We start from the raw sequence: 57,671 nt of genomic DNA, 5'->3' as shown, positions 1-57,671 counted from the left end.
CTTTTTAGCGGCGAATGACTGGTTATGAATTGATCAATCCCCTTCGGATCGTCAGGTAATCCCAGTTGCTTGAACAATTCGGAAAACTTGTGGTTTGGTGCTTCCATGGGTCACTCCTTGGGGCCAGGCCGGGCATCCACGACGCCAGCCTGGCAGTGGGTTGATCATCAGCAAACCTCACGCACTTCGGCGTTTGGCACCAGTTTGAGGTACTGCGTCATGTTCATGTGGATCAGGTGATCGTGATCGCCTGCCTCGACATAAATATCCCCCTGACGGGTCAGGGTCGGATCGAGCAGCATCTTGATCGAGTAAGCATCACCCAACGCCGGAATGGCACCACGTTCGCAGTCGCCGAACAGATGTGGCAAGCCGCTTTCATGGGTCATTTGCCAGGGTCCGGTGGCCCGCACCTTGCTCATGTCCAGGTGACGGTTAGCCGGTAGCACGGCCATCAGGTAATTGCCCCGGCGGTCGTCGAGCATGACCGACTTGGCCACCCGCTCGGCAGGTACGCCGGCGGTACGCGCCGACTCAAGGCTGGTTGATGAGTGCGGATGAGAAACGATTTCATAGTCGCAGCCGGCCTTGTCCAGGCATTGCTGCAGGGTTTTTGCCATACGCATGATGCACCTCCGGATACAACGCCCCCACTTCTGAAGTTTAGGCCGTGCTGCATCAAGCAGCCGACTAAACTTATTGGACACGCACTGCCCGGGTGAATTCAGGTGATCGCTCGCTGGTGTCGGCACCTGCTGCTTCTACTGATGCTCAGCGCCCTGACGAGCGGCGTGGCTGCGCCCGGCAATCCGGTGCTGGTGATGAGTATCGACGGTGCCATCGGTCCGGCCAGCGCCGACTATCTGGTACGCGGCCTGGAACAGGCCAAGGCACAGCAGGCGCAACTGGTGGTCATCCGCCTCGACACCCCGGGCGGGCTCGACAGCTCGATGCGCGCGATCATCAAGGCGATTGTCGCCAGCCCCGTACCCGTCGCGACCTTCGTCGCGCCCGGTGGCGCCCGCGCGGCCAGCGCCGGCACTTACATCCTTTATGCCAGCCACGTGGCGGCAATGGCCCCGGGCACAAACCTTGGCGCCGCCACGCCGGTACAGATCGGCGGCCTGCCGGGCACGCCCAAGGACCCAGCCGCACCGCCCGCCTCGCCCACCGGCGACAAGCAAGCGCCGAACAGTGAGCAGGACACCCTGACCCGCAAGCAGATCAACGACGCCGCCGCCTACATTCGCGGCCTGGCACAACTGCGCGGGCGCAATGCCGATTGGGCGGAGCAAGCGGTGCGCGAATCGGTGAGCCTGCCCGCCAACGAAGCCCTGCGCCTGAAAGTCATTGACCGTATCGCCAACGACCTCCCCGACCTGCTGCGCCAACTCGACGGCAAGAGCCTGGAAGCCGCTGGCCAGCCGGTGCAGTTGCATACGGCCAATGTGGCGATCATCGAACGCGAGCCGGACTGGCGCACGCGCCTGCTGGCGGTGATCACCAACCCCAGCGTGGCGCTGATCCTGATCATGATCGGCATCTACGGGCTGATGTTCGAGTTCATGAGCCCCGGCTCCGGAGTGGGCGGGGTGATCGGCGGCATCTGCCTGCTGGTCGCTCTGTATGCCCTGCAGCTATTGCCGGTGAGCTATGCCGGGGCGGCGCTGATCATGCTCGGTATCGCCTTCATGATTGCCGAGGCGTTCCTGCCCAGTTTCGGTGTGGTCGGCTTTGGCGGCATCGTCGCGTTCGTGGTCGGCGCGGTGATATTGATGGACACCGATGTGCCCGGCTTCGGCATCCCCCTGGCATTGATCCTGACCCTCGCGCTGCTCTCGGCGCTGCTGCTCGGCGGTGTCTTGGGCATGGCCATGAAGGCGCGCAAGCGCGCGCTGGTCAGCGGTGATGCCGGGCTGGTGGGCAGCCTGGCGACAGTGATGGCGGTCAATGACAGCGACCCGTTCATCGGCTCGGTGCAGGTGCAGGGTGAGCAGTGGCAGGCCCAATGCCAGACGCCACTGCAGGTGGGGCAACGCGTCCGGGTGATTACACGCAAGGGCGTACTACTGGACGTCAGCGCCGAAGCAGAAGCACCGGCGCAAGGAGACTGAGATGTTTTTCGAACTGGGCTTTGGCGCATTGCTGGCACTGCTGGCGGTGCTGTTGCTGGCGGCATTCCGCATCCTGCGCGAATACGAACGTGGCGTGGTGTTCCAGCTCGGACGCTTCTGGCGAGTCAAGGGCCCGGGCCTGGTGTTGCTGATCCCGGGGATCCAGCAGATGGTCCGGGTCGACCTGCGCACGGTGGTGCTGGATGTGCCGCCGCAGGATGTAATCACCCGCGACAACGTCTCGGTCAAGGTCAACGCGGTGCTGTACTTTCGAGTGCTCGACCCGCAGAAGGCGATCATCCAGGTCGAAGACTTTCTCATGGCCACCAGCCAACTGGCGCAGACCACTTTACGTGCGGTGCTGGGCAAGCATGAACTGGATGAACTGCTGGCCGAGCGTGAGCGGCTGAACCTGGATATTCGCCAGGTGCTGGACGCGCAAACCGATGCCTGGGGCATCAAGGTGGCCAACGTCGAGATCAAGCATGTCGACCTCAATGAGTCGATGATCCGCGCCATTGCCCGTCAGGCCGAGGCTGAACGGGAGCGGCGGGCCAAGGTGATCCATGCCGAAGGCGAATTGCAGGCATCGGAGAAGCTGATGCAGGCCGCGGAAATGCTCGGCCGCCAATCGGGCGCGATGCAGCTGCGGTACATGCAGACCCTGGGCACTATTGCCGGGGACAAGTCGTCGACGATCGTGTTTCCGTTGCCGATCGAGATGCTCAAGGGGCTTGTGGATAAGTGAAGTCGCCAATCGCCGGCAAGGCCGGCTCCCACAAAGGATCTGTTGACGCCGGCCCCTGTGGGAGCTGGCTTTGCCGGCGCAGCCTTGCCGCTCTTACCAACCGCCACCCAACGCCAGGAACAACCCAATCTGCCCCATCGCCACCTGGGTATTGGCCGCCGCCAGCTGCGCGCGCATGTCGGTGTAGGTGCGGGTTGCCTGCAGGTCGGCGAGGAACGACTCGCGCCCGGCCTGATAAAAGCGGTGGGTCTGATCCGCCGCCAATTGCGCCGAACGCTCGGCATCAGCCAGGGCATCACGGCGCTCCAGCAAAGCACTGTATTGCGCAAGGCTGGTCTGGGTTTCACGAATGGCATTGAGCACCACCCCATCAAAATGCGCCAGCGCCGCCTGGGTCGAAGCTTCTGCCGCGCGAATGCGCGCTCGCGAACCGTTGGTCGGCACCGTCCAGGTCAGCAGCGGGCCGAAGCCCCAGCGGTTGGTCGCAGGTTCCCCCAGGTTGTCGAGAATACCGATAGTGCCCACCTGGGCACCGATACTGATGTCTGGATACAACTGCCCAGTGGCCACGCCAATGGTCGCCGTGGCCGCCGCCAGGCTGCGTTCGGCCTGACGGATATCCGGGCGGCGCTTGAGCAGCGCCGCGCCATCACCCACCGGCAGGACCTGGGCGATATGCGGCAACTCGGCGCAATCGCCCGTGCCGGCCGGCAATTGATTGAGCGGTTTGGCCAACAGCATCGACAAGGTGTACAGGCCCGCTTCACGCGCGGCCTGGTAACGCGGCAGCTCGGCGCGCAGGGATTTGAACTGGGTCTGCGACCGGGTCACCTGGGTTTCGTCACCACGACCGGCGTCGCGCAGGCGCTGGGTCAGGGTCACGCTCTGTTCTTGCAGGCCCAGGGACTCATGGGCGATGTGATATTCCTCGTTGGCCGCGCATACCTGGGTATAGGCGCGGACCACATCCGCCACCAGGGTGATGCGCGCAGTATCGGCGGCAGCCTGGGTCGCATCGGCATTGGCCTGGGCGGCCTCGACGCCACGCTTGAGGGTGCCCCACAGGTCAAACTGGTAGGAAGCGCTGATAATCGCCTCACCAATGTTGGCCACCGGCACCTTCTCTGGCAGCAGGAACGCCTCGCCAGACTCTTGCAAACGCTGGGCGCCCAGCTTCACGCCACCATTGAGGCCGCCCTGGGCCTCGGCTTCTTCGACCTGTGCACGGGCCTTGGCGATATTCGCTGCCGCTACGCGCAGTTCAGTGTTGGCGGCCAGGGCCTGACGCACCAGCTCATTGAGGCGCTCGTCCTGGTACAGGTGCCACCAGTCTTTGGGCACAGGCGCCGAGACCACGCTGCTGGCGTCCTGGCGCAGTTCGCCCTGCAGGTCGGCGCGCTGGATGACAGCGTCCTTGGGCACGTGGTAATCCGGCCCGACCATCTGACAGGCCGACAGCAGCAGGCTCAGGCCAAGCAGCGACAGCCGTTTCATTGCCCGCGGCCCTCAAGGATCGACACCGTCGCGGTACGCCCGGCGATCATGCGAAAGTCCGCCGGCACTTCATCGAAGGCAATGCGCACCGGGATCCGCTGGGCCAGCCGCACCCAGCTGAACGCCGGGTTGACGTTGGGCAGCAGGTTGGCGCCGCTGCTGCGGTCGCGGTCCTCGATACCGGCGGCGATGCTCTGCACCCGCCCGCTCAGGCGGGTATTGTCGCCGAGCACGCGGATATCCACAGCCTGGCCGATGTGAATGCCGGCCAGCTTGGTTTCCTCGAAGTAGCCATCGACGTGGTAGGAGTCGCTGTCGACCACCGACAGCACTGGCCGACCGGCGCTGACAAATTCGTGGGCACGCGGCGCGCGGTCGTTGAGGTAGCCATCGACCGGGCTGCGTACCACCGAGCGGTCGAGGTTCAGTTGCGCGGCATCCACCGCCACCTGGGCTTCGGCCAGGGCCGATTCGGCGCGGGCCTGGCGCGACTGGCTCTCTTCCAGTTGCTCCTGCGCCACCAGGTTGCCCAGGCCACGGTTACGCCGGGCTTCACGCTGGGCCTGGGCCAGGGTTTCCTTGCGCTCGGCCAGGGTCGCCTGGGCCTGGCGCAAGGCCAGGTGGAAGCGGTCCTGGTCGATGGTAAACAGCACGTCACCGCGCTTGACCACCTGGTTGTCGCGCACTTCGACCTGCTGGATCAAGCCGGAAACATCCGGGGCGATCTGGATCACATCAGCACGGATGTGACCGTCACGGGTCCAGGGCGCGAACATGTAGTACATGACCATCTGCCAGACCAGTACGGTCGCCAGCGTCACTACCAGCAGGGTCAGGACCACGCGGCCCAGGGTCAACAAGGGTTTTTTCATGGCAGCATCAGGTTTCGGCAAAAGTGGTCGACCGTGCCGAGCAGCACGGCGTAAAGCGCAACGTTGAACAGCGCCCGGTGCCAGACCAGGCGATAGAAGTGCACCCGGTTGAGCAGCGCGTGCACAGCGAGGAACACCAGGTAGGTGAGCACCATCATCACCAGCAGCGTGGGCAGGAACACCCCGCTGATATCCAGATCTCCGATCACAGCGGTGCTCCATCGATGCCGTAGGGCAGTTGTGGCTGATCGTCGGATGGTTCCAGCACCACCTCGACACCTGGCAACAGCGCCAGGCGCAAACCACTCAGGGCATGCAGCAGGTGCACGCGGGCTTCGGCGCTATCGGCCAGGTCATTAAGGTTCAGGGCGCGGCGGGCGCGCTCCATGCTCTGCAGCAACACCTCGGGAGCGTGCAGGCGACGACGGGCATCCAGGCAGGCCTGAAAGTGTTCACCCACCTCCTCCACCACCCGCCCCAGCAATTGGCGCGGGTGTGCGCCGACCCGAGGCATGTAGGCCAGCAGGTCGAGCAGGTTCAGGCCCACGCGCAGGTCACGCAGCGCGGTGCCGGTGTCCTGGCCGGTCTGGGTCAGGCGCGGCAGTTGCTGCATCAGCCGATCGAGCATCTGCACACCCAGGCGCCGATGCTCGGCCAGGGTCGCCGGCTGGGTCATGCCGACGATGTCGTGCCAACTGAAACGGGTCAGGCGCTTGGCCGCAAGCTCGACGCCGAACGGGCGCACCACCAGGGTCCAGATAAAGGCGAACAGCAAGCCCACCGGCCCGGCCAGGTTGGCGTTGATAAAGGTCAGGAAGTTGGCGTCGTAGGCACCCTGAATGCTGATGAACGAGGCGGTGTTGACGATGGTCAGCAAGGTGCCCAGGTAGAAGCGCGGCTGCACGGTCAAGGTGCCGACGCAGATGCACGGCGCGGCGAAGGCCAGTACCAGCATCGGGAAGTCATGCAGGTTGGGCAGCACCAGGAACAGGTAAAGGCTGGCGAACAGCACCGACAACGAGGTCCAGAAGAAAAAGCGGTAGATCTGCGGCGCCGGATCGTCCATGGCGGCAAAGAAGCTACAGGCCACGGCAGCGAGAATCACCGCGCTGCCACCGTCGCTCCAGCCAAGCAGGATCCACAGCGTGGTGGCGGCAATGATCGCGGTGACGGTGGAGAACACCGAATAGAGCATCAAGCCACGGTCGAAGAATGGCGTCAGCCGGCCCAGGCGCCAGTGCCGATAGACCGCGCGCCACGGCGACAGGTCTTCATTGCGGATAGCGTGCTGCAGGCTGCAGCAGTCCTGCCACAGATCGACCCACTCGGCCAGGCGATAAAGCGCGTTGGACAGCAGCAGCGAGGCGCGTTGGTCAAGGGACACAGCGCTCGGTTGCAGGTGTTCGATTTGCCCACGCAGAGCAGACCAGCGCGCCGGCGATGCATCCTGTGCGGTGCCTTGCAGCCAGGCACGGGCCTCGCCCAGCAACGGCTGCAATTGCTCGGTCTGGGCCGGGGCGCGGCCTTCGAGGGCAAGCAAGGCGTCGTCGAGGGCATCGATCACCGGCAGCAGGTGGATCATCCGCCCGCGCAGCTCGCGGGCGTTCTTTACCGTTTGCGGGCGGGCGCCTTCATGGGACAGCTGGCCGATCATCAGCTCCAGCGAGTTGAAGGTGGTGACCATCGAGGCACGCAGACCGCCGACTTTCTCGGCGCTGGCTTCGCGGGCCAGAAAGGTGTCGCTGTAGCGAATCGCCTCGTTGAACCAGTTGCCGGTGGCGCCGACCAGCACCGGGGTCAGGCGCCGCGGCCAGAAGATCGCCCCGACCACCGCCGCACAGACAATGCCCAGGCAGATTTCCTGGGCCCGTGACGAGGCAATGTCGAATACGGCCAGCGGCTCATCGACCACCGGCAGGGCAATCATCGGCAAGGTGTAGCCGGCAAGCATCAGCGCATAGCTATTGGCGGTGCGCAGGTGCAGCGAGAGGAACAGCAAGGTGCCGGTCCACAAGGCCACGGCGACCGTCAGCAGTACCGGTGTCTGCACCAGCAGCGGCACCAGGAACACCGCCCCGGCGGCGCCGAGCAGGGTGCCCATGGCCCGGTACAGGGCCTTGGAACTGGTGGGCCCGACGAATGGGCTGGAGACGATGTACACCGTGGCCATGGCCCAGTAAGGCCGCGGCAGCTGCATGAGCAGGGCGATGTACAGGGCGATCATCGAAGCGGCAAAGGTGCGCACGCCGTAGAACCAGTCGCGCGCAGGCGGCATCGAGCTGAAAAAACCGTTCACGTCGGCACGCCCGGGGTGCGCTGGGCAGCCTCTTCGAAGGCGCGCAGCACCCGCAGGGTGGCCAGCAGGTCGGCTTCGTCGATGCCCTGCAGCACTTCACGGCGCAGGCGCACCAGTTCGCCTTCGATGGCTTCGGCGAGCACCCGGCCGCTGGCGGTCAGGCTCAGTGCCTTGGCCCGGCGGTCGAGCGGATCTTCCGTGCGGCAGACGAAGCCGGCCGTGCACAGCTGGTCGAGCAGGCGTACCAGCGACGGGCTTTCAAGCCCTGCCGCTTGCGCTACGGCGACCTGGTGCACGCCATCGCCCAGGCGCACGATCATCAGCAGTGGCATCGCACAGGCTTCGGAAATGCCGTAGCCGGCCAGAGTCGCCTGGCAGATGCGCCGCCAGTGCCGGCCGGCCACCACCATACCGCTGCTGATGTTGAGTTGCAGTGCGTCGAGGGTCATGAAGGGAGGTTCGTGGCTATATTCATAGTTTGCTAACTATCAATATTCTTCGATCACCGCCCCTGCCGTCAATAGTGGCTGAAAGACGTCATGTTCAAGGTTGCAGCTGATCGTCCAGCTTCATGTTCAGCGCCAGCTTGCTGCCCAGGCTGATCGCCTGCTCGCGCCAGAACAGATAACGCAGGGCGTTGTTGACCTCGCTGAAGTGCAGCGCCAACGCTTCGGCAGCCTGCATCACCCCGGCCACAGCGGCCAGTTCCAGCCAGTACACCGCGGCTTTGGTATCGACGTTGACCGTCAGCCCATGCAGCAGCCGGTAGCCAACCTCAAAGCGGCAACGGGCGTCACCGCGCTGGGCGCCACGTAGAAACCAGCGATAGGCCTGCTGCAGGTCGACCTGCCATTCCTGGCTGTCGCTGTCACAGATTTCTTCCTCGTAGAGGTCGCCAAGGGCGGCGGCGGCATGCTCCAAGCCACGTTCGAAAGCCTGCTGGTAATACTCCGCCGCGCTGGCGTAGGCCACCTCGACGCCTTTGCCGAAGTAATGCTGCTGGCCAAGGTTGAACCAGGCAGCAGCGCTGCCCTGCAGGGCCGCCATGCGCAACAGATGCCCGGCCAAGGTCGGGTCGGCGCGCCAGTACTTGCCGTTGAGCCAGATCCAGCCCAGGTCATTGAGCGCACCGACGTTGCCCTCCAGGGCCTGGGCACGCAGGTCGTCGTACACCGCCTGCAGGTCAGCGGCTTCATCCAGGCGGCTGATCAGGCTGAAACTCTCGCCCAGCGCTGCCCGCTGGCTGGGCATGCCGACCCCGGCGTACAACCGCTGCAGGCGGCCGGGCCGACCAGGCGCAGGGATGATCCGCTCGGGCAACAGGCGCTCAAGCAGTGGGTAAATGTTGCTGGCAGCTGACATGTTCGTCCTCATTGAACTACCCACAGATCCAACAGCGGGAGTGATGAGGCGTGATTCTGCGCACGGTCACGACAAAACCTGTCGCGAACAATTCAGTTAGGGCACTCAACTGCTTCATCCTTGATCTGGATACATAAATGGCTAATTGCCATATCACCGCGCTGGCGCCATGCTACAACCGCAAGCCTAGACAAGGACGCCGCCTTTTGCCCTCTGCCACGACACGTGCCACCCTCAGCCGCCAATGGGAGTTGCTGCGCCAGTTGCCCAGCCGCTCGCCGGGGATTACCAGTGCCGAGTTGGTAGGCCGCCTGCAGGACGCAGGTTTTTCCATCAGCAAGCGCAGCATCGAGCGCGACCTCAATGAGCTGTCGCTGATCTTCCCGCTGGAACGCAACGACAAGAGCATCCCTTATGGCTGGCACTGGGCGGCCAACGCCTGCATCGAGCTACGCGGTATCAGTGTCAGCGAGGCGCTGAGCCTGGCGCTGGTGGAAGAGGCCGTGCGCCCGCTGTTGCCGGGGAGCATGCTGAAAGTGCTGGACCCGCGCTTCAGCCATGCCCGGCAAAAGCTCGAACACCTGTCGGGGGCGAACAAGGTGGCGCGCTGGCTGGACAAGGTCGCCAGCGTGCGCCCGGACATGAACATGCAGGCACCGGAAGTGCCCGACAGCATCCTCGAGACCGTGCAACACGCGCTGCTTGAGGAATACCAGTTGCACTGCCAGTACTACTCGGCTCACAACGACACGCTCAGCGAACTGACCCTCAACCCGCTAGCGCTGATCCAGCGCGGCCAGGTCAGTTACCTGATTGCCAGCGCCGCGTCCTGTACCGACATTCGCCAGTTCGCCGTGCATCGCTTTCGCAAGCTGCACATTCTCGACAGCCCGACCGAAGGCCTGCATGCCTTCGATCTGCAGGCCTACCTGCGCAGCGATGCCCTGCAGTTCGGCGATAGCGACAAGATCGAGCTGCAGGCCTGGATCAGCGACAACCTCGCCCGCCTGGTGCGCGAAACGCCGCTGTCGGCGGACATGCACCTGACCCCGCTGGAGAATGGCCACCGCCTGCGGGCCACCGTCAGCAACAGCTGGCAGCTGCGCTGGTGGCTACTGAGCCAGGGCGACGGGCTGATCGTCGAGCAGCCCCTGAGCCTGCGCCAGCAGATTGCCGAAACCCTCCACAATGCCGCCGCGCAGTATCGATCGGCCTGAGCCTGTCAGCGCTGCATGCCCCAGCGGCGCACGGTAATACGCTCCAGGGTGTTGAACACCAGGCTTTCGACCAGCAGGCCGATCAGGATCACCACCGCAAGCCCGGCGAACACCTTGTCGGTGTACAGCTCGTTGCGGTTCTGGAAGATGTACCAGCCCAGCCCGCCCTTGCCGCTGGTGGCGCCAAACACCAGTTCGGCGGCGATCAGTGTGCGCCAGGCAAAGGCCCAGCCGATCTTCAGGCCCGAGAGGATCGACGGCAGCGCCGCCGGAATCAGGATCTGCACCACCAGCCGCAAGCCACGCAGGCCATAGTTGCGACCGGCCATGCGCAAGGTCTCCGACACCCCGAGAAAGCCCGCGTAGGTATTGAGCGCCAGGGCCCAGAGCACCGAATGCACCAACACGAAGATCAGGCTGTTGTCGCCCAGGCCGAACCACAGCAGCGCCAATGGCAGCAAGGCAATTGCCGGCAGCGGGTTGAACATCGAGGTCAGGGTGCTGAGCAGGTCGCGGCCGAACTGGGTCGACACCGCCAGGCTGGTCAGGCCGAAAGCCAGGACGATCCCCAGCAGATAGCCCTTGAGCAGCACCACCAGCGACACACCGACCTTGGCCGGCAGCTCGCCGCTGAGCAGGCCGTCATACAGGGCTGCCGCGGTCTGCAGGAAGCTCGGCAGCAGCAGGTCGTTGCCCTGGTAGCGGGCGATGGTTTCCCAGGCCAGGGCCAGCAGAATCAGGATCAGGCCCTTGCGCAGCCAGCCCTGTTGCCAGAGGCGCTGACCCAGCGGCAGTTCACGCTCTACGGGGACACTCAGTAGCGGTTCGAGGACAACTTCGTATTCCTGACGCGGCGTAACAGTTGTGGTCATGGTGAGACTCCCGGTCAGTAGGCAATGCGAATGTCGGCGAAGCCCAAGGCCGGGTCGTGCTCGACCTGGGCATCGTCGTCGAACAGCAAGCGGTGGACGCGCCGCGCCGACGCCTGAAAGTCGCTGGCGCCCAGGCTCTGCAGGTCGTACTGGTGGCTGTGGATCTCGGCGCGTACCCGGCCCGGATGCGGCGACAGCAAGAGGATGCGGTTGCCGACCACCAGCGCTTCTTCGATCGAATGGGTGACGAACAACAAGGTGAAACGCACCTCTTCCCAGAGCAGCAGCAACTCTTCCTGCATCTTGCGCCGGGTCAGGGCGTCGAGGGCGGCGAAGGGTTCGTCCATCAGCAGGATCTTCGGCTGCATGGCCAGCGCCCGGGCAATCGCCACACGGGCTTTCATGCCGCCCGACAGGGTATGCGGATAGGCGTCGGCAAAGCCGGCCAGGCCGACTTTCTCCAGGTAGTGCAAGGCGCGCGCTTCGGCCTCCTTGCGTTTGAGCGTGCCGGAAGCGAGCAGCGGGAACATCACGTTCTGCTTGACGGTTTTCCACGGCGGCAGCTGGTCGAACTCCTGGAACACCACGATGCGGTCCGGGCCCGGGCCCTGCACTGCCTGGCCCTGCAAGCGGATCTGCCCTTCCCGGGGCTCAATGAAGCCGGCCACCGCCTTGAGCAGGGTCGACTTGCCACAACCCGAGGGCCCGAGCAGGACAAAGCGGTCGGCCTTGTCCACTTCGAAACTGACCTGGTGGGTAGCCCGCACCACGCGCTGCGCGGTGCGGTACTCCAGGCTTAGGTTATCCACCTGCAGCAGCGGCGGCGTTGCGACGCTGCTCAGTTTGCTGACCGTGTGGCCTGGCAATGGGGTGTTCATCCGGCTCAGCTCCCTTGCAGCGGTTTCTCGTCCTGGAAGAAGTAGTCCTTCCAGGATTCGGGTTTGTGCTTGATCGCGCCCACGCGGTAGAGGAATTCAGCCAGCGGATAGGTGTTCTTCGGCGTCACGCTGAATTCGTACTGCGGGTTGTCGATGATCTTCAGCAGTGCCTCGCGGTCGATCTTGGCCTTGGTCACGCGGATGTAGGTGTCGGCTGCGGCGGCCTTGTCGTTCTGGGCGAACTCGGCGGCTTGCGCCAGGGCATCGACGAAAGCTTTGTAGGTCTTGGGGTTGTCGTTGCGAAATTTCTCGGTGGCGAACAACACGGTCGGCGAGTTCGGGCCGAGCAGGTCGTAGGTGTTGAGCACCACGTGCACGTCCTTGTTGGCCAGTACCTGATCCTGGAACGGCGGGTTGGAGAAGTGCGCGTTCAGCTCGGTGCCACCGGCCAGCAAGGCCGCGGTGGCATCAGGATGGGGAACGGCCAGGGTGTATTTGTCGAGGCGGTTGTATTCCTTGTCGCCCCACTGCTTGGCAGCGGCGTACTGCAGGAACCGCGACTGCACCGAGACGCCCACCGCCGGCAGGGCGATGCGGTCTTTCTCGCTGAAGTCGGCGATGGTCTTCACCTTGGGATTGCTGCTGACCAGGTAGTAGGGAAAGTTGCCCAGCGAGGCCACGGCCTTGACGTTCTGCCGGCCCTGGGTGCGGTCCCAGATGGTCAGCAGCGGGCCGACGCCGGCGCCGGCGATATCCACCGAACCGGAGAGCAAGGCGTCGTTGATCGCGGCGCCACCAGACAGCTGCGTCCAATCGACCTTGATGTCGATGCCCTGCGCCTTGCCATGCTTCTCGATCAGGTTCTGATCGCGCACCACGTTGAGCAGCAGGTAAACAATGCCGAACTGTTCGGCAATGCGGATTTCACCTTCGGCCTGGGCCGTGGCCGGTGCCACCAGGCTGCCGGCAAGCAGGCTGGCACCCAGGCCGATACTGGCCGCCAGGCGGCTGATTGAGTTGCGCATGCTGTACTCCTCGAAAGATCAGAACGGGGCATCGCCCTGGATGGTGGTGCGGTACAGCTTGCGGCGCAGGTGCGCAGGGCAGCCGCTGGCCAGGTGGATCAACGAGCGGTTGTCCCAGAACACCAGGTCATGAGGCTGCCATTGGTGGCGGTAGATGTTCTGCTCGAGCACGCTGTGGGCGTAGAGCTCGGCAAGGAGCTGCCGGCTTTCGTCTTCAGGCAGGCCAACGATGCGGGTGGTGAAGCCTTCGCTGACGAACAGCGCCTTGCGGCCGTTTTCCGGGTGGGTGCGCACGACCGGGTGAATGACTTCCTGAACCTGCGCCAGTTGTTCGGCGGTCAGGGTCGGGCGCCAGTTGCCTGCGAACTTGCTCTCGCTGTAGCGGGCGGTATAGGAATGCGCGGCGCTGCGGCCTTCAACGGCTTTGCGCAGGGCTTCGGGCAGGCCGTCCCAGGCCTTGTGCATATCGGCGAACAACGTGTCGCCACCTTCGCGGGGCAGCTCCTGGGCGTGCAGCATCGAGCCCAGGCTTGGCAGTTCCTTGTACGACAGGTCCGAGTGCCAGAACTTGCCGGCGTCGCCCAGGCCGATGTTCTGCCCGTTTTCGATGATGTTGGAGACGATCAGGATTTCCGGGTGGCCGCGGAGCAAAAACTGTTTGAGCACGTGAATCTGCAGCACACCGAAGCGGCGGCTGAAGGCGATCTGTTGTTCGGGGGTAATGCGCTGGTCGCGAAACACCAGCACGTGGTGGTCGAGATGGGCCCGGTGGATCCGGGTGAAGTCCTCGGCGCTGACTGCTCGGGTCAGGTCCAGGCCGATGACCTCGGCGCCGACGGCACCACTGAACGGCAGGATTTCGAAGGCTTGCTGCTGTGCACTGTCGATGGACGACAAGGCGTTAGAGGCCGCTGACATGATTCACTCCCACGCAGAGCGCGCCCAATGGTGCGCGCATCGATCAGAAACTCACGGTGTTCCGTGTTGGTTCGGTCGTGCGGCGCGCCGATTGGTCGGCAGGTACGCAGGGGAGTGACTATAAAGTCATAAGAGAAAGAATTTAAATATCTTTAGCGCATAAGCATATGGTGAGCTTAAGGGCCTCATCGCTGGCAAGCCAGCTCCCACAAAGTCCAACTGTGGGAGCTGGCTTGCCAGCGATGCTTTTAGCGCTCGCGCAGCGCTTCGGCACGGGCGCGGATGATCGGCTTGAGCAAGTAGCTCAACACGCTCTTCTTGCCGGTGATGATATCCACCGAAGCGACCATCCCCGGGATGATCAGCAGCGGCTTGTCGTCGGTCCCCAGGTGGCTGCGCTCGGTGCGCAGCTTGATCACGTAGAAGGTGTTCTTGTCTTCGTCGGTGATGGTGTCGGCACCGATCTGTTCGAGCTTGGCTTTCAAGCCGCCGTAGATGGTGAAGTCATAGGCGGTGAACTTGACCATCGCCTCCTGCCCCGGGTGCAGGAAGGCGATGTCTTGCGGGCGGATGCGCGCTTCGACCAGCAAGGTGTCATCCAGCGGGACGATCTCGACCAGGTCGCTGCCCGGCTGGATCACCCCACCCACGGTGTTGACCAGCAGCTGCTTGACGATACCGCGCACCGGCGAGGTCACCAGGGTACGGTTGACCCGGTCGTCCAGGGCCTTGCCGGTGGCCTGGGCCTTACTCAGGTCGGTGCGCGCCTCGTTGAGTTGGGTCAGGGCTTCGCTGCGAAACTTGCCGCGGGTCTCGTCGATCTTGCGCTCGACTTCCTTGATCGCCGATTCGGCGCGCGGAATCGCCAGCGAGGTGGCGTCCAGCTGGCCACGGTTCTCCACTTCGGCACGCTTGAGGCGCAGCACTTCCACCTGGGAGATCGCGCCCTGGGCCACCAGCGGCTCGGACATGCTGATCTCCTGGCGCAACAGCTGCAGGCTGTTGCGGTACTGGCCCTGCTTGGAGCTGAACTCGCGCAGTTCCTGCTGACGCTGCACCAGTTGCTCTTGCAGGCCGCCGATCTCGTCCTGCAACTGCTGGCGGCGGCTCTGGTACAGGGATTCTTCGTTGGCGGCCTGGCTCGGCGCGGCCTTGCGGATTTCAGCGTCGATCTTCAGCGGCCGGTCTTCGACCTCGGCGCTCAGGCGTTCGACGCGCAGGGCCATGGCCAGGCGGTCCGCCTCGGTCTCACCGACGTTGGAAACAAAGCGGGTGTCGTCCAGGCGCAGCAACGGGTCGCCCACTTCGACGATCTCGCCTTCTTTGGCGTAGATCTGCGCGACAATACCGCCTTCCAGGTTCTGGATTTTCTGCAGTTTGGACGACGGGATCGCCTTGCCTTCGCCACGGGTCACTTCGTCGATAATGGCGAAGTTGGCCCAGAGGCCCATGAACAGGAAGAAGCCAAGCACCCCCCAGATGGTCAGGCGCACGATGCGCGGGGCATCTTCGATCAGTGCCTTGTTGACCTCCGGCAACGGTTGCCCGCTGAGCGACTCGGAACCCTTGAAGTACTTGCGCAGGCTGTCCTTGATCTGGCCCATATCCAACTTAAGCAACACTGATCTGCCCCTTCTTCAGCGCATCCATGACGGCGGCTTTCGGGCCATCCGCGACTATCTGCCCGCGATCGACAACGATCAGGCGGTCGACCAGTGACAACAGCGAGGCCCGGTGAGTCACCAGGACCACGGTCTTGTTCTCGATGACCGCTTGCAGGCGTTGCTTGAGGCGTTCTTCACCGGTGTTGTCCATGGCGCTGGTCGGCTCGTCGAGCAGCAGGATCTGCGGGTTGAGCAGCAAGGCGCGGCCAAGGGCGACGTTCTGCCGCTGGCCACCGGACAGGTTCTGGCCACGCTCGCCGACCTGCAGCTCATAACCTTGCGGGTGCAGCCGGGCGAACTCATGCACCCCGGACAACTCGGCAGCCTGCAGGACCATTTCGTCCTCCACGTAGCGGGCACCGCTGACCAGGTTGTCACGCAGGGTACCGGCCAGCAGCTGGATATCCTGGGGCACGTAGCCGATGTTGTGGCGCAGTTCGCTGACGTCGATCTGGCGGATGTCCACGCCATCGACCAGCAAGGAGCCGGCATCGGCTTCGTAGAGACCGACGATCAACTTGGCCAGCGAGCTCTTGCCCGAGCCGCTGCGGCCGATGATGCCGATTTTCTCGCCGGGGCGGATCGCCACATTGACGCCCTTGAGCGCCAGGTTCTGCTGGTTCGGGTAGGTGAAATCGACGCCACGGAACTCGATGGCGCCCTGCAGCACCTGACGGCTCAGCGGGCGTTCTTCGAAGTTGCGCTCTTGCGGCAGCTCCATCATCTGGTCGGTGGAGACCATGGTGACCTTGGCTTGCTGGTAACGGGTCAGCAGGCCGGAAAGCTGGCCCAGCGGGCCGAGGGCGCGGCCACTGAGCATGTAGCAGGCGATCAGGCCGCCCATGCTGAGGTTGCCAGCCATGATCTGGTAGACGCCGGCGCAGATCAGCGCCACGCCTGCCAGTTGCTGGATCAGCAGGGTGATGTTCATTGCCAGGCCAGAGAGCACCTTGACCCGCAGCTCGAGGCGGCTGAGGGTGCCGATGGTCTGCTCCCACATGTACTGGCGTTCGCTTTCGGCGTTGTTGACCTTGACCGCATCGAGCCCGGCGAGGGTCTCGATCAGGCTCGACTGGCGCTCGGAGGCCAGCGCCATGGTCCGTTCAAGGGTCGCCACCAGCGGTTTCTGCAGGGCATAACCGATGCCCAGGGCCAGCGGGAAGGCGATGATTGGAATCCACACCAGGTGCCCGCCAATGATGGCGATCACCAGCAGGATCAACAGGGTGAACGGCAGGTCGATCAGGCTGGTCAGGGTCAACGAGGCGAGGAAGTCGCGCAGACCCTGGAATTCATGGATGTTCTGGGCAAAGCTGCCGACCCTTGCCGGCCGGTATTTCATGGCCATGCCAACGATGCGTTCGAACAGCGTGGCGGAGATGATCAGGTCGGTCTTCTTCCCGGCCAGGTCCAGGCACAAGCTGCGCAGGCCCTTGAGGATCAGGTCGAAGAGGTAGGCGCCGGAGATACCCAGGGCCAGGACCCAGAGGGTCGAGGTGGCCTGGTTGGGCACCACGCGGTCGTAGACGTTCATCACGAACAGCGGCGCGGCCAGGGCGATCAGGTTGATTACCAGGCTTGCGGCGATGGCGTCGATGTACAGCCAGCGGCTGCGCTTGAGGGTGTCACGGAACCAGGAGCGCGCCCGCGGGATCAGGTTACCGTGATTGACGTCGAACTTGTGCTGCGGCTGGGCGAAGAACACCCGGCCACTGTAGTCGCTCTGCAGGGCTTCGCGGCTGACATGCACCTCGCCGCCGTCGCTCTCGCTGAGCAACAGGCGCGCGGTGTCGTCGTTCTCCCACCCCAGCAACACCGTGCTGCGACCGTCCTTGAGCAGGAGCATGGCCGGCATGGCGATGCTCGGGATCTGCTCCAGCTTGCGTTGCAGCAAGCGGCCCTGCAGGCCGGCACGGGCTGCCGCACGTGGCAGCAGCTCCGGGCTCAGGCGCTGGGCCGGCAACGGCAGGCCGGTGGTCAGCATGGCCCGGCTGGCGGGCTTCTGGTGCAGCACGCAGAGAGACAGCAGGCTGTCCAGCAGCGGGTCGTCGTGCTGACTGCGGGGATCATGGCTGAGCTGGACTCGACTGACTTCTGATTCCACGCGGGCTCTCTTAACGGTTGCGGTTGGCTATGACAGTGAACCTCAGTTCATGCCTGGCAGGTTCACTTTCGGTTTAAGGTCGTTCTGCACCACGGTGGCCATCGGTGCGACAACACCCTGGCTCTTGAGCAGCTGACCAATGGTCGCTTTGATTCGGTACTGAGTAAACAGCTGGATGTTCTTCACTTCGGTCAGCCGACGCTGCGCGGTGAAGAGTTCGTTCTCGCTGTCGAGCAAGTCTAGCAAGGTACGTTCGCCCAGGCTGAACTGCTTCTGGTAGGCGGTGCGCACACTGTTGCTGTGATCGACGTATTGCTGGGCGATCGGCAACTGCGCATTGGCGTTATCCATAGCATTCCATGCCAGGCCTAGCTCCTCATTGAGCTGGCGCAAGGCATTGTTACGAATGTCCAGCGCCTGGTTGGTCAGGTACGACTTGGATTCCAGGTCGGCCTTGTTACTGCCGCCGGCGTACAAGTTGAAACTCATGCGCAGCATAGCCTGCCATTCGTTGTTGTGGCCGTTCATGCCATCCAGATCGTTATCGGCCGTCCGTCCGAGTTCTGCATCAAAACGCGGATAGAAAGTAGACTTTGCCGCTTCGTATTGTTTCTCCGCGGCAGCGATATCGGACTCCGCCGAGCGCAGGATCGGGCTGCTCTCGACCATCTGCTGACGGGCTTCGTCGAGGTTGGCTGGCAACAGGTCGACAAACGGCGCAGGGCTGCTTAACTCGTCCGGCAGTTGACCGACCACGCTCAGGTAGTTGGTCTTGGCATCGGCGAGGTTGGTCTGCTCGGTGATCAGGTTGTTGCGCGCCTGGGCCAGACGCGCTTCGGCCTGGTCAAGGTCAGCCAGGCGGCCGACGCCACGGGCGGTGCGCAGCTTGATCTGGTCGTAGATGCGTTCGTGGCTGCGCAGGTTGTCTTCTGCCAGGCGGACCATCTCGCGACGGGTCAGGACATCCAGGTAGACCTGGGCAACGGTCAGCGCGGTGCGCTCGGACGCCCCCAGCAGCGAGTAGGCACGGGAGTTGACGGTGGCTTGCTGGCGGCCGACTTCGCTCGAGGTGGCAAAACCGTCGAAGACCATCTGCCGCAGACGCACACTCGACTCACCGCGGTTGAGGGTTTCCCAGCGGTTGCCGGTGCTCGGGCTGTCGGTGCCTTCACGGCCATAACCGGCCAGCACATCGACACGCGGCAGGTAACCGCCCTTGGCGGCGCGCAGTTGGTAGTCGGCAGCAATTCGGCTGTTAACCCCGGCCTGAATTTCCGGGTGCACCTCGAGGGCTTTCTGCATGGCCTCTGGCAGGCTCTGTGCTTGAACGAAACTGGTGGCGAGGACGAAAGGAAGAGCAGTAAACAGTGACGCGCGCATTTAACTTTTTCCCAGGGACGTCTTGTCCCAAATCACAGCAGAAATCGTTGCTGCATTAGAAAATGGCAACCGGATTGACCTTATGTCGGAAACTTCCGAAGGAGTACTTGGTTCGTACGGTGGAAGAGTGGCAGCCGCTCAAATATCAATGTGACATTACAGAGCTGATTGTTTAGGATGGCAGCAGGAAGGTCAATACTTTGGCATAAACTTAATAGCCAACAGATATCGACAATTAATTGACGTCAAAAGCGTCGAACTCACTATTGAAACATTCCATCAGAAGCGGCAATTCAGCGCCTGCTGGCATGGAAGCCAAATTGAACGGGTAGTCCGGAGAGTCCAATGAGCAGTGTTGTTGCCATCGTCAAAAGCATTGTTGGCCAAGTAATCGCCGTATCCCCAGAAGGGATTCAACGTGTACTCATCGAAGGTGACCGCCTGTTCGCTGGCGAGCAGGTACTCACCGGCCTGGCCGGTGCCGTCACCCTGGAATTGGCCGATGGCCGCAGCCTGGACCTGGGCCGTGATACTCAGTGGAGTGCCGACACCCCGGACAGCAGCACTGACCTGGCGGCTGCCACCGCTCAGGCAGCGCCTTCGGTCGAAGAGCTGCAACAGGCCATCGCCGCCGGTGCTGACCCGACTACCGAACTTGAAGCCACCGCAGCCGGCCCGACTGCCGCAGGTAGCGGCGGCGCGGCCGGTGGTGGCCACAGCTTCGTCATGCTCGATGCCACCGCAGGCTCGGTCGACCCGACCATTGGCTTCCCGACCGGCCCTATCGGCTTTGCCACCGGCGCCGCCACCCAGGAGCTGGGCGGCCTGGACGATGCCAACAACCCGGCAACCACCACGCCTACCCGCGAGTCCGGCCTGACCCTGAGCGCCACGCCGTCGATCACCGAGGCCGGTGGCGTGATCATCTACACCGCCACCCTGGGCCAGCCACCGCTGACCGACCTGACCGTGACCCTGTCCAATGGCCAGGTCATCGTCATCAACGCCGGGCAGACCACCGGCAGCGTCAGCGTGACCATCCCGCCGAACGATACCGTGTACCTGGACAGCAGTGAGATCTCCACGACCATCACCGGCACCACCGGCGGCGCGGGCCTGATCGTCACCCCGGACACCACCCCGGCGGTGACCCAGATCACCGACACCATCGACACCACCACAGTCACCCTGACCGCCAACCCGAGTGTCACCGAAGGCGGCGTGATCACCTACACCGCTACCCTGACCAATCCGGCGCAGACGCCGGTGACCGTCACCCTGTCCAACGGCAGCACTATCACCATCGGCGCCGGCCAGAGCACCGGTACCGTTGACGTGCAGACGCCAGCGAACGACGTCTACAACAACGGCAGCAGCGTCAGCACCACCATCACTGGCGCCACGGGCGGCAACTTCGAGAACCTGGTACCGAACCCGAACCCGGCGGTCACCACCATTACCGACTCGATCGATGACACCGGCCTGAGCCTGAACGCCACCGGTACCGTGGCCGAAGGCGGCTCGATCATCTACACCGCGACCCTGACCAACCCGGCCGGCACACCAGTGACCGTGACCCTGAGCAACGGCGCGGTGATCACCATTGCCGCAGGCCAGACCGAAGGCAGCGTCACCGTGCCTGCGCCAAGCGATGACGTGTATGTCGATGCCGGCAACGTCAGCGTGAGCATCGACAAAGTCGATGGCGGCAACTTCGAGAACCTGGTGGTCAGCAATCAGCCGGCAGTGACTGAAGTTACTGACACCATCGATACGTCGACCGTCACCCTGACGGCCAATAGCAGCGTTGCCGAAGGTGGTGTGGTGACCTACACCGCTTCGGTCACTGCGCCAGTCACCGGTTCTGCGCTGGTTATTACCCTGGCCAATGGTCAGCAGATCACTATTCCGGTCGGCCAGAGCACTGGCTCGGTCGAGTTCGTTGCGCCGAACAACGTGCACACCACCAACCCGGACCTGACCAACAGCATCACCGGCACTTCCGGCGGCAACTACGAGAAGCTGGACACTGCGGGTAACCCAGTGACCACCGTCACCGACGGTCCAGGTACCGATGACACTACTGGCCTGAAACTGACGGCCACTGGTTCGGTCGCAGAAGGCGGTTCGATTGTTTATACCGCAACGCTGACCAACCCGGCCGGTACCGAAATGAAAGTCACCCTGAGCAATGGTGAAGTGATCACCATCGCCGCGGGCCAAACCGAAGGCAGCATTACCGTCGCAGCGCCTGCCGATGACGTCTACATCGATGCCGGTGAAGTGAGCGTGACCGTCACTGGCACTACGGGCGGTGATTTCGAGAAAGTTGCAGTAGATGGCACTCCGGCCGTTACTCAAGTGACGGACACCATCGATACTTCGACTGTCACCTTGACTGCGAACAGCAGCGTTGCCGAAGGTGGCGTCGTCACCTACACCGCTTCGGTCACTGCGCCGGTTACCGGTTCTGCGTTGGTGATCAACCTGGCCAATGGTCAGCAGATCACTATTCCGGTCGGCCAGAGCACTGGCTCGGTTGAGTTCGTTGCGCCGAACAACGTCCACACCACCAATCCGGACCTGACCAACAGCATTACCGGCACCACCGGTGGCAACTACGAGAAGCTGGACACTGCGGGTAACCCAGTGACCACCGTCACCGACGGTCCAGGTACCGATGACACTACTGGCCTGAAACTGACGGCCACTGGTTCGGTCGCAGAAGGCGGTTCGATTGTTTATACCGCAACGCTGACCAACCCGGCCGGTACCGAAATGAAGGTCACCCTGAGCAATGGTGAAGTGATCACCATCGCCGCGGGCCAAACCGAAGGCAGCATTACCGTCGCAGCGCCTGCCGATGACGTCTACATCGATGCCGGTGAAGTGAGCGTGACCGTCACTGGCACTACGGGCGGTGATTTCGAGAAAGTTGCAGTAGATGGCACTCCGGCCGTTACTCAAGTGACGGACACCATCGATACTTCGACTGTCACCTTGACTGCGAACAGCAGCGTTGCCGAAGGTGGCGTCGTCACCTACACCGCTTCGGTCACTGCGCCGGTTACCGGTTCTGCGTTGGTGATCAACCTGGCCAATGGTCAGCAGATCACTATTCCGGTCGGCCAGAGCACTGGCTCGGTCGAGTTCGTTGCGCCGAACAACGTGCACACCACCAACCCGGACCTGACCAACAGCATCACCGGTACCACCGGTGGTAACTACGAGAAGCTGGACACTGCGGGTAACCCAGTGACTACCGTCACCGATGGCCCAGGTACCGATGACACCACCGGTCTGAAATTGACCGCTACTGGCTCTGTGGCCGAAGGCGGCGACATCATCTACACCGCCACCCTGACCAATCCGGCTGGCACCGAGATGAAGGTGACCCTGAGCAACGGTGAAGTGATCACCATCGCTGCCGGTCAGACCGAAGGCAGCATCACTGTTCCGGCTCCGGAAGACGATGTGTACATCGATGCGGGCGAAGTCAGCGTCACTGTCACCGGCACCACCGGTGGCGACTTCGAGAAGCTGGCTGTGGATAACACTCCAGCCGTTACCGAAGTGACTGACACCATCGACACCTCGACCGTCACCCTGACCGCTACTCCAAGCGTGACTGAGGGTGGTGTGGTGACTTACACCGCCTCGGTGACTGCGCCAGTAACCGGTTCTGCGCTCGTGGTGACTCTGGCTAACGGCCAACAGATCACTATCCCTGTAGGTTCCAGCTCGGGCACCGTGGACTTCGTTGCACCAAACAACGTACACACCACCAACCCGGACCTGACCAACAGCATCACCGGTACCACCGGCGGCAACTACGAGAAGCTGGACACTGCGGGTAACCCAGTGACCACCGTCACCGACGGTCCAGGTACTGACGACACTACCGGTCTGAAGTTGACCGCTACTGGTTCGGTCGCTGAAGGCGGCGACATCATCTACACCGCCACCCTGACCAATCCGGCTGGCACCGAGATGAAGGTCACCCTGAGCAACGGTGAAGTCATCACCATTGCTGCCGGTCAGACCGAAGGCAGCATCACTGTTCCGGCTCCGGAAGACGATGTGTACATCGATGCGGGCGAAGTTAGCGTCACTGTCACCGGCACCACCGGTGGCGACTTCGAGAAGCTGGCTGTGGATAACACTCCAGCCGTCACCGAAGTGACTGACACCATCGACACCAGCACCGTTACCCTGACTGCTACCCCGAGCGTGACCGAAGGTGGCGTAGTCACCTACACCGCTTCCGTCACCGCGCCGGTGACTGGTTCTGCGTTGGTGATCAACCTGGCCAACGGTCAGCAGATCACCATCCCGGTCGGCTCCAGCTCCGGCACCGTGGACTTCGTGGCACCGAACAACGTCCACACCACCAATCCGGACCTGACCAACAGCATCACCGGCACCACCGGTGGCAACTACGAGAAGCTGGACACTGCGGGTAACCCAGTGACTACCGTCACCGATGGCCCAGGCACTGACGACACCACCGGTCTGAAGCTGACGGCTACCGGTTCGGTCGCTGAAGGCGGCGACATCATCTACACCGCCACCCTGACCAACCCAGCTGGCACCGAGATGAAAGTCACCCTGAGCAACGGTGAAGTGATCACCATCGCTGCGGGTCAGACCGAAGGCAGCATCACTGTTCCGGCTCCAGAAGACGATGTGTACATCGATGCCGGCGAAGTCAGCGTCACCGTGACCGGCACCACTGGTGGCGACTTCGAGAAGCTGGCTGTGGATAACACCCCAGCCGTCACCGAAGTGACTGACACCATCGACACTTCGACTGTCACTCTGACCGCGACGCCAAGCGTGACCGAAGGCGGCGTCGTCACCTACACCGCGTCGGTCACCGCGCCGGTGACTGGTTCTGCGTTGGTGATCAACCTGGCCAACGGTCAGCAGATCACCATCCCGGTCGGCTCCAGCTCCGGCACCGTGGACTTCGTTGCGCCAAACAACGTGCACACCACCAATCCGGACCTGACCAACAGCATCACCAGCACCACCGGTGGTAACTACGAGAAGCTGGATACCGCGGGCAACCCAGTGACTACCGTCACCGATGGCCCAGGTACTGACGACACTACCGGTCTGAAATTGACCGCTACCGGCTCCGTGGCCGAAGGCGGCGACATCATCTACACCGCGACCCTGACCAACCCAGCTGGCACCGAGATGAAGGTGACTCTGAGCAACGGTGAAGTGATCACCATTGCTGCGGGCCAGACCGAAGGCAGCATCACTGTTCCGGCTCCGGAAGACGATGTGTACATCGATGCCGGCGAAGTCAGCGTGACCATCGCTGGCACCACCGGTGGTGATTTCGAGAAAGTCGAAGTCGACCCGGCGGCGGCAGTGACTGAAGTCACCGATACCATCGACACTTCGACTGTCACCCTGACCGCTACTCCAAGCGTGACTGAGGGTGGTGTGGTTACCTACACCGCCTCGGTGACTGCTCCGGTTACCGGCTCGAACCTGGTCATTACTCTGGCCAACGGTCAGCAGATCACCATCCCAGTCGGCTCCAGCTCGGGCACCGTGGACTTCGTTGCACCGAACAACGTACACACCACCAATCCGGACCTGACCAACAGCATCACCGGTACCACCGGTGGTAACTACGAGAAGCTGGACACTGCGGGTAACCCAGTGACCACCGTCACCGACGGTCCAGGTACTGACGACACTACCGGTCTGAAGTTGACCGCTACTGGTTCGGTCGCTGAAGGCGGCGACATCATCTACACCGCCACCCTGACCAATCCGGCTGGCACCGAGATGAAGGTCACCCTGAGCAACGGTGAAGTGATCACCATTGCTGCCGGTCAGACCGAAGGCAGTATTACTCTGCCGGCACCGGAAGACGATGTGTACATCGATGCGGGCGAAGTCAGCGTCACTGTCACCGGCACCACCGGTGGCGACTTCGAGAAGCTGGCTGTGGATAACACTCCAGCCGTTACCGAAGTGACTGACACCATCGACACCTCGACCGTCACCCTGACCGCTACTCCAAGCGTGACTGAGGGTGGTGTGGTGACTTACACCGCCTCGGTGACTGCGCCAGTAACCGGTTCTGCGCTCGTGGTGACTCTGGCTAACGGCCAACAGATCACTATCCCTGTAGGTTCCAGCTCGGGCACCGTGGACTTCGTTGCACCAAACAACGTACACACCACCAACCCGGACCTGACCAACAGCATCACCGGTACCACCGGCGGCAACTACGAGAAGCTGGACACTGCGGGTAACCCAGTGACCACCGTCACCGACGGCCCAGGCACTGACGACACTACCGGCCTGAAACTGACCGCTACCGGCTCCGTGGCCGAAGGCGGCGACATCATCTACACCGCTACGCTGACCAACCCAGCTGGCACCGAGATGAAGGTGACTCTGAGCAACGGTGAAGTGATCACCATTGCTGCAGGTCAGACCGAAGGCAGCATCACTGTTCCGGCACCGGAAGACGATGTGTACGTCGACGCCGGCGAAGTCAGCGTCACCGTGACCGGAACTACCGGTGGCGACTTCGAGAAGCTGGCTGTGGATAACACCCCGGCCGTCACCGAAGTGACTGACACCATCGACACTTCGACTGTCACTCTGACCGCGACGCCAAGCGTGACCGAAGGCGGCGTCGTCACCTACACCGCGTCGGTCACCGCGCCGGTGACTGGTTCTGCGTTGGTGATCAACCTGGCCAACGGTCAGCAGATCACCATCCCGGTCGGTTCCAGCTCGGGCACCGTGGACTTCGTTGCACCGAACAACGTGCACACCACCAACCCGGACCTGACCAACAGCATCACCGGCACCACCGGCGGCAACTACGAGAAGCTGGACACTGCGGGTAACCCAGTGACCACCGTCACCGACGGTCCAGGTACCGACGACACTACCGGTCTGAAGCTGACGGCTACCGGTTCGGTCGCTGAAGGCGGCGACATCATCTACACCGCCACCCTGACCAACCCAGCTGGCACCGAGATGAAGGTGACCCTGAGCAACGGTGAAGTCATCACCATCGCTGCGGGTCAGACCGAAGGCAGCATCACTGTTCCGGCTCCGGAAGACGATGTGTACATCGATGCCGGCGAAGTCAGCGTGACCATCGCTGGCACCACCGGTGGTGATTTCGAGAAAGTCGAAGTCGACCCGGCGGCGGCAGTGACTGAAGTCACCGATACCATCGACACTTCGACTGTCACCCTGACCGCTACTCCAAGCGTGACTGAGGGTGGTGTGGTTACCTACACCGCCTCGGTGACTGCTCCGGTTACCGGCTCGAACCTGGTCATTACTCTGGCCAACGGTCAGCAGATCACCATCCCAGTCGGCTCCAGCTCGGGCACCGTGGACTTCGTTGCACCGAACAACGTACACACCACCAATCCGGACCTGACCAACAGCATCACCGGTACCACCGGTGGTAACTACGAGAAGCTGGACACTGCGGGTAACCCAGTGACCACCGTCACCGACGGTCCAGGTACTGACGACACTACCGGTCTGAAGTTGACCGCTACTGGTTCGGTCGCTGAAGGCGGCGACATCATCTACACCGCCACCCTGACCAATCCGGCTGGCACCGAGATGAAGGTCACCCTGAGCAACGGTGAAGTGATCACCATTGCTGCCGGTCAGACCGAAGGCAGTATTACTCTGCCGGCACCGGAAGACGATGTGTACATCGATGCGGGCGAAGTCAGCGTCACTGTCACCGGCACCACCGGTGGCGACTTCGAGAAGCTGGCTGTGGATAACACTCCAGCCGTTACCGAAGTGACTGACACCATCGACACCTCGACCGTCACCCTGACCGCTACTCCAAGCGTGACTGAGGGTGGTGTGGTGACTTACACCGCCTCGGTGACTGCGCCAGTAACCGGTTCTGCGCTCGTGGTGACTCTGGCTAACGGCCAACAGATCACTATCCCTGTAGGTTCCAGCTCGGGCACCGTGGACTTCGTTGCACCAAACAACGTACACACCACCAACCCGGACCTGACCAACAGCATCACCGGTACCACCGGCGGCAACTACGAGAAGCTGGACACTGCGGGTAACCCAGTGACCACCGTCACCGACGGCCCAGGCACTGACGACACTACCGGCCTGAAACTGACCGCTACCGGCTCCGTGGCCGAAGGCGGCGACATCATCTACACCGCTACGCTGACCAACCCAGCTGGCACCGAGATGAAGGTGACTCTGAGCAACGGTGAAGTGATCACCATTGCTGCAGGTCAGACCGAAGGCAGCATCACTGTTCCGGCACCGGAAGACGATGTGTACGTCGACGCCGGCGAAGTCAGCGTCACCGTGACCGGAACTACCGGTGGCGACTTCGAGAAGCTGGCTGTGGATAACACCCCGGCCGTCACCGAAGTGACTGACACCATCGACACTTCGACTGTCACTCTGACCGCGACGCCAAGCGTGACCGAAGGCGGCGTCGTCACCTACACCGCGTCGGTCACCGCGCCGGTGACTGGTTCTGCGTTGGTGATCAACCTGGCCAACGGTCAGCAGATCACCATCCCGGTCGGTTCCAGCTCGGGCACCGTGGACTTCGTTGCACCGAACAACGTGCACACCACCAACCCGGACCTGACCAACAGCATCACCGGCACCACCGGCGGCAACTACGAGAAGCTGGACACTGCGGGTAACCCAGTGACCACCGTCACCGACGGTCCAGGTACCGACGACACTACCGGTCTGAAGCTGACGGCTACCGGTTCGGTCGCTGAAGGCGGCGACATCATCTACACCGCCACCCTGACCAACCCAGCTGGCACCGAGATGAAGGTGACCCTGAGCAACGGTGAAGTCATCACCATCGCTGCGGGTCAGACCGAAGGCAGCATCACTGTTCCGGCTCCGGAAGACGATGTGTACATCGACGCCGGTGAAGTCAGCGTCACTGTCACCGGCACCACCGGTGGCGACTTCGAGAAGCTGGCTGTGGATAACACGCCAGCCGTCACCGAAGTGACCGATACCATCGACACTTCGACTGTCACCCTGACCGCGACGCCAAGCGTGACTGAGGGTGGTGTGGTGACTTACACCGCTTCCGTCACCGCGCCGGTGACTGGTTCTGCGTTGGTGATCAACCTGGCCAACGGCCAACAGATCACCATCCCTGTCGGTTCGAGCTCCGGCACTGTGGACTTCGTTGCGCCGAACAACGTGCACACCACCAACCCAGACCTGACCAACAGCATCACCGGCACCACCGGTGGCAACTACGAGAAGCTGGACACTGCAGGCAACCCAGTGACCACCGTCACCGACGGTCCAGGTACCGACGACACTACCGGTCTGAAACTGACCGCTACCGGCTCCGTGGCCGAAGGCGGCGACATCATCTACACCGCCACCCTGACCAATCCGGCTGGCACCGAGATGAAGGTCACCCTGAGCAACGGTGAAGTGATCACCATTGCTGCTGGTCAGACCGAAGGCAGCATCACTGTTCCGGCTCCGGAAGACGATGTGTACATCGATGCCGGCGAAGTCAGCGTCACCGTGACCGGAACTACCGGTGGCGACTTCGAGAAGCTGGCTGTGGATAACACCCCGGCCGTCACCGAAGTGACTGACACCATCGACACCTCGACCGTCACCCTGACCGCTACTCCAAGCGTGACTGAGGGTGGTGTGGTTACCTACACCGCTTCGGTTACTGCTCCGGTTACCGGCTCGAACCTGGTCATTACTCTGGCCAACGGTCAGCAGATCACCATCCCAGTTGGTTCGAGCTCGGGCACCGTGGACTTCGTTGCACCAAACAACGTACACACCACCAATCCGGACCTGACCAACAGCATCACCGGCACCACCGGCGGCAACTACGAGAAGCTGGACACTGCGGGTAACCCAGTGACCACCGTCACCGATGGCCCAGGCACTGACGACACTACCGGCCTGAAACTGACCGCTACCGGCTCCGTGGCTGAAGGCGGCGACATCATCTACACCGCCACCCTGACCAATCCGGCTGGCACCGAGATGAAGGTGACCCTGAGCAACGGTGAAGTCATCACCATCGCTGCGGGTCAGACCGAAGGCAGCATCACTGTTCCGGCTCCGGAAGACGATGTGTACATCGATGCTGGCGAAGTCAGCGTCACCGTGACCGGCACCACTGGTGGCGACTTCGAGAAGCTGGCTGTGGATAACACCCCAGCCGTCACCGAAGTGACTGACACCATCGACACTTCGACTGTCACTCTGACCGCGACGCCAAGCGTGACCGAAGGCGGCGTCGTCACCTACACCGCTTCCGTCACCGCGCCGGTGACTGGTTCTGCGTTGGTGATCAACCTGGCCAACGGTCAGCAGATCACCATCCCGGTCGGTTCCAGCTCGGGCACCGTGGACTTCGTTGCACCAAACAACGTCCACACCACCAACCCGGACCTGACCAACAGCATCACCGGTACCACCGGCGGCAACTACGAGAAGCTGGACACTGCGGGTAACCCAGTGACCACCGTCACCGATGGCCCAGGCACTGACGACACTACCGGCCTGAAACTGACCGCTACCGGCTCCGTGGCTGAAGGCGGCGACATCATCTACACCGCCACCCTGACCAATCCGGCTGGCACCGAGATGAAGGTGACCCTGAGCAACGGTGAAGTCATCACCATCGCTGCGGGTCAGACCGAAGGCAGCATCACTGTTCCGGCTCCGGAAGACGATGTGTACATCGATGCTGGCGAAGTCAGCGTCACCGTGACCGGCACCACTGGTGGCGACTTCGAGAAGCTGGCTGTGGATAACACCCCAGCCGTCACCGAAGTGACTGACACCATCGACACTTCGACTGTCACTCTGACCGCGACGCCAAGCGTGACCGAAGGCGGCGTCGTCACCTACACCGCTTCCGTCACCGCGCCGGTGACTGGTTCTGCGTTGGTGATCAACCTGGCCAACGGTCAGCAGATCACCATCCCGGTCGGTTCCAGCTCGGGCACCGTGGACTTCGTTGCACCAAACAACGTCCACACCACCAACCCGGACCTGACCAACAGCATCACCGGTACCACCGGCGGCAACTACGAGAAGCTGGACACTGCGGGTAACCCAGTGACCACCGTCACCGACGGCCCAGGTACCGATGACACCACCGGCCTCAAACTCACCGCCACCGGCTCCGTGGCCGAAGGCGGCGACATCATCTACACCGTTACGCTGACCAACCCAGCTGGCACCGAGATGAAAGTCACCCTGAGCAACGGTGAAGTGATCACCATCGCTGCGGGTCAGACCGAAGGCAGCATCACTGTTCCGGCTCCGGAAGACGATGTGTACATCGATGCCGGCGAAGTCAGCGTCACCGTGACCGGCACCACTGGTGGCGACTTCGAGAAGCTGGCTGTGGATAACACCCCAGCCGTCACTGAAGTGACTGACACCATCGACACTTCGACTGTCACCCTGACCGCTACTCCAAGCGTGACTGAGGGTGGTGTGGTGACTTACACCGCTTCCGTCACCGCGCCGGTGACTGGTTCTGCGTTGGTGATCAACCTGGCCAACGGCCAACAGATCACCATCCCTGTCGGTTCGAGCTCCGGCACTGTGGACTTCGTTGCGCCGAACAACGTGCACACCACCAACCCAGACCTGACCAACAGCATCACCGGCACCACCGGCGGCAACTACGAGAAGCTGGACACTGCGGGTAACCCAGTGACCACCGTCACCGACGGTCCAGGTACCGACGACACTACCGGTCTGAAGCTGACGGCTACCGGTTCGGTCGCCGAAGGCGGCGACATCATCTACACCGCCACCCTGACCAACCCAGCCGGCACCGAAATGAAGGTGACCCTGAGCAACGGTGAAGTGATCACCATTGCTGCAGGTCAGACCGAAGGCAGCATCACTGTTCCGGCACCGGAAGACGATGTGTACGTCGACGCCGGCGAAGTCAGCGTCACCGTGACCGGAACTACCGGTGGCGACTTCGAGAAGCTGGCTGTGGATAACACCCCGGCCGTCACCGAAGTGACTGACACCATCGACACCTCGACCGTCACCCTGACCGCTACTCCAAGCGTGACTGAGGGTGGTGTGGTTACCTACACCGCTTCGGTTACTGCTCCGGTTACCGGCTCGAACCTGGTCATTACTCTGGCCAACGGTCAGCAGATCACCATCCCAGTTGGTTCGAGCTCGGGCACCGTGGACTTCGTTGCACCAAACAACGTACACACCACCAATCCGGACCTGACCAACAGCATCACCGGCACCACCGGCGGCAACTACGAGAAGCTGGACACTGCGGGTAACCCAGTGACCACCGTCACCGATGGCCCAGGCACTGACGACACTACCGGCCTGAAACTGACCGCTACCGGCTCCGTGGCCGAAGGCGGCGACATCATCTACACCGCGACCCTGACCAACCCAGCTGGCACCGAGATGAAGGTGACTCTGAGCAACGGTGAAGTGATCACCATTGCTGCAGGTCAGACCGAAGGCAGCATCACTGTTCCGGCACCGGAAGACGATGTGTACGTCGACGCCGGCGAAGTCAGCGTCACCGTGACCGGAACTACCGGTGGCGACTTCGAGAAGCTGGCTGTGGATAACACCCCGGCCGTCACCGAAGTGACTGACACCATCGACACCTCGACCGTCACCCTGACCGCTACTCCAAGCGTGACTGAGGGTGGTGTGGTTACCTACACCGCTTCGGTTACTGCTCCGGTTACCGGCTCGAACCTGGTCATTACTCTGGCCAACGGTCAGCAGATCACCATCCCAGTTGGTTCGAGCTCGGGCACCGTGGACTTCGTTGCACCAAACAACGTACACACCACCAATCCGGACCTGACCAACAGCATCACCGGCACCACCGGCGGCAACTACGAGAAGCTGGACACTGCGGGTAACCCAGTGACCACCGTCACCGATGGCCCAGGCACTGACGACACTACCGGCCTGAAACTGACCGCTACCGGCTCCGTGGCTGAAGGCGGCGACATCATCTACACCGCCACCCTGACCAATCCGGCTGGCACCGAGATGAAGGTGACCCTGAGCAACGGTGAAGTGATCACCATCGCTGCGGGCCAGACCGAAGGCAGCATCACTGTTCCAGCTCCGGAAGACGATGTGTACATCGACGCGGGCGAAGTCAGCGTCACTGTCACCGGCACCACTGGTGGCGACTTCGAGAAGCTGGCTGTGGATAACACGCCAGCCGTTACCGAAGTGACTGACACCATCGACACTTCGACTGTCACCCTGACCGCTACTCCAAGCGTGACTGAGGGTGGTGTGGTGACTTACACCGCCTCGGTGACTGCGCCAGTAACCGGTTCTGCGCTCGTGGTGACTCTGGCTAACGGCCAACAGATCACTATCCCTGTAGGTTCCAGCTCGGGCACCGTGGACTTCGTTGCACCAAACAACGTACACACCACCAACCCGGACCTGACCAACAGCATCACCGGTACCACCGGCGGCAACTACGAGAAGCTGGATACCGCTGGCAACCCAGTGACTACCGTCACCGACGGCCCAGGCACCGACGACACCACCGGCCTCAAGCTGACCGCGACTCCAACCGTCAATGAAGGCGGCTCGATCACTTACACCGCGACGCTGACCAATCCGGCCGGCACCGAGATGAAAGTGACCCTGAGCAACGGTGAAGTGATCACCATTGCCAAAGGCCAGACCGAAGGCAAGATCACCATCGATGCACCAAGCGACGACGTTTACATCGATGCAGGCCAGCTGAGCGTGACCGTCACTGGCACCACCGGCGGTGACTTCGAGAAGCTGGCTGTGGATAACACCCCAGCGATCACCGACGTCAAGGACACCATCGACACTTCGACGGTTACCCTGACCGCCAGCACCAACAGTGTTGTCGAAGGCGGCGTAGTGACTTACACCGCCAAGGTCTCCGCGCCGGTTACCGGTTCCGACCTGGTGATCAACCTGGCCAACGGTCAGCAAATCACCATCGTTGTCGGCCAGACCACTGGCACGGTGGATTACGTTGCACCGAACAACGTGCACACCACCAACCCGGACCTGACCAACAGCATCACCGGTACCAGCGGCGGCAACTACGAGAAACTGGTCAGCACCGGCAACACCACCGTCAGCGTCACCGACGGCCCGGGCACCAAGGACTCCGCCAGCCTGACCCTGACCGCGACCCCGACCGTGGCCGAAGGCGGCTCGATCACTTACGTGGCCAAGCTGAGCAATCCGGCCGGTACCGAGATGAAGGTCACCCTGAGCAACGGTGAGACCATCACCATCGCCGCAGGCCAGACCGAAGGCAAGGTGACCATCGCCGCGCCTGGCGATGACGTGTACATCGATGCCGGTAACGTCAGCGCGAAAATCACTGGCAGCACCGGTGGTGACTTCGAAGAGCTGAAGATCGACGGTTCGTCTGCCGTGACCAGCGTCACCGATACCATCGACACCACCAACCTGACCCTGAGCGCTACGCCGTCGGTCGCTGAAGGTGGCAACATCACCTACACCGCGACCTTGAGCAACAAGGCGCAGACCCCGGTCACCGTGACCCTGAGCAACGGTGCCAGCATCATCATCGACGCTGGCAAGACCACCGGTACGGTCAGCGTGCCTGCGCCAGCGGACGACGTGTACATCGATGCCGGCAGCGTCAACGCGACCATTACCGGCGCCACCGGTGGCAACTTCGAAGACCTGGCAATCAGCAAACAGCCAGCCGTCACCCAGGTGACCGACACCATCGACACCACCACCGTCAGCATCAGCGGCACCACCTCGGTGACCGAAGGTGATTCGGCCAACTACACCCTGACCCTGACCAACAAGGCGCAAACCGATGTGGTCATCAAGCTGACCTACAGCGGTACCGCCACCAATGGTGCGGACTACACCGGTGTGGCCACCGTGGTAATCAAGGCGGGCAGCAACGTTGGTACCTTCAGCGTGCCGATCATCCGCGACGGCATTGCCGAGAGCGCCGAGAACTTCACCGTGAAGATCGACTCGGCCACCGGCGGCAACTTCGAGAACCTGGTGGTCAGCGGCAGCGCTGGCAGTGTCACCACCACCATCGTCAGCAACGAGGCACCTGTTGCCGCTGGCGGTGCCGTGACCGGTACCGAAGATACCGACCTGGTGCTGAGCTGGGCCAACTTCGGCATCACCGATGCCGATACCCCTGCGGCTAACCTGGGTCTGACCATCACCAAACTGCCCGCCGATGGCGTGCTGCAGTACAAGGATGGCAACGTCTGGAAAACCCTGACCGACGCTGACGCCGGCAAAGTCTTCAGCAAGGCCGACATCGACGCTGGCAAGCTGAAATTCGTGCCGGATCACAACGAGTCGGGCATCGATGCCAACGGCGGCACCGGCGTCGGCAACAAAGAAGCCGACTACGCGCAGATCAAGTTCAAGCCGACTGACGGCCAGGGCCTGGGCAACGAGGCCACCATCAAGGTCGATATCACCCCGGTGGCCGACAAGCCTGACCTGAACATTGGCAGCAACAACGTCAACTCGATCGGCCTGGTCAAGGAAACCTGGAACAGCCTCAGCGGCCTGGGCACCAATGGCAACGGCATCACCGGCGACGCGCTGAAGACCGTGTTCGACAACTCGGGCAAGGCCAACAGCAGCTCGCTGGTGACCAACGCCCAGTCCGACGCCAGCGTCGTTGGCGGTTCCGGCTCGAAGACCTCCGGCCTGATCTACCTGGAAGCGGGCAAGACCTACAGCTTCAGCGGTGTCGGCGATGACAGCCTGCTGATCACCATCGGCGGCAAGAACGTGGCCCAGGCCACCTGGGGCGCTGGCGGTGCGATCAACGGTTCGTTCAAGCCGACCATCAGCGGCTACTACACCCTGGACATCTACCACGCCAACCAGAGCGGCCCTGGCAGCTATGACGTCAACCTGTCGGTCAACGGCAGCACCCCGGTCGACCTGAGCAACGCCAATATCCCGATGTACCCGGGCGTGAACGAGCTGACCAACGCCGGCGTCACCGTCGGCGAGTTGCACGGCGCCAATGGCGAAGGCTACTACCAGGGCTACAAGCTCAACGAAGGCGCCGAGAACGGCACCGTCAAGCTGGTCGGTATCTCCACCAACCTCACCGACACCGATGGTTCGGAAACCCTCAGCGTCAAGCTGGGCGGCATTCCGGCAGGCTCGGTACTGAGCGATGGCGCCGGCCACACCGTCACCGTCGGCAAGGACGCAGTCGATGTCACCGGCTGGAATCTCAACGGCTTGAGCATCAAGCCGCCGGCCTATTACCAGGGTCAGTTCGACGTGACCGTCACCTCGACGGCCACCGAGAAGGCCAACGGCAGCACTGACTTCAGCCAGGGCACGATCAAGGTCACCGTTTACCCGGATACCTACGTCACCACCAACCTCACGGCGGAGAGCGACAACCATACCCTGGGCACCAGCAACGACATCGTCGTCGCCGATGTCAACGGCCTGCACGTGGTACCGGGACAGGACTACAACCTGGCGTTCATCGTCGATACCTCCGGCAGTATGAAAGCCGCCGGTGTGGACGCTGCGCAGAAGTCCCTGCAGTCGGTGTTCGATACCCTGGCCAACAGTGTGAAGGGTGCACAGTCGGGTACCGTGAACATCCTGCTGGTGGACTTCTCCAGCCAGGTCAACAAGTCGGTTTCGGTCAACCTGTCCGATGCGGGCTCGCTGCAAGCGCTGAAGGATGCGCTCAAGGCCATGTATTCCGAGGGCGGTACCAACTACGAGGACGCCTTCAAGACGACGGCAAACTGGTTCCAGAACCTCAAAAATGCCGGCAACACCGGTAGCAACCAGACGTTCTTCATTACCGATGGCCAGCCGACTTTCCACCAGGCCAACGAGCAAGGCAACCCGCAGCTGGCCAGCTCCGGCTGGACCCTGGACAGCTTCCTCCAGTCGATCAACTACAAGCCAGGCGATACGCTGAACCGCTACCAGCTGGACAGCAATAACCGGGTCAGTATCGATGCCGACGGTAACCTCAATGCCCAGTACAAGTACTACGGCAACTGGTACACCTCGACCTCCGGCACCATCCGCGCTCAGGGCGATGGCACCTACGAGCTGTCCAGCCGTTCCGGTTGGGGCAATGGCACCAGCAACGACACCTGGAACAACTCGCTGGACAGCTTCAAGATCCTCAGCGGCCTCTCCAGCGTCGAAGCCATCGGCCTGAACAGTGGCGTTAACGTCAACGATCTCAAGCCGTTCGACAGCGACAGTAAACCGCAGACCAACATCGACCCAAGCCAACTGGCCGAAGCGATCCTTGGTCATACCGAGGCCACCAAGCCGGGCAACGACACGGTCAGCGGCGGCGATGGCCACGACATCCTGTTCGGCGACCTGGTCAGCTTCGACTCGATCGCCGGCAACGGTGTCGAAGCCATACAGGCCTACGTGGCCGGCAAGCTGGGGGTCAACCTGGGTGACGTCGATGGCCGCGTGCTGCATCAGTACATCACCGAGCACGTCAGCGAGTTCGATGTGTCGCGCAGCAACGATGGCGCCGACATCCTCATCGGTGGCGACGGCAATGACATTCTCTTCGGCCAGGGTGGCAACGACTACCTCGATGGCGGCAAGGGTAATGACATCCTCCTTGGCGGTACCGGCAACGACACCCTGCTGGGCGGTGAAGGCAACGACATCCTGATCGGCGGCAAGGGCGACGACATCATGACCGGCGGTAGCGGGGCCGACACCTTCGTGTGGAAGGCCGGCGACACCGGCAAGGACGTGATCAAGGACTTCAAGGCTGCCGAAGGCGACCGTCTGGACCTGAGCGACCTGCTCCAGGGCGAGAAGGCCAGCACCATCGACAACTACCTGAAGATCACCACGGTCAACGGCGAGTCGACCCTGCAGGTCAGCTCCGAAGGCAAGCTTAATGCCTCCGGCGGCCTGGCCAATGCCGATGTGACGATCAAGCTGGAAGGGGTTAATTGGGCCAATACCACGATCAACTCGCTGGTTACCGGTGCCGACCCGACCATCAAGATCGACCACTCCAACAGCTGATCCACGGCCTGCGCCAGCCCTCCCGGGGCTGGCGCGGCGCTTCGGACTTTGCCTGCACCGTATTCACAGCGCATACTCGCTCGCCGGGCTACACGCCCGACCAGCTTGGCCTATGCTGCTGACTGCGGATACGGACTGACATTCAGAGGGATACCCCATGTTCTACGTGCAACGCGATGCACAGGGCCAACTGGTCCGGGTAGAGGCCGCACCCTACGCCGAATACACGGAAATCCTCCCGGCCGACCATGCCGAGATCCAGGAGTGGTTCGCCGACGATGTGGTCGAGAACAGCCTCAAACAACTCAAACAGAGTGACCTGGACATGATCCGGGTGCTCGAGGATTTGATCGAAGTGCTGACCACCAAAGGCGTGATCAGCATTACCGACCTGCCGCCCGGCGCGCAGGCCAAATTGCTCAGCCGCTCCAATGCTCGCCAGGTGCTGGGCGGGTTGACCAACCTGATCGATGACAGTGAAGAAAACGGCGGCCTGATCTGAGCGCTGCAGGCCCGTTGCCGGCCTGCAGCCGCTTGCTTCAACGCCAGGGTGCCGGCTCGCCGATCAGTCGTCCCTGAACCCCTTGAATGCCCATCTCGCGCAATACCTTGAGCTCACCCTCGGTTTCGACCCGCTCGGCAATCAGCGGCAAGTCGATGCTGTGCGCTGCGCGCTGGATCGCTTCAATGAACAGGCGCTTGTGCCGTTCATGGTCGATGGCGCGGATGTAGCTGCCGTCGATTTTCAGGTAAGCCAGGCCCAGGTGCGCCAGGTTGCCGATCATGCTGAAACGCCCGCCAAAACGCTGCAGGCTGAGGCTAAAGCCCAAGGCCCGCAGACGGCGGGTGAGCTGTTCGAGCACCGCTTGTTCAGGCAGTTGCTCTTCGCCGATCTCAAGGGTCAGGCGCGGGCCCAGCACAGCGTTCTGGCCAAGCAGCTCATAGACTCGCTGTAACGCCTTGGGGTCGGCCAGGGTCGCCGCCGACACGTTCAGGGCCAGCGCTTCATTGTGGTTGTGCATATGCTTGAGCACCTGTTCAAGCATCAGCACATCGAGCCGCGCCGACCAGCCAAAACGCTCCAGCCACGGCAGGAAGCGCCCGGCGGCAACGGCCTGGCCCTGGGCATCGAGCACCCGCGAGATCACTTTGTAATGCAGCACACGCTCCGGCGCATCGCAGGCCACCACCGGCTGGAAGAACAACTGGAAGCGACCCTGCTGCAACGCCTCATCAAGCAGCGTGTGCCAGGCATGGTGAGTATCGCCGGCTTGCGGCGCGGTGCCCTGCTCCAGGCACACCCAGCCCGGCTCCAGCTGGCTCTCGGCGCGGGCCAGGGCTTCGTCGGCAAGCTTGAGCAAGGCCTGCGGGTCATCGCCCGGACTGTAAGGGGCCATGCCGATGCAAGCGACCGGGGTCACATCGCTGGCGCCGGTGTCGGCCAGGCTCTGCAAGGTCACTTCCAGGGCCTGGGCCAACTGGGTCGCCTCTTCATGCACCAACCCCGGCGCCAGCACGGCGAACTCGCCGCCGCGGCTGCGGGTGATCAGGTTGTTGGTTTCCGGGTAGTTGGCGCAGGTGCGTTGCAACTGCTGGCCGACTGCTTGCAGCAACTGGTCGGTGCGCTGACCACCCAGACGCTGGTTGAGCCCGGCCAGGTCCTTGACCCGCAGCAATAGCAGGTAACCCGGGCGCGCTTCTTCGAGGTTGCTGACCAAGGCGTTGAGCTGCATTTCGAAATAGCGGCGGTTGGCAAGGCCGGTGAGGCTGTCCTGGTACGACTCGACCCGCAGCTTCTCGCTGCGTTCGGCCTGCTCCTGGAACAGCGCCTTGAGCTTCTCGACCATCTGGTTCATGGCCTGTACTACCCGGCGCAACTCCGGGGTGCGTGGCAGGTCTGGCAGGCTGAGGAACTCACGCCGGGCAATGGCGTGGGACTGCGCCACCATGTAATCCAGCGGCTTGAGCTGGCGACGCAGCAACAATGCGCCAAGCACCGCACTCAACGCGCCGCACAGCAGCAGCCAGCCGAGGCTGCCCAGTGCACTCTGCCAGAGCTTGGCCAGGGCGAACATCGGATGGCTGACCACCTCGACCCGTGCCGCCTGTTGCCAGCCGCGGCTGACGATGGCATCGCCACCGGCCGCCTCCAGGCCGATCAGGCGGATGAACCAGGCCGGCACACCATTGGCATCAGGCTCGGCATGGCGTTCCACCAGCAGGGCATTGGAGCCCGTGTCGATGACCTTGATGCTCGAATAGTAACCACTGTCGAAGATCGAGCTGACCATCAGCTCGACCATTGCCGGGTCATCAATATTCGGTGTCAGCGACAACGCCAGGGCCGTAGCGGCATCCTGGGCGTGAGAGCGCAACTGGTTGACGTACTGGCTGCGCGAACTCTCCAGGCTGACCATGAAGCTGCCGCTGAAGGCGACCACCAGGAACAGGCAGATGGCAAGCAGCAATTGTTTGAACAGTGACATCTGTGCTCCTTCAGTAAGCCGGCTCGGCGGGGAAGCCTTCGGCCTGCATCTTCTTCAATAGATCCTGCCAACGCGACAAACGTTTGGTGTCGCCGACTTTCTTGTTGCCACCCGCCCCGGTCAGCCACAGGCCCTCACCGTTGAACGAATACACCGGCAACAGGTCCGGCCGCTGGCTGGCGGGCTTGATCGCATCGATCAGGCTGTCGAGCACCAGCGGCATGGCCTCCGGGCTTGAATAATAGGTCAGGACCATGTGCGCACGGTTCTGGCGCAGGGCCTTGACGTAGGTAATGCGCAGTTTTTCGGCAGGAACCCCGAGCCGGCGCAGGCTGAAATACTTGGCGATAGCGTAGTCTTCACAGTCACCAGCGCCCTTGATCAACGATTGCACCGGCGTTGCCCAGTAGTCCACCTCACGCCACAGGTCGATGTCTTCGACATAGCGCAACTGCTGGTTGAAGAACTGGTTGACCACCTTCAGGCGCTCAGCTTCGCTGCCTTGCTTCTGGGTTGCCAACAGGTTCTGCCAGGCATCGATGCGGCCCTGACCAGGCCCCAATGGCCCGTACAACGACTGAGCGCGGCGGCTGATCTGGGAAAAGTCCCAGTCCGCCTGCAGGCCGCCCAGCAACAGGCAGCCGAGCACCACGGCCAGGCCAAGCCGGCGCAGGGTCAATTGAACAGCCCAACGTATCGCCAATGCGAATAATCCGCGCAGACTTGTGAGAAAACACCGATGGTGCGGCCTCACCCCGAAAAAAACAATGGCACCATACAATCACCCTGCCATCAACCTGTTGATCATGAGCAACCCCTTGTCAGGCGCGGGCTACAACCCTGCTTCCCTTGAGCAAAAACTTCCTTCACGATAGCAAGCATGGCGCCGGTGAGCGTGGTTTCGCATTGTTGATGCGCGGCCTCATCGATGCGGTTTGACAAGTAAATCTCTCCTAACTAGGGTTATTGGATCCAATGACCCCCTTCGACTTCAGGCAAAGACAGCGTGGGCGGAAAAACCAAACTCCTGAGCGAAATCCTGGGTGGCGAGCAAGTTCCGCCACACTTGGCTCGTACTGTGATCGAAGAACGGCTGCGCAGTGCCATCCTTGATGGTCGCCTGGAGCCCGGTCTGGCCTTGCGCCAACAGGAACTGGCCACTTTGTTTGGCGTCAGCCGCATGCCCGTGCGCGAAGCCCTGCGCCAGCTGGAGGCACAATCGCTGCTGCAGGTGGTGGCGCACAAGGGTGCGGTGGTCGCGCCGCTGATCGGCGAGGATGCCGTAGATACCTATGCCTTGCGGGTCATTCTGGAATCCGAAGCGTTGCGTCAGTCGATTCCGTTGCTCGATGCCGACGACATTGCCCTGGCGCGCAGCTATATCGCCCAACTGGAAAACGAAACCCGGCATGCCGAAATCGGGCGCCTGAACCGCTTGTTCCACATGAGCCTGTATAGCAAGGCGAGCAATCAGAAACTCTTGCGACTGATTGAAAACGAACTCAATGAAGAAGAACGCTTTCTGCGTTTCCACTTATCCTCGATGGGCCTGGGCAAGTTGACCCAGGACGATCACATCGGGTTGGTGGACGCCGCTAATGACAAGTCGGTTGAAGAAGCCGTCAGGATTCTCGAACGCCACCTGAACAACGGGGCGAAAACGATCAAGGCCTACCTGAGCCGACAATCGACAGAGTAAAACCACGGCCACTGCCGGCGACCCCGGCCAATGGCCGCAATTGCGCTCGGGGCATACCTTGAGCGAAAGGACAGGCCGTGCACGCCCCTACTCTTCAGCGCAGAACCGTACCAGGCTCTGCCCAGCCGCCCCAGGTTCGCCTGATCTGCCTTGCCTGCAGCGAGGACCACCTGAGCCAATACCGTGCCTGGGCAGCGGAGCTTAACGAACATATCGAACTGGTGACCGTCAACGTCCTGGCCTACGGCGATCTGACAACCTCGCTGCCCCTGCAAAACAAGTGCGCCCTGGTCGCATCATTGGTCGAACGCTTACAGGTCTACCTGCGCACCCCCCATGCCCTGTTCGGCCAGGGGCCGGGCGCCCAGCTCGCCTTTGCCCTGGCCAATCACGCCGCGCAACTGCACCCAGGGCAGACGCGTCATCTGTTTGTCTCCACATGCGACAGCCCCCATGCGACGACGGCCGGTGAATCGGCAGCAGCGCTCAACGTGCCCGTCACGGCGCTGTATCCGTCAGGTTATCTGGCGCGGATGCTGGGCTGGCATGATTTCAGCAGCCGCGAAATCGAGCTGATCGAACTACCTGAAGAGCAAGGCAACGACCCTATGCTCAATCAGCGCCTGCTCCAGATCATCAACACCCATCTGGGCCTGCTAAGCCTGTAAACCCAGGCGCACGGCCATCCGGCGAGGGGCTCTGGCCCCTGAATTCTCTCCTCCTGTTGCAGCCAGCCATGGCGGCCCCTGCATTTTCGGCACACTCTTACCCGCGCAGCGACCGCTGATCGCCGTCAGGCGGGCCAGGTCGCGTGCCTATTGCACACCTGCAGAAGGAGCCTGGCGCCGGGCAAGGACCGATATCGATCAGCTGCCCCCAAGAGTCAACCTCGTCCGACTTACATTATTTAGTGCTCCGAGTGAGGCATTCACTCACGCAGTTTTATTCTGACACTTAGTTGCCGGAAGGAGCACTTACATAAAAATAAAACTTTAATCCAAAGTTTTAATTACTTGCTTCACACCCGAAAACCATCAACTAAAAATATAATTAACAAAATGATTGCCGAACACTTAAAAGTTGTTCTAACTTTTTATCGGCACGGGCCAACCTGAGCAAAAACACCCGTAAGCCTGTGAACAGGATGCTTACAGCATCGATACGCCTGCCATCGCGCTTTTATCGAATGATTCAGTCGAGGCCCCTGCTCGGCCCTCGAAAACTTCGACACTGGCGCTAAGGCAAATGAACCGAACGTCAGCCACTGACAAGGAAACGCCATGAGCACTTTGACTTCGCACCTTATCGCCCGCAAAGCCGAACTTGCCGCGCATCCCATCTTTGCCGAAATAGATTCATTACCGGTATTGCAACGGTTCATGGAAACCCATGTATTTGCAGTCTGGGATTTCATGTCGCTGACCAAACGCCTGCAACAGGAGCTGACCTGTATCCAGTTGCCCTGGTTGCCGCCACTTGATCCGAACGCCGCGCGTCTGATCAACGAGATCGTCCTCGGTGAGGAGTCCGACGATCGTGTGGGCCAGGGGCACTACAGCCATTTCGAGCTGTACCTGGACGCCATGCGTGAAGTCGGCGCCAGCACCTCGGCGATCGAACGCTTCATCAACCTGCAACGAGAAGGCGTCGGCTATGCCAGCGCCCTGCAACGCGCCGGTGCCAGCGAGGCAGCCCGGCAGTTTGTCTGCCACACCCTGGAGACCGCCCTGGGCGCGCCTGCCCATAGCGTCGCTGCGGCCTTCCTGCATGGGCGTGAGAGTGTGATTCCATGCATGTTCCAGCGCATCCTCGATGACTGGGGCATCACCGGCGAACAGGCGCCGACGTTGCGCTACTACCTGCAACGGCACATCGAAGTCGACGCCGAAGATCACGGCCCGGCCGCCGAGGCTCTGCTCGCCCGGCTGGTGAAAGGCGACCCGGGGCAGGAGCGCCAGGCCCTGGAAGCTGCCATTGCCGCCGTCGACAGCCGCATTGCCCTGTGGGACCACCTGCGCCTGTCGATGCGCGAGCCCGTCGCGGAGGTCAGCGCATGAATGCCCTCGACTACCACTCCTGCGCCGAGGCCTGGGAGAGCCGCGCGACCATCCGCACCCGGCCGCGACGCCAGGTCGAGGACGATCAGCGGCTGATTTACCCGCTCAGCCGCCAGCCGCTGGTGCTCAGTGAGACCTTTATGCGCGAGTGCCCGCAGCAGCGCGATTTCGCCCTGACCCAGAGCCTGTACAAGTTCATCAACGACGTGGTGATTTTCGAGACCGAGATCGTCGACCGCACGGCGCGGCGGATCGCCAAGGACCGCTTTGCCATTCGCTTTCCGTTCGCCTGTCGCTATGACGCCATGACCGTGGTGGTGGATGAGGACTACCACGCCCTGGTGGCCATGGACTTCATGCAACAAACCATCGCCCTGACCGGGATTGAACCGATGGCCCTGCCCGAGGAAATCGAGCTGAGCCGGGCGATCCCGGCAGCCCTGGCGCTGGCGCCGGCGCACCTGCGCGACGCCCTTGAGCTGATCTGCGTGGGCATCGCCGAGAACACCCTGACCGACGATGTCGCCGCCTTTGCCCGGGATGACACGGTCAAGCCATCGGTGCAGGGCTTGATGGCCGATCACCTGCTCGACGAAGGCCGCCATTCGAGCTTCTGGGCACGGCTGGTGCGCATCTACTGGCACAGCGCCCCCGACGCGGACCGGCACTGCATCGCTGAAATCCTGCCGGTGTTTCTCGCGCAGTACCTGACCAACGACATCCAGAAGCGCTTCGACTTTGCCCTGATCGCCCAGTTGCCGATCAATGAGACCGCGCGAGCGGCGCTGCGCCAGGAAGTGACGTCCATGGCCTACCCGATCGATCACCAGCATCCGCTGCTGGGCAACATCCTGCGCCTGTTCCGCGCCAGTTCCATGCTCGACTCGCCCTGTGTGCAAGACGCTCTGGCGCACTACCTGCCCAAGCCAAGGAGATAACCATGAGACGCCTGGAAATCCTGCTGATCGGCGCAAGCCCGGCGCTGCAGCTGCTGCATCGGGAACTGTACGAGCACGGTCACGCGCTGCACCTGGCCGACAGTGCCGAAGCCTTGCTGGCACGCCCCTGGCGCCAGCCACAGTTGCTGATCGATGACGGCAGCCTGGCGCTGCGAGCCTGTGACTGGCAGGCGTTGGGCGACTGTGCCCTGCTGAGCTTGCGTCTGGGGGTCTATGTGCAAACCCCTGACGCCCTGCCCACACTCGAGCTGCTGTGCTGGACCGGCAGCGCCACCGCGCAACGCCTGATCGAGCGCCAGCGTCTGGCGCCCGAACGTTCAGGTAACGGGCAGCACTTGCGCTTGCACGCCATCGACAGCCTGCGGGACATGCTCGCGCTGCTCGTCAGCCGCTTCTCGCGAAACCCTGAATACTTGCAGCAGGCCGCCGCCATCAGCCCTGGGCAACAGGATCAGGAACAGGGCCTCGACTGGCTGGAGCAGATGGCCTGTTTCCACCGTTTCAACCAGACCGGTAACCCCACATTACTCGCCGCGGCCGACGTCCCGCTGATCGAGCGCCTGGAGCAGAGCCTGTGCCTTCATGCCGACAAAACGGCACTGAACCTCAACGGCCAGCGCATCAACTACGCACAGTTGCATGCCCAGGCGGCAGCTATCCAGCAACGTATGGGTGTTTCATCGACCAGCACCGAACCACCCGTGTTCGGCGTTTGCCTGGGCAAGTGCGCCGCGCTCTACGCCAGCGTGCTCGCGGTATTCGGTTGTGGAGCGGTGTACTTGCCGCTGGACCCGGCGCAACCGGCCGAGCGCCTGCGCTACATTCTGGAGAATGCCGGCGCCAGCCTGCTGCTACATGACGGTCAGCTGCCAGTGGATGACCTGTCACTGCCGACCCTGGACCTGCGCCAGCTGCCCACACCGCCGGCGCAGCCGCTGCCATCACTGTTGCGCCAGCGACCCGCGCCGGACGCCCCCTGCGTGGCGATCTACACCTCGGGCACCACCGGCCAGCCCAAGGGCGTGCTGCTCAGCCAGCGCAACCTCAGCCACTTCCAGGCCTGGTACAGCGCCCATGTGCAGCTGGATCAGCACAGCCGCGCACTGCAGTTCTCGACCATCGGCTTCGATGCCTCGTTGCTGGATATCCTGCCCACCTGGGTTTGCGGCGGCGAGCTGGTGGTACCCACTGAAGATCAACGCCGCGACCCGGCGCGCCTGCTGGCTCTGCTCCACGCCCAGCAGGTGACCCACGCCTTCCTGCCGCCGGCGCTGCTGAGCATCCTGCCACGCGACCAGCCGCTTGGGCTGAGCCACCTGATTACCGGCGGCGATGTCTGTGAGCCGGAGGTGATCGCACGCCTGGCCGGGCAGTGCCAGCTGCACAACATCTACGGCCCGACCGAAACCACCGTGCTGGCGACGACCCGGGTATTCCAGGCTGACGACAACAACCGCAACCTCGGCCGCCCGATCGCCAACACCCAGGTGTTGATCCTCGACGACGAGCTGCAGCCGGTCGCCGAAGACAGCCCCGGTGAGTTGTACATAGCAGGCCCGGGCGTTGGCCTGGGCTATCTGAACAATCCGGCCCTGAGCGATGAGCGCTTCCTCAACCTGCCGCGTGCCGATGGCAGCACGATCCGCGTGTACCGCAGCGGCGATATCGGCAAATGGACAGCCGACGGCATCGAGCTCTGTGGCCGCCGCGACAACCAGGTGAAGATCCGCGGCTTTCGCGTCGAACCAGAGGAGATCGAGCACTGCCTGCGCAGCAGCGGGCTGTTCCACCAGGTGGCGGTGGTCATCGATGGCCAGCGGCGGATCCTGGCGTTCTGCGCGCAAGCCACTGGCGACAATGGCGAAGCCGCCCTGCGCCGGCATGCCGAGCAACGACTGCCCGACTACATGCGCCCAGGCGTCTATCAGCAACTGGCACAGATGCCCTACACCGCCAACGGCAAGATCGATCGCCAGGCGCTGCTGGCGATGCCTCCGGCCCTGGCGCCGCGCGACCAGCACTTGGGTCCGGTTACGCCTGTCGAGACGCAGCTGGTTGAGGTGTGGAGCGAACTGCTGGAACTGCCCGAGGAGGACATCTCCACCGACGCCAGCTTCTTTAGCCTCGGCGGCCACTCGATCCTGCTATCGCGTTTGTTGCTGGCGGTTCGCGAGCAGTTCGCTTGCGCCATTGCGATCAATCAGTTTATCGAGATGCCTACCGTGCAGCGCCTGGCAATGCTGGTCAGCGGCGAGCATCCGCAGGCTCACGGCCTCGATCCGCAGGCCGAACGCGATGCCTGTCGCGAACTGCATCTGAACGTGCTGCCAATGGCGCAATTGGGCGATGTGCACAAGGTAGTCGTCACCGGCGCCAACAGTTTTCTTGGCGTGCACCTGATCGAAGCGCTGCTTGCATGGGGCGCCAGCGAAGTAGCCTGCCTGGTGCGCTCCAGCGCCAGTCAGTCAGCGCCGCAACGTTTCGCCGCAGCGCTGGTGGACAACGGCTTGCACGGCCTTGATATGAGCCGGGTGAAAGTCTTCGCCGCCGACCTGCGCCAGCCGCGACTGGGCCTGAGCGACAGCGACTACGACTATCTGGACAGCGAGTACGGTGCGCTGCTGCACAACGCAGCGCAGGTCAACCATGTGCTGGATTACCGCACCCTGGCCGCCGACAACGTCGAGCCACTGTTCGAGTGCCTGCGCTTGTGCGAAGGCCGGCGCAAGAAAGTCTTCAATTTCATCTCGACCCTGTCGGCCTGCAGCGCCATCGACACCAATGGCCAAGTGCTGGAGCGGGACCCGGCGGCGACACCGCCGCTCTACCTGCGTAATGGCTACAACCTGAGCAAATGGGTGGGCGAGCGCATCCTCCAGCGTGCCCGCGCCCAAGGGGTGTGGGTCAACCTGTTTCGCCCCGGCAACATCACCTTCGACAGCCGTAACGGCATCTGCCAACCCCAGCGCAACCGGCTGATGCTGATGCTCAAGGGCTCGTTGCAACTCGGTCAGGTGCCGGCCCTGGAGCTCAACTTCGACCTGATGCCGGTGGATTTTCTCGCCCGCTTCATCGCCTTCCACAGCAGCCGTTACCAGCCCGAGCAGGCGGTATTCAACCTGCACAACCCCGAGCCACTGAGCTGGAGCGACTACGTCTCGGTGTTCCGTGAAAGCGGCACGCCATTCGAGCTGGTCAGCATCGAGCAGTGGCAACGGCAGTTGCAGCGAGTCGATCGCGACAACGCGCTGTTCGATGTTCTGGGTTTCTACCTGGATGGCTTCGAGGAAGACATCGGCGACATCTCGCGGATCGAGCATGGCAATGCCCGCGCCGGTGTCGAGCGCATGGGCGCGCGCTACCCGCAGAAAACCCCGCAGTTGCTGCAACGCGGCTGCCAGTACCTGCACGACATTGCCTTCATCTGACCGCCTTCAACCCACGCAGGAGATCCACCCATGCAAACCCTTCAACCCGACACCCTGATCCACAACCCTGCTGGCTGCCGAGTGGTGGCCAGTGTCGAGATCGCCAGCGATGCCGCCAGTGTCTGGAACATCGTCGGCAATTTCGCCGGCTTCCCGGTGTTCATCCCGGCCCTGGCGCACATCGAGATGACCGGCAACGGCGTGCGTTCGGTGCGCAAGAAGCTGTTCAAGGACGGCAACGTGGTCATCGAACAGCTCAATACCCGTGACGAGCAGGCCATGAGCATGACCTGGAGCCTGATCTACACCAGCCTGAACATCGGCAACCTGTGGGCGGCGATGCAGGTCGAGGCGCTGGGCGAGCGCCAGGCGCGAGCGACCTGGACCATTCAGGCCGAGCCGTGGCAAGGCGGCAGCGAGGCGCTGCCAGGCTTTCAGACGTTTTTGCAGGGGTTTGCCGATGAGGCGATGAACAATGTGAGGAATTTGTTGAGTTAAGCCTGATCGCGGGGCAAGCCCGCTCCTACAAGAACGAGCTTGCCCTGATCAACAGTTGCAAAATAGTCCAAGGATGCCAACAATGAGACTAATTATCATTTATGACCCCTTCAGCAGCGCACCTTCATGCCCTCTCGAGAGTCCGTGCACACGCTTTACAGCCACCACCACGGCTGGCTGAACACTTGGCTGCGCAGCAAGCTGGGCAATGCCGCCGATGCCGCGGATCTGGCCCAGGACACTTTCGTGCGCCTGCTGCAGCGGCGCGAACAGCTGGAGCTGAACGCCCCCCGGGCGTTCCTGCGGACCATCGCCCGCGGCCTGGTGATCGACCATTGGCGGCGTGAAGAGCTGCACCGCGCCTACCTAGAAGCTTTGGCGCACTTGCCCGAGGGCGAAGTGCCTTCGCTGGAAACCCGCGAACTGCTGCTGGAGCTGCTCGAGCGCATCGCGCAGATGCTTGACGGCCTCAAGCCGAAAGTGCGCCGCGCCTTTTTGCTGGCGCAGTGCGAAGGCCTGAGCCACAAGGACATTGCCGAGCAGATGGGCGTGTCCTTGCGCTCGGTAGAGCGCTATGTGGCCGATGCCCTGTATCACTGCTACCTGCTGCGCTACGAGAGCGAGGCATAAGCCGGCATGACACCCCTCAACCCCGGCCCGCGGGTGGTCAAGCAGGCTATCCACTGGATGCTCAAGCTGCGTGAGAACGGCCACAACGCTCATCTGCAGCAACAATGCGAACGGTGGCGTACAGCCCATCAGGACCATGAGTTGGCCTGGCAGCGGGTGCAATCCCTGCATCAGGAGCTCAACCTGCGCGCCATCCCAGGTGCCAGCGTGGCCTTGCAGACCCTGGAGAACAGCAGCCAGCGCCTGCAGCGGCGCCAGGCCCTGAAACTGCTCAGCGGCGTGCTGGTGCTCGGCTCGGCAGCCTGGCTGGGCAAGGACCTGGACGTTATCAGCCCGCTGGCCGCAGATTTTGCCAGCGCCACCGGTCAGCGGCGCAGCTTGCGCCTGCCGGATGGCTCGTTGCTGCAACTGAACACCAACAGCGCCGCCGACCTCGCCTTCGAGGCCGATCAGCGCCTGATTCGCCTCAAGCGTGGCGAGTTGATGCTGATCTGCGCCAAGGATTCGACCGCCCCGGGTCGTCCGTTGCTGGTACGCACCCGCGAAGCCTTGCTGCAAGGCTTCGACGGCCGCTTCGTGGTGCGCCAGGACAGCAACTGCACCCGCATCAGCGTCAGCCAGGGCAGCGTCGCCATCCACTCGCCAGGCCCTCTGCAATGGGTTCACGCCGGCCAGAGTTATCGCCTCGATGCCCGGGGCGCAACCCTCCTGCACAATCAGGACATGGATACCGGCGCCTGGGCCGAAGGGCTGATCGTCACCCGCGACATGCGCCTGGGCGATTTCCTCACCGAAGTCGGGCGCTATCGCCACGGTTATCTGAGCTGCGCCGATGACATTGCCGACTTGCGCCTGTCCGGGGTGTTCCGCCTGGAGGACACCGACAAACTGCTGCAACTGCTGCCGCAGACGCTGCCGGTGAAGGTCAGCTATCGCACGCGCTGGTGGGTACGCCTGGAACGGCTGGCCTGAATTGATTTTTTTTTGGCGGGTTTTACCCACGAGTCCGGCTAGGACAGTAAGCGACTCCTTCTGCCCTTACCGACTCAACGGATGCTCTCCATGCGTAATGCTTCGCCCCTGTTGCGGCTCAACAAGAAGAATGATTTTCAACCTGTCTTAGATTCTGCTCCAGGCTGCGTGCTGGGCAAGGCCATCCGTGCCGCGCTGCTTGGCACCGCCCTGGGTATGACTGCGCTACCGGCCGTGGCGCTGGGCGCGCAAGCGAGCAGTGTCAGCCAGCAGTACAACATCCCCGCCGGCTCCCTGGATGACGTGCTCAACCAGTTCGCCCGCCAGGCCCGGATCACCTTGTCGAGCACCCCGCAATTGACCCAGGGCCTGCAGTCGCCAGGGCTGCAAGGCAGTTACGCCACCGACCAGGCGCTGCGCCAGTTGCTCAACGGCTCAGGCCTGGAAGCCGTCAGCCAGGATGGCGGCAGCTATGTGCTGCGGGCGCAGCCACAGGACGCAGCGCTGTCGTTGCCAAGCACCGAAGTACGCGAGTTCGCCCTGGGTAACGCCCTGGGCAGCATGGAAGGCTACAACGCCACCCACAGCCAGGTCGCGACCAAGACCAGTGCGCCGATCCTGGAAACCTCGCAGTCGGTGTCGGTGGTGACCCGTCAGCAAATGGACGACCAGGGCTCGCAGACCGTGGCCCAGGCCATGCGCTACACCCCGGGCGTGCTGACCAACCCCTACGGCGCGACCCATCGCTACGACTACGTGGCCATGCGCGGCTTCAACGACGGTTCTGTGGATAACATCTACCTGGACGGTCTGAAGTCCATGGGTGACAGTGGCACCTACAGCACCATGCAGGTCGATCCGTACTTCCTCGAGCGGGTGGATATCCTCAAGGGGCCGTCTTCGGTGCTCTATGGCCGCAGCTCGCCCGGCGGCCTGGTCGCCCTGACCAGCAAGAAGCCGCTGTACGAGGCCTATCATCAAGTCCAGGCCACCGTCGGCATCCAGGGCCAGCGTGGCGTCGGTTTCGACTTCAGCGGCCCGCTGGATGACGACCAGCGCATCGCCTATCGCCTGGTGGGCCTGGCCGATCAGTCCGACACCCAGTTCGACCACAACGAAGAAAAGCGCTTCGCCCTGGCGCCAACCGTCAGCATCAACTTCAGCGAAGATACTTCGCTGACCCTGCAGGCCTACCTGCAGCATGACCCCGACGGCGGTTATCACGGCGGCGTGCCGGCCGATGGTGCACTGCACCAGCGCAATGGCCAGCGCATCTCCGATCACTTCTTCGAAGGCGAGCCGGGCATCGACCGCTACGAGCGTGACCAGCAGTCGTTCGGCTACCAATTCGAGCATCGCTTCAACGACGTGTTCAGCGCGCGGCAGAACTTCCGCTACCTGGATTCGACGGTGAAGATGGACCAGGTGTATGCCTGGGGCTGGACCACGCCGACCAGCAATGAGCTGAACCGCTACTACACCGGCGGCGATGAAAAACTGCATTCGTACATCATCGACAACATGCTCCAGGCCGAATACTTCACCGGCAGCGCCAAGCACACCACACTGCTGGGCTTGGACTACCAGCGACGCAAGACCGTGGTCGACTGGCGCAGTGGCGCCCTGGCACCGATCAATGCCTTCGACCCACAGTACGGCAACTCGCAAATCACCTACTTCGCCCCCACCAGCTACCTGCGTCGCCTGCAACAGACCGGCGTGTACCTGCAGGATCTGATTGAGCTCGACCAGTGGCGTTTCTCGCTGGGCCTGCGCCAGGACTGGGTGAAGACGTCGGATGAGAACCGCATTGCCGAAGCCAGCCGCCCGCTGGGCACCAAAATCAGTGACGAGCGCACCAAGCTGACCGGTCGCGCCGGCGTGCTGTACCTGTTCGAGAACGGCATTGCGCCGTACATCAGCTATTCCGAGTCGTTCAACCCCAACTCTTACGCCGACCAGTCGGGTAACCCGCTGGCGCCGACCGAGGGTACTCAGTGGGAGGCCGGTATCAAGTACCAACCGCCGGGCACCGACAACCTGTTCACCGCCTCGCTGTTCCGCATCGAGCAGGAGAACCTTGCCTCCAAGTTGCCGCAGGAAGAGTTCTACCGCCCTGTAGGCCAGGTCCGCTCCCAAGGCCTGGAGCTGGAGGCGCACCTGCAAGTCACCGACAACCTGAAAGTCCTCGGCAGCTATACCTTCACCGATATCGAGTACTCCAAGTCGATGCCGAGCACGCTGTTTGGCAGCGACCTCGACAACAAGGGCAACTCGCCGACCCAGGCACCGCGGCACATGGCCTCGCTGTGGGCTGACTACAACGTCCGCCAGGGCGCCCTCGACGGCCTGCGCCTGGGCGGTGGTGTGCGCTATGTCGGCTACAGCTGGGTGGATGCCGAGAACACCATGAAGGTGCCCTCCTACACCCTGTTCGATGCTTCGGTTGGTTACGACCTGGGCAAGGTCGGGCTCAAGGGGCTGGATGTGCGGCTCAATGCCAACAACCTCACCAATGAAAGCTACATCGCCTCCTGTGCCAGCCTGAGTTACTGCTACATGGGCGAAGAACGCAATGTCAGTGCCACGGTCAGCTACCAGTTCTGACCTCACCTGTATGAACGCCAAAGCCAGCACCTGATTCCGGGCGCTGGCTTTGTTGCATCTGGCGACTTACTCCGGACCTTTACTCATGCGTCAGCTCTACGTACTGCTACACCGCTTCCTCGGCCTGATCACCGCATTGTTTCTAGCCCTGGCCGGCCTCACCGGCAGCGTCCTGGCCTTTCATCACGAACTGGACGAATGGCTCAACCCTTCCTTCTACGAAGCCCCCGCCGTGGGTGAACGGCAGCAACCGGGGGTGCTTGTGGATAAGTTGCAGGCCGAGCACCCGCGGCTGCAGGTCTGGTACATGGAGTACCCGAACGAGCCTGGGCATGCAGCGCTGCTGGCGATGGTGCCACGCAACGATCCTGCCAGCGGCGAACCCTATGCCGAGAAGAACACCGTGTTCTATCTCGACCCGGTCAGCGGCCTGACGCTGGGCCAGCGCTATTGGGGTGAATGCTGTTTCTCCCGGGAGAACTTCATGCCGTTCATGCTCGAGTTGCACTACAGCCTGACCCTGCCCGGTAACTGGGGGATCCTGCTGATGGGGGTGGTGGCGATCATGTGGGTGATCGACTGCCTTATCGCCGTGCTGCTGACTTTGCCTCGTGGGCGGCCGTTCTGGGGCAAGTGGTCGAAAGCCTGGAAGATCAAGGGCGGTCATGCCTATCGGCTGAACATGGATATCCACAGGGCAGGCGGTTTGTGGTTGTGGCTACTGCTGCTACCGGTTGCGCTCAGCAGCGTGGCGATGAACCTGCCGGCCCAGGTGTTCAAACCGGCGGTGTCACTGTTTTCACCGGTCGAGCCAAGCGTCTACGAAGCCCGTGGCGGCTTACCCAAGGAACAACTGGGGGTGACCCAGCTCAGCTATCAACAGGCCTACCAGCGGGCGCAGCAGGAAGGCCAGCGGCTGGGGCTAACGGCACCGATCGGTGAGCTGTACTACAGCTTCGAGTACAACTTCTATGGTGCAGGGTTTGGCCAGCACGATACCGATGCCCAGGGTAAGTCCTGGTTGTTCTTCCACGGCACTGACGGGCATTTGCTGGGCAAGGAGATTGCCGGGCAAGGCACCCTGGGGGAACGCTTTTACCGCTTGCAGCTACCCATACACGGCGGGCGCATCATCGGTATGACCGGCCAGGTGTTGATTGCAGTGTTGGGGGTGATGATTGCAGTGCTGTCGCTGACCGGGGTGTATATCTGGTGGCGCAAGTTGCAGGCGCGGCGCAGTGGCAAGGTGCGAAGAGCTGGGTAAGTCAGCGGCTGTTCTGGGGCTGCTATGCAGCCCATCGCTGGCAAGGCCAGCTCCCACAAAGGGTGACAGATCCCAGAAAGACAAAACCCCTGTCTGCAGGGCAGACAGGGGTTTCGGAATGAATCTTGACGATGACCTACTCTCACATGGGGAAACCCCACACTACCATCGGCGATGCATCGTTTCACTGCTGAGTTCGGGATGGGATCAGGTGGTTCCAATGCTCTATGGTCGTCAAGAAATTCTGTGTGCCGGTCCGTCTGTTGCGACGTGCCAGCGAATTCTTGATGCTTCTACTCTAAAGACAAAACCCCTACCTGCGTATGCAGATAGGGGTTTCGGAATTTAATCTTGACGATGACCTACTCTCACATGGGGAAACCCCACACTACCATCGGCGATGCATCGTTTCACTGCTGAGTTCGGGATGGGATCAGGTGGTTCCAATGCTCTATGGTCGTCAAGAAATTCTGTTGCCAGAAGGTCTTGTTTAAGACACTCCAGCGAATCGGGTATGTGATGTTTTGTGAGTTACAAATTCTCGGCTTTGCAGTCTTCACAACACCGCAATCTGGCTTTCGCTCAAATTGCTTGGGTGTTATATGGTCAAGCCTCACGGGCAATTAGTATTGGTTAGCTCAACGCCTCACAGCGCTTACACACCCAACCTATCAACGTCGTAGTCTTCGACGGCCCTTCAGGGAGCTCAAGGCTCCAGTGAGATCTCATCTTGAGGCAAGTTTCCCGCTTAGATGCTTTCAGCGGTTATCTCTTCCGAACATAGCTACCCGGCAATGCCACTGGCGTGACAACCGGAACACCAGAGGTTCGTCCACTCCGGTCCTCTCGTACTAGGAGCAGCCCCTCTCAAATCTCAAACGTCCACGGCAGATAGGGACCGAACTGTCTCACGACGTTCTAAACCCAGCTCGCGTACCACTTTAAATGGCGAACAGCCATACCCTTGGGACCGGCTTCAGCCCCAGGATGTGATGAGCCGACATCGAGGTGCCAAACACCGCCGTCGATATGAACTCTTGGGCGGTATCAGCCTGTTATCCCCGGAGTACCTTTTATCCGTTGAGCGATGGCCCTTCCATACAGAACCACCGGATCACTAAGACCTACTTTCGTACCTGCTCGACGTGTCTGTCTCGCAGTCAAGCGCGCTTTTGCCTTTATACTCTACGACCGATTTCCGACCGGTCTGAGCGCACCTTCGTACTCCTCCGTTACTCTTTAGGAGGAGACCGCCCCAGTCAAACTACCCACCATACACTGTCCTCGATCCGGATAACGGACCTGAGTTAGAACCTCAAAGTTGCCAGGGTGGTATTTCAAGGATGGCTCCACGCGAACTGGCGTCCACGCTTCAAAGCCTCCCACCTATCCTACACAAGCAAATTCAAAGTCCAGTGCAAAGCTATAGTAAAGGTTCACGGGGTCTTTCCGTCTAGCCGCGGATACACTGCATCTTCACAGCGATTTCAATTTCACTGAGTCTCGGGTGGAGACAGCGCCGCCATCGTTACGCCATTCGTGCAGGTCGGAACTTACCCGACAAGGAATTTCGCTACCTTAGGACCGTTATAGTTACGGCCGCCGTTTACCGGGGCTTCGATCAAGAGCTTCGCGTTAGCTAACCCCATCAATTAACCTTCCGGCACCGGGCAGGCGTCACACCCTATACGTCCACTTTCGTGTTTGCAGAGTGCTGTGTTTTTAATAAACAGTCGCAGCGGCCTGGTATCTTCGACCGGCATGGGCTTACGGAGCAAGTCCTTCACCCTCACCGGCGCACCTTCTCCCGAAGTTACGGTGCCATTTTGCCTAGTTCCTTCACCCGAGTTCTCTCAAGCGCCTTGGTATTCTCTACCCAACCACCTGTGTCGGTTTGGGGTACGGTTCCTAGTTATCTGAAGCTTAGAAGCTTTTCTTGGAAGCATGGCATCAACCACTTCGTCGCCTAAAGGCAACTCGTCATCAGCTCTCGGCCTTAAGATCCCGGATTTACCTAAGATCTCAGCCTACCACCTTAAACTTGGACAACCAACGCCAAGCTGGCCTAGCCTTCTCCGTCCCTCCATCGCAATAACTAGAAGTACAGGAATATTAACCTGTTTTCCATCGACTACGCTTTTCAGCCTCGCCTTAGGGACCGACTAACCCTGCGTCGATTAACGTTGCGCAGGAAACCTTGGTCTTTCGGCGTGGGAGTTTTTCACTCCCATTGTCGTTACTCATGTCAGCATTCGCACTTCTGATACCTCCAGCAAGCTTCTCAACTCACCTTCACAGGCTTACAGAACGCTCCTCTACCGCATCACCTAAGTGATACCCGTAGCTTCGGTGTATGGTTTGAGCCCCGTTACATCTTCCGCGCAGGCCGACTCGACTAGTGAGCTATTACGCTTTCTTTAAAGGGTGGCTGCTTCTAAGCCAACCTCCTAGCTGTCTAAGCCTTCCCACATCGTTTCCCACTTAACCATAACTTTGGGACCTTAGCTGACGGTCTGGGTTGTTTCCCTTTTCACGACGGACGTTAGCACCCGCCGTGTGTCTCCCATGCTCGGCACTTGTAGGTATTCGGAGTTTGCATCGGTTTGGTAAGTCGGGATGACCCCCTAGCCGAAACAGTGCTCTACCCCCTACAGTGATACATGAGGCGCTACCTAAATAGCTTTCGAGGAGAACCAGCTATCTCCGAGCTTGATTAGCCTTTCACTCCGATCCACAGGTCATCCGCTAACTTTTCAACGGTAGTCGGTTCGGTCCTCCAGTCAGTGTTACCTAACCTTCAACCTGCCCATGGATAGATCGCCCGGTTTCGGGTCTATACCCAGCGACTAAACGCCCTATTAAGACTCGCTTTCGCTACGCCTCCCCTATTCGGTTAAGCTCGCCACTGAATATAAGTCGCTGACCCATTATACAAAAGGTACGCAGTCACCTAACAAAGTAGGCTCCCACTGCTTGTACGCATACGGTTTCAGGTTCTATTTCACTCCCCTCTCCGGGGTTCTTTTCGCCTTTCCCTCACGGTACTGGTTCACTATCGGTCAGTCAGTAGTATTTAGCCTTGGAGGATGGTCCCCCCATATTCAGACAAAGTTTCTCGTGCTCCGTCCTACTCGATTTCATGACTAAGAGATTTTCGCGTACAGGGCTATCACCCACTATGGCCGCACTTTCCAGAGCGTTCCGCTAATCTCAAAGCCACTTAAGGGCTAGTCCCCGTTCGCTCGCCACTACTAAGGGAATCTCGGTTGATTTCTTTTCCTCAGGGTACTTAGATGTTTCAGTTCCCCTGGTTCGCCTCTTGCACCTATGTATTCAGTACAAGATACTCAGCTTATGCTGAGTGGGTTCCCCCATTCAGAGATCTCCGGATCAAAGTCTGTTTGCCGACTCCCCGAAGCTTATCGCAGGCTACCACGTCTTTCATCGCCTCTGACTGCCAAGGCATCCACCGTATGCGCTTCTTCACTTGACCATATAACCCCAAGCAATCTGGTTATACTGTGAAGACAACATTCGCCGAAAATTTGTAATGACTCACAAATTTTACCTTAGCCTGAACACACACCAGTGAAAGTGCTGTCCAGTCTATCTTTCTATCACATACCCAAATTTTTAAAGAACGATTCTGAAAAAGTTCAGAAATCAATATTCGATCCGAATATTCATTTCTAAGCTTTTACGTAAGGTGGTGGAGCCAAGCGGGATCGAACCGCTGACCTCCTGCGTGCAAGGCAGGCGCTCTCCCAGCTGAGCTATGGCCCCGTATTGCTACAGGCTGCACCACATGTAATTGGTGGGTCTGGGCAGATTCGAACTGCCGACCTCACCCTTATCAGGGGTGCGCTCTAACCAACTGAGCTACAGACCCAATCGTCTTCTTCAATGAATCAAGCAATTCGTGTGGGAGCTCATAAGACAGCTGATGTCTGTCGATTAAGGAGGTGATCCAGCCGCAGGTTCCCCTACGGCTACCTTGTTACGACTTCACCCCAGTC

32 protein-coding genes, 2 tRNA genes and 4 rRNA genes (2 of these 38 cut by a window edge) are annotated in these 57,671 nt (G+C 61.7%); 15 read left to right on the top strand and 23 right to left on the bottom strand.

The features are described from left to right. Positions 1–107 carry the 5' portion of a DUF2789 domain-containing protein gene (locus tag PspR32_RS00740; protein WP_010222083.1) on the bottom strand. Its footprint begins 136 nt before the window's first position, so 107 of the gene's 243 nt are visible here — the first part of the coding sequence; the start codon lies at positions 105–107; its stop codon lies beyond the left edge, outside the window. A 60-nt stretch (positions 108–167) separates the two neighbouring features. Then, complete coding sequence (locus tag PspR32_RS00735; RefSeq protein ID WP_010222082.1) at positions 168–626, bottom strand: aminoacyl-tRNA deacylase; 459 nt, start codon at positions 624–626, stop codon at positions 168–170. Between the two features lie 102 nt (positions 627–728). Here PspR32_RS00735 and PspR32_RS00730 point away from each other — a divergent pair, with 102 nt between their 5' ends. Both PspR32_RS00730 and PspR32_RS00725 read left to right on the top strand, forming a co-directional pair. Next, positions 729–2,114: an NfeD family protein gene (locus tag PspR32_RS00730; protein ID WP_036995349.1), complete on the top strand. Its 1,386-nt coding sequence runs from the start codon at positions 729–731 to the stop codon at positions 2,112–2,114. Position 2,115: 1 nt separating this feature from the next. After that, positions 2,116–2,862 (top strand): slipin family protein, encoded by a 747-nt coding sequence (locus PspR32_RS00725; RefSeq protein WP_010222080.1) that lies wholly within the window; start codon positions 2,116–2,118, stop codon positions 2,860–2,862. A 93-nt stretch (positions 2,863–2,955) separates the two neighbouring features. Here PspR32_RS00725 and PspR32_RS00720 read toward each other — a convergent pair whose 3' ends face one another. The 6 genes from PspR32_RS00720 to PspR32_RS00695 all read right to left on the bottom strand — a co-directional run bounded on the left by PspR32_RS00720 (position 2,956) and on the right by PspR32_RS00695 (position 8,886). Further along, entirely contained in the window at positions 2,956–4,356 is a 1,401-nt protein-coding gene (locus tag PspR32_RS00720; protein WP_010222078.1) for an efflux transporter outer membrane subunit, read from the bottom strand. Then, the gene (locus PspR32_RS00715) at positions 4,353–5,228 is read right to left on the bottom strand and encodes an efflux RND transporter periplasmic adaptor subunit (protein ID WP_010222077.1); all 876 of its coding nucleotides are present in this window, start codon (positions 5,226–5,228) and stop codon (positions 4,353–4,355) included. The genes PspR32_RS00720 and PspR32_RS00715 overlap by 4 nt, the downstream gene beginning before the upstream one ends. Next, positions 5,225–5,437, bottom strand: coding sequence for a DUF1656 domain-containing protein (locus PspR32_RS00710; protein ID WP_010222076.1), 213 nt, complete (start codon positions 5,435–5,437; stop codon positions 5,225–5,227). The genes PspR32_RS00715 and PspR32_RS00710 overlap by 4 nt, the downstream gene beginning before the upstream one ends. After that, on the bottom strand, positions 5,434–7,524 hold the full coding sequence (locus tag PspR32_RS00705) for an FUSC family protein (protein ID WP_159387962.1): 2,091 nt from the start codon (positions 7,522–7,524) through the stop codon (positions 5,434–5,436). The genes PspR32_RS00710 and PspR32_RS00705 overlap by 4 nt, the downstream gene beginning before the upstream one ends. Next, the gene (locus tag PspR32_RS00700) at positions 7,521–7,973 is read right to left on the bottom strand and encodes a MarR family winged helix-turn-helix transcriptional regulator (protein ID WP_010222074.1); all 453 of its coding nucleotides are present in this window, start codon (positions 7,971–7,973) and stop codon (positions 7,521–7,523) included. Before PspR32_RS00700 ends, PspR32_RS00705 begins: the two co-directional genes overlap by 4 nt. Positions 7,974–8,067: 94 nt before the next feature. Further along, complete coding sequence (locus PspR32_RS00695) at positions 8,068–8,886, bottom strand: tetratricopeptide repeat protein (RefSeq protein WP_010222072.1); 819 nt, start codon at positions 8,884–8,886, stop codon at positions 8,068–8,070. 206 nt (positions 8,887–9,092) lie between these two features. Here PspR32_RS00695 and PspR32_RS00690 point away from each other — a divergent pair, with 206 nt between their 5' ends. Next, positions 9,093–10,103, top strand: coding sequence for a helix-turn-helix transcriptional regulator (locus PspR32_RS00690; RefSeq protein ID WP_010222070.1), 1,011 nt, complete (start codon positions 9,093–9,095; stop codon positions 10,101–10,103). A 5-nt stretch (positions 10,104–10,108) separates the two neighbouring features. Here the strand turns inward: PspR32_RS00690 and PspR32_RS00685 are convergent, their stop codons facing one another. The 7 genes from PspR32_RS00685 to PspR32_RS00655 form a co-directional block, all read right to left on the bottom strand. After that, positions 10,109–10,975: an ABC transporter permease gene (locus tag PspR32_RS00685; RefSeq protein ID WP_159387961.1), complete on the bottom strand. Its 867-nt coding sequence runs from the start codon at positions 10,973–10,975 to the stop codon at positions 10,109–10,111. 14 nt (positions 10,976–10,989) lie between these two features. Continuing rightward, entirely contained in the window at positions 10,990–11,853 is an 864-nt protein-coding gene (locus tag PspR32_RS00680; protein WP_010222067.1) for an ABC transporter ATP-binding protein, read from the bottom strand. Between the two features lie 5 nt (positions 11,854–11,858). Further along, a complete protein-coding gene (locus PspR32_RS00675; protein WP_159387960.1) occupies positions 11,859–12,878 on the bottom strand; it encodes an ABC transporter substrate-binding protein in 1,020 nt (339 codons plus the stop codon). Positions 12,879–12,896: 18 nt separating this feature from the next. Beyond that, positions 12,897–13,796 carry a TauD/TfdA dioxygenase family protein gene (locus PspR32_RS00670; RefSeq protein WP_159387959.1) on the bottom strand — a complete coding sequence of 300 codons (900 nt, stop codon included), beginning with the start codon at positions 13,794–13,796 and terminating at the stop codon, positions 12,897–12,899. 248 nt (positions 13,797–14,044) lie between these two features. Beyond that, on the bottom strand, positions 14,045–15,400 hold the full coding sequence (locus PspR32_RS00665) for an HlyD family type I secretion periplasmic adaptor subunit (protein WP_174242313.1): 1,356 nt from the start codon (positions 15,398–15,400) through the stop codon (positions 14,045–14,047). 7 nt (positions 15,401–15,407) lie between these two features. After that, entirely contained in the window at positions 15,408–17,564 is a 2,157-nt protein-coding gene (locus PspR32_RS00660; protein ID WP_159387958.1) for a type I secretion system permease/ATPase, read from the bottom strand. Between the two features lie 42 nt (positions 17,565–17,606). Then, on the bottom strand, positions 17,607–18,944 hold the full coding sequence (locus PspR32_RS00655; RefSeq protein WP_010222062.1) for a TolC family outer membrane protein: 1,338 nt from the start codon (positions 18,942–18,944) through the stop codon (positions 17,607–17,609). A gap of 345 nt (positions 18,945–19,289) precedes the next feature. On the opposite strand from PspR32_RS00655, the gene PspR32_RS00650 reads away from it, so the two are divergent. Both PspR32_RS00650 and PspR32_RS00645 read left to right on the top strand, forming a co-directional pair. Next, positions 19,290–37,055 carry an immunoglobulin-like domain-containing protein gene (locus PspR32_RS00650; RefSeq protein ID WP_174242281.1) on the top strand — a complete coding sequence of 5,922 codons (17,766 nt, stop codon included), beginning with the start codon at positions 19,290–19,292 and terminating at the stop codon, positions 37,053–37,055. 157 nt (positions 37,056–37,212) lie between these two features. Next, positions 37,213–37,557 (top strand): hypothetical protein, encoded by a 345-nt coding sequence (locus tag PspR32_RS00645; protein WP_010220450.1) that lies wholly within the window; start codon positions 37,213–37,215, stop codon positions 37,555–37,557. A 37-nt stretch (positions 37,558–37,594) separates the two neighbouring features. On the opposite strand, the gene lapD is transcribed toward PspR32_RS00645, so the two are convergent. Both lapD and lapG read right to left on the bottom strand, forming a co-directional pair. After that, a complete protein-coding gene (lapD, locus tag PspR32_RS00640) occupies positions 37,595–39,541 on the bottom strand; it encodes a cyclic di-GMP receptor LapD (protein WP_010220449.1) in 1,947 nt (648 codons plus the stop codon). A 10-nt stretch (positions 39,542–39,551) separates the two neighbouring features. After that, positions 39,552–40,244 carry a cysteine protease LapG gene (gene lapG / locus PspR32_RS00635; protein WP_010220448.1) on the bottom strand — a complete coding sequence of 231 codons (693 nt, stop codon included), beginning with the start codon at positions 40,242–40,244 and terminating at the stop codon, positions 39,552–39,554. Between the two features lie 303 nt (positions 40,245–40,547). On the opposite strand from lapG, the gene PspR32_RS00630 reads away from it, so the two are divergent. The 10 genes from PspR32_RS00630 to PspR32_RS00585 all read left to right on the top strand — a co-directional run bounded on the left by PspR32_RS00630 (position 40,548) and on the right by PspR32_RS00585 (position 53,655). Then, complete coding sequence (locus tag PspR32_RS00630; protein WP_010220447.1) at positions 40,548–41,240, top strand: GntR family transcriptional regulator; 693 nt, start codon at positions 40,548–40,550, stop codon at positions 41,238–41,240. Positions 41,241–41,317: 77 nt separating this feature from the next. Beyond that, positions 41,318–41,908: a thioesterase domain-containing protein gene (locus PspR32_RS00625; protein ID WP_159387957.1), complete on the top strand. Its 591-nt coding sequence runs from the start codon at positions 41,318–41,320 to the stop codon at positions 41,906–41,908. A gap of 612 nt (positions 41,909–42,520) precedes the next feature. Beyond that, a complete protein-coding gene (locus PspR32_RS00620) occupies positions 42,521–43,297 on the top strand; it encodes a DUF3050 domain-containing protein (RefSeq protein ID WP_010220444.1) in 777 nt (258 codons plus the stop codon). Then, entirely contained in the window at positions 43,294–44,235 is a 942-nt protein-coding gene (locus tag PspR32_RS00615; RefSeq protein ID WP_159387956.1) for a diiron oxygenase, read from the top strand. The genes PspR32_RS00620 and PspR32_RS00615 overlap by 4 nt, the downstream gene beginning before the upstream one ends. Before the next feature lie 2 nt (positions 44,236–44,237). Then, positions 44,238–47,684 (top strand): non-ribosomal peptide synthetase, encoded by a 3,447-nt coding sequence (locus PspR32_RS00610; RefSeq protein ID WP_159387955.1) that lies wholly within the window; start codon positions 44,238–44,240, stop codon positions 47,682–47,684. A 30-nt stretch (positions 47,685–47,714) separates the two neighbouring features. After that, entirely contained in the window at positions 47,715–48,182 is a 468-nt protein-coding gene (locus PspR32_RS00605; RefSeq protein ID WP_010220439.1) for an SRPBCC family protein, read from the top strand. 126 nt (positions 48,183–48,308) lie between these two features. After that, the gene (locus PspR32_RS00600) at positions 48,309–48,812 is read left to right on the top strand and encodes a sigma-70 family RNA polymerase sigma factor (protein ID WP_026001151.1); all 504 of its coding nucleotides are present in this window, start codon (positions 48,309–48,311) and stop codon (positions 48,810–48,812) included. A gap of 6 nt (positions 48,813–48,818) precedes the next feature. Beyond that, entirely contained in the window at positions 48,819–49,784 is a 966-nt protein-coding gene (locus PspR32_RS00595; RefSeq protein WP_159387954.1) for a FecR domain-containing protein, read from the top strand. 90 nt (positions 49,785–49,874) lie between these two features. After that, positions 49,875–52,391: a TonB-dependent siderophore receptor gene (locus tag PspR32_RS00590; RefSeq protein WP_442966961.1), complete on the top strand. Its 2,517-nt coding sequence runs from the start codon at positions 49,875–49,877 to the stop codon at positions 52,389–52,391. Positions 52,392–52,476: 85 nt separating this feature from the next. Next, positions 52,477–53,655: a PepSY-associated TM helix domain-containing protein gene (locus tag PspR32_RS00585; protein WP_159387953.1), complete on the top strand. Its 1,179-nt coding sequence runs from the start codon at positions 52,477–52,479 to the stop codon at positions 53,653–53,655. Positions 53,656–53,778: 123 nt separating this feature from the next. Here PspR32_RS00585 and rrf (PspR32_RS00580) read toward each other — a convergent pair. From rrf (PspR32_RS00580) to PspR32_RS00555, 6 genes are all read right to left on the bottom strand, one after another. Then, positions 53,779–53,894: ribosomal RNA gene (rrf, locus tag PspR32_RS00580) — 5S ribosomal RNA — on the bottom strand. Positions 53,895–54,004: 110 nt separating this feature from the next. Further along, positions 54,005–54,120 (bottom strand): 5S ribosomal RNA (rrf, locus tag PspR32_RS00575). Positions 54,121–54,257: 137 nt separating this feature from the next. Continuing rightward, positions 54,258–57,148 (bottom strand): 23S ribosomal RNA (locus PspR32_RS00570). A 214-nt stretch (positions 57,149–57,362) separates the two neighbouring features. Then, positions 57,363–57,438, bottom strand: a tRNA-Ala gene (locus PspR32_RS00565). A 29-nt stretch (positions 57,439–57,467) separates the two neighbouring features. Beyond that, positions 57,468–57,544, bottom strand: a tRNA-Ile gene (locus PspR32_RS00560). Between the two features lie 66 nt (positions 57,545–57,610). Beyond that, positions 57,611–57,671: ribosomal RNA gene (locus PspR32_RS00555) — 16S ribosomal RNA — on the bottom strand; it runs 1,476 nt beyond the window's last position. Together the 16S, 23S and 5S rRNA genes with 2 tRNA genes alongside form the textbook arrangement of a ribosomal RNA operon.

This window comes from Pseudomonas sp. R32, from assembly GCF_009866705.1.
GTDB classification, from domain to species: Bacteria; Pseudomonadota; Gammaproteobacteria; order Pseudomonadales; family Pseudomonadaceae; genus Aquipseudomonas; species Aquipseudomonas donghuensis.
Note: the sequence above shows the minus strand (reverse complement) of the source record. Positions and strands in the feature narration are given on the sequence as shown.

What these genes read in the sequence shown, in the direction of transcription:
- PspR32_RS00695 (WP_010222072.1), bottom strand. Translation starts at nt 8,886, where the DNA reads ATGTCAGCTGCCAGCAACATTTACCCACTGCTTGAGCGCCTGTTGCCC.
- PspR32_RS00720 (WP_010222078.1), bottom strand. Translation starts at nt 4,356, where the DNA reads ATGAAACGGCTGTCGCTGCTTGGCCTGAGCCTGCTGCTGTCGGCCTGT.
- lapD (WP_010220449.1), bottom strand. Translation starts at nt 39,541, where the DNA reads ATGTCACTGTTCAAACAATTGCTGCTTGCCATCTGCCTGTTCCTGGTG.
- PspR32_RS00605 (WP_010220439.1), top strand. Translation starts at nt 47,715, where the DNA reads ATGCAAACCCTTCAACCCGACACCCTGATCCACAACCCTGCTGGCTGC.
- PspR32_RS00675 (WP_159387960.1), bottom strand. Translation starts at nt 12,878, where the DNA reads ATGCGCAACTCAATCAGCCGCCTGGCGGCCAGTATCGGCCTGGGTGCC.
- PspR32_RS00610 (WP_159387955.1), top strand. Translation starts at nt 44,238, where the DNA reads ATGAGACGCCTGGAAATCCTGCTGATCGGCGCAAGCCCGGCGCTGCAG.
- PspR32_RS00735 (WP_010222082.1), bottom strand. Translation starts at nt 626, where the DNA reads ATGCGTATGGCAAAAACCCTGCAGCAATGCCTGGACAAGGCCGGCTGC.
- PspR32_RS00715 (WP_010222077.1), bottom strand. Translation starts at nt 5,228, where the DNA reads ATGAAAAAACCCTTGTTGACCCTGGGCCGCGTGGTCCTGACCCTGCTG.
- PspR32_RS00645 (WP_010220450.1), top strand. Translation starts at nt 37,213, where the DNA reads ATGTTCTACGTGCAACGCGATGCACAGGGCCAACTGGTCCGGGTAGAG.
- PspR32_RS00700 (WP_010222074.1), bottom strand. Translation starts at nt 7,973, where the DNA reads ATGACCCTCGACGCACTGCAACTCAACATCAGCAGCGGTATGGTGGTG.
- PspR32_RS00665 (WP_174242313.1), bottom strand. Translation starts at nt 15,400, where the DNA reads ATGGGCCAGATCAAGGACAGCCTGCGCAAGTACTTCAAGGGTTCCGAG.
- PspR32_RS00650 (WP_174242281.1), top strand. Translation starts at nt 19,290, where the DNA reads ATGAGCAGTGTTGTTGCCATCGTCAAAAGCATTGTTGGCCAAGTAATC.
- PspR32_RS00595 (WP_159387954.1), top strand. Translation starts at nt 48,819, where the DNA reads ATGACACCCCTCAACCCCGGCCCGCGGGTGGTCAAGCAGGCTATCCAC.
- PspR32_RS00590 (WP_442966961.1), top strand. Translation starts at nt 49,875, where the DNA reads ATGCGTAATGCTTCGCCCCTGTTGCGGCTCAACAAGAAGAATGATTTT.
- PspR32_RS00655 (WP_010222062.1), bottom strand. Translation starts at nt 18,944, where the DNA reads ATGCGCGCGTCACTGTTTACTGCTCTTCCTTTCGTCCTCGCCACCAGT.
- PspR32_RS00620 (WP_010220444.1), top strand. Translation starts at nt 42,521, where the DNA reads ATGAGCACTTTGACTTCGCACCTTATCGCCCGCAAAGCCGAACTTGCC.
- PspR32_RS00680 (WP_010222067.1), bottom strand. Translation starts at nt 11,853, where the DNA reads ATGAACACCCCATTGCCAGGCCACACGGTCAGCAAACTGAGCAGCGTC.
- PspR32_RS00670 (WP_159387959.1), bottom strand. Translation starts at nt 13,796, where the DNA reads ATGTCAGCGGCCTCTAACGCCTTGTCGTCCATCGACAGTGCACAGCAG.
- PspR32_RS00585 (WP_159387953.1), top strand. Translation starts at nt 52,477, where the DNA reads ATGCGTCAGCTCTACGTACTGCTACACCGCTTCCTCGGCCTGATCACC.
- PspR32_RS00725 (WP_010222080.1), top strand. Translation starts at nt 2,116, where the DNA reads ATGTTTTTCGAACTGGGCTTTGGCGCATTGCTGGCACTGCTGGCGGTG.
- PspR32_RS00600 (WP_026001151.1), top strand. Translation starts at nt 48,309, where the DNA reads ATGCCCTCTCGAGAGTCCGTGCACACGCTTTACAGCCACCACCACGGC.
- PspR32_RS00615 (WP_159387956.1), top strand. Translation starts at nt 43,294, where the DNA reads ATGAATGCCCTCGACTACCACTCCTGCGCCGAGGCCTGGGAGAGCCGC.
- PspR32_RS00685 (WP_159387961.1), bottom strand. Translation starts at nt 10,975, where the DNA reads ATGACCACAACTGTTACGCCGCGTCAGGAATACGAAGTTGTCCTCGAA.